47 protein-coding genes (1 of these 47 running past the window's edge) are annotated in these 57,671 nt (G+C 62.9%); 26 read left to right on the top strand and 21 right to left on the bottom strand.

Annotated elements, in window-relative coordinates:
- The 5 genes from pcaC to G3O01_RS37045 all read left to right on the top strand — a co-directional run.
- Positions 1 to 302: the 3' portion of a 4-carboxymuconolactone decarboxylase gene (pcaC, locus tag G3O01_RS37065; protein ID WP_205811977.1), read on the top strand. Its footprint begins 88 nt before the window's first position; the window shows 302 of its 390 coding nt (coding positions 89–390); its start codon lies beyond the left edge, outside the window; it ends in the stop codon at positions 300 to 302.
- 849 nt (positions 303 to 1,151) lie between these two features.
- Positions 1,152 to 3,056 carry an ABC transporter permease gene (locus tag G3O01_RS37060; protein WP_205811976.1) on the top strand — a complete coding sequence of 635 codons (1,905 nt, stop codon included), beginning with the start codon at positions 1,152 to 1,154 and terminating at the stop codon, positions 3,054 to 3,056.
- Positions 3,053 to 3,859, top strand: a complete 807-nt coding sequence (locus G3O01_RS37055; protein WP_205811975.1) for an ABC transporter ATP-binding protein — start codon at positions 3,053 to 3,055, stop codon at positions 3,857 to 3,859. Before G3O01_RS37060 ends, G3O01_RS37055 begins: the two co-directional genes overlap by 4 nt.
- Positions 3,856 to 4,569, top strand: a complete 714-nt coding sequence (locus tag G3O01_RS37050) for an ABC transporter ATP-binding protein (RefSeq protein ID WP_205811974.1) — start codon at positions 3,856 to 3,858, stop codon at positions 4,567 to 4,569. Before G3O01_RS37055 ends, G3O01_RS37050 begins: the two co-directional genes overlap by 4 nt.
- A gap of 939 nt (positions 4,570 to 5,508) precedes the next feature.
- Positions 5,509 to 6,729 (top strand): ABC transporter substrate-binding protein, encoded by a 1,221-nt coding sequence (locus G3O01_RS37045; RefSeq protein ID WP_205811973.1) that lies wholly within the window; start codon positions 5,509 to 5,511, stop codon positions 6,727 to 6,729.
- A gap of 72 nt (positions 6,730 to 6,801) precedes the next feature.
- On the opposite strand, the gene G3O01_RS37040 is transcribed toward G3O01_RS37045, so the two are convergent.
- Both G3O01_RS37040 and G3O01_RS37035 read right to left on the bottom strand, forming a co-directional pair.
- Positions 6,802 to 7,053 carry a hypothetical protein gene (locus G3O01_RS37040; RefSeq protein WP_007748721.1) on the bottom strand — a complete coding sequence of 84 codons (252 nt, stop codon included), beginning with the start codon at positions 7,051 to 7,053 and terminating at the stop codon, positions 6,802 to 6,804.
- A gap of 290 nt (positions 7,054 to 7,343) precedes the next feature.
- Positions 7,344 to 8,672, bottom strand: coding sequence for an aspartate aminotransferase family protein (locus G3O01_RS37035; RefSeq protein WP_205811972.1), 1,329 nt, complete (start codon positions 8,670 to 8,672; stop codon positions 7,344 to 7,346).
- A gap of 164 nt (positions 8,673 to 8,836) precedes the next feature.
- Between G3O01_RS37035 and G3O01_RS37030 the strand changes: the two genes are divergently transcribed.
- On the top strand, positions 8,837 to 10,246 hold the full coding sequence (locus G3O01_RS37030) for a PLP-dependent aminotransferase family protein (protein ID WP_205811971.1): 1,410 nt from the start codon (positions 8,837 to 8,839) through the stop codon (positions 10,244 to 10,246).
- Here G3O01_RS37030 and G3O01_RS37025 read toward each other — a convergent pair whose 3' ends face one another.
- The 5 genes from G3O01_RS37025 to G3O01_RS37005 form a co-directional block, all read right to left on the bottom strand.
- Positions 10,247 to 10,438, bottom strand: a complete 192-nt coding sequence (locus tag G3O01_RS37025) for a hypothetical protein (protein WP_205811970.1) — start codon at positions 10,436 to 10,438, stop codon at positions 10,247 to 10,249.
- Positions 10,439 to 10,564: 126 nt separating this feature from the next.
- Positions 10,565 to 12,052, bottom strand: a complete 1,488-nt coding sequence (locus tag G3O01_RS37020; RefSeq protein ID WP_205811969.1) for a diguanylate cyclase — start codon at positions 12,050 to 12,052, stop codon at positions 10,565 to 10,567.
- A gap of 242 nt (positions 12,053 to 12,294) precedes the next feature.
- On the bottom strand, positions 12,295 to 13,383 hold the full coding sequence (locus tag G3O01_RS37015) for a GGDEF domain-containing protein (protein WP_205811968.1): 1,089 nt from the start codon (positions 13,381 to 13,383) through the stop codon (positions 12,295 to 12,297).
- A 9-nt stretch (positions 13,384 to 13,392) separates the two neighbouring features.
- Positions 13,393 to 14,025 (bottom strand): hypothetical protein, encoded by a 633-nt coding sequence (locus tag G3O01_RS37010; RefSeq protein WP_205811967.1) that lies wholly within the window; start codon positions 14,023 to 14,025, stop codon positions 13,393 to 13,395.
- A gap of 310 nt (positions 14,026 to 14,335) precedes the next feature.
- Positions 14,336 to 14,956, bottom strand: a complete 621-nt coding sequence (locus tag G3O01_RS37005; RefSeq protein WP_205811966.1) for a LysE family translocator — start codon at positions 14,954 to 14,956, stop codon at positions 14,336 to 14,338.
- Between the two features lie 171 nt (positions 14,957 to 15,127).
- On the opposite strand from G3O01_RS37005, the gene G3O01_RS37000 reads away from it, so the two are divergent.
- From G3O01_RS37000 to G3O01_RS36980, 5 genes are all read left to right on the top strand, one after another.
- Positions 15,128 to 16,840 (top strand): SulP family inorganic anion transporter, encoded by a 1,713-nt coding sequence (locus G3O01_RS37000; protein WP_205811965.1) that lies wholly within the window; start codon positions 15,128 to 15,130, stop codon positions 16,838 to 16,840.
- Between the two features lie 251 nt (positions 16,841 to 17,091).
- Positions 17,092 to 17,490 (top strand): VOC family protein, encoded by a 399-nt coding sequence (locus tag G3O01_RS36995; protein ID WP_205811964.1) that lies wholly within the window; start codon positions 17,092 to 17,094, stop codon positions 17,488 to 17,490.
- 65 nt (positions 17,491 to 17,555) lie between these two features.
- Positions 17,556 to 18,179, top strand: coding sequence for a tat (twin-arginine translocation) pathway signal sequence (locus tag G3O01_RS36990; protein WP_205811963.1), 624 nt, complete (start codon positions 17,556 to 17,558; stop codon positions 18,177 to 18,179).
- Positions 18,180 to 18,196: 17 nt separating this feature from the next.
- Positions 18,197 to 19,780: a GMC family oxidoreductase gene (locus tag G3O01_RS36985; RefSeq protein ID WP_205811962.1), complete on the top strand. Its 1,584-nt coding sequence runs from the start codon at positions 18,197 to 18,199 to the stop codon at positions 19,778 to 19,780.
- 80 nt (positions 19,781 to 19,860) lie between these two features.
- Positions 19,861 to 20,196 (top strand): ribbon-helix-helix domain-containing protein, encoded by a 336-nt coding sequence (locus G3O01_RS36980; protein ID WP_205811961.1) that lies wholly within the window; start codon positions 19,861 to 19,863, stop codon positions 20,194 to 20,196.
- A gap of 19 nt (positions 20,197 to 20,215) precedes the next feature.
- Here G3O01_RS36980 and G3O01_RS36975 read toward each other — a convergent pair whose 3' ends face one another.
- On the bottom strand, positions 20,216 to 21,268 hold the full coding sequence (locus G3O01_RS36975; RefSeq protein WP_205811960.1) for a sensor domain-containing diguanylate cyclase: 1,053 nt from the start codon (positions 21,266 to 21,268) through the stop codon (positions 20,216 to 20,218).
- A 157-nt stretch (positions 21,269 to 21,425) separates the two neighbouring features.
- Entirely contained in the window at positions 21,426 to 22,334 is a 909-nt protein-coding gene (locus G3O01_RS36970) for a LysR family transcriptional regulator (protein ID WP_205811959.1), read from the bottom strand.
- A gap of 110 nt (positions 22,335 to 22,444) precedes the next feature.
- Between G3O01_RS36970 and G3O01_RS36965 the strand changes: the two genes are divergently transcribed.
- Positions 22,445 to 23,086, top strand: a complete 642-nt coding sequence (locus tag G3O01_RS36965; RefSeq protein ID WP_205811958.1) for a glutathione S-transferase — start codon at positions 22,445 to 22,447, stop codon at positions 23,084 to 23,086.
- Between the two features lie 55 nt (positions 23,087 to 23,141).
- Positions 23,142 to 25,190: a pyridoxamine 5'-phosphate oxidase family protein gene (locus G3O01_RS36960; RefSeq protein ID WP_205811957.1), complete on the top strand. Its 2,049-nt coding sequence runs from the start codon at positions 23,142 to 23,144 to the stop codon at positions 25,188 to 25,190.
- Here the strand turns inward: G3O01_RS36960 and G3O01_RS36955 are convergent, their stop codons facing one another.
- The 4 genes from G3O01_RS36955 to G3O01_RS36940 form a co-directional block, all read right to left on the bottom strand.
- Positions 25,191 to 25,553 carry a hypothetical protein gene (locus G3O01_RS36955; protein ID WP_205811956.1) on the bottom strand — a complete coding sequence of 121 codons (363 nt, stop codon included), beginning with the start codon at positions 25,551 to 25,553 and terminating at the stop codon, positions 25,191 to 25,193.
- 124 nt (positions 25,554 to 25,677) lie between these two features.
- Positions 25,678 to 27,483, bottom strand: a complete 1,806-nt coding sequence (locus G3O01_RS36950; RefSeq protein ID WP_205811955.1) for a chloride channel protein — start codon at positions 27,481 to 27,483, stop codon at positions 25,678 to 25,680.
- A 40-nt stretch (positions 27,484 to 27,523) separates the two neighbouring features.
- On the bottom strand, positions 27,524 to 27,937 hold the full coding sequence (locus G3O01_RS36945) for a helix-turn-helix domain-containing protein (protein WP_036000194.1): 414 nt from the start codon (positions 27,935 to 27,937) through the stop codon (positions 27,524 to 27,526).
- Between the two features lie 109 nt (positions 27,938 to 28,046).
- The gene (locus tag G3O01_RS36940; RefSeq protein ID WP_205812004.1) at positions 28,047 to 29,168 is read right to left on the bottom strand and encodes an HPP family protein; all 1,122 of its coding nucleotides are present in this window, start codon (positions 29,166 to 29,168) and stop codon (positions 28,047 to 28,049) included.
- Positions 29,169 to 29,568: 400 nt separating this feature from the next.
- Between G3O01_RS36940 and G3O01_RS36935 the strand changes: the two genes are divergently transcribed.
- Positions 29,569 to 29,988, top strand: a complete 420-nt coding sequence (locus tag G3O01_RS36935; RefSeq protein WP_036000201.1) for a phasin family protein — start codon at positions 29,569 to 29,571, stop codon at positions 29,986 to 29,988.
- Positions 29,989 to 30,018: 30 nt separating this feature from the next.
- Here G3O01_RS36935 and G3O01_RS36930 read toward each other — a convergent pair whose 3' ends face one another.
- Positions 30,019 to 31,086 carry a putative zinc-binding metallopeptidase gene (locus G3O01_RS36930; protein WP_205811954.1) on the bottom strand — a complete coding sequence of 356 codons (1,068 nt, stop codon included), beginning with the start codon at positions 31,084 to 31,086 and terminating at the stop codon, positions 30,019 to 30,021.
- A gap of 365 nt (positions 31,087 to 31,451) precedes the next feature.
- Between G3O01_RS36930 and G3O01_RS36925 the strand changes: the two genes are divergently transcribed.
- The 11 genes from G3O01_RS36925 (at position 31,452) to G3O01_RS36875 (ending at position 46,417) form a co-directional block, all read left to right on the top strand.
- A complete protein-coding gene (locus tag G3O01_RS36925) occupies positions 31,452 to 34,886 on the top strand; it encodes a transglutaminase family protein (protein ID WP_205811953.1) in 3,435 nt (1,144 codons plus the stop codon).
- Positions 34,887 to 34,931: 45 nt separating this feature from the next.
- Positions 34,932 to 37,541: a circularly permuted type 2 ATP-grasp protein gene (locus G3O01_RS36920; protein ID WP_205811952.1), complete on the top strand. Its 2,610-nt coding sequence runs from the start codon at positions 34,932 to 34,934 to the stop codon at positions 37,539 to 37,541.
- Positions 37,541 to 38,431, top strand: coding sequence for a transglutaminase family protein (locus G3O01_RS36915; RefSeq protein ID WP_205811951.1), 891 nt, complete (start codon positions 37,541 to 37,543; stop codon positions 38,429 to 38,431). Before G3O01_RS36920 ends, G3O01_RS36915 begins: the two co-directional genes overlap by 1 nt.
- A 73-nt stretch (positions 38,432 to 38,504) precedes the next feature.
- On the top strand, positions 38,505 to 38,930 hold the full coding sequence (locus tag G3O01_RS36910; RefSeq protein WP_205811950.1) for a MarR family transcriptional regulator: 426 nt from the start codon (positions 38,505 to 38,507) through the stop codon (positions 38,928 to 38,930).
- Between the two features lie 63 nt (positions 38,931 to 38,993).
- Complete coding sequence (locus tag G3O01_RS36905; protein ID WP_205812003.1) at positions 38,994 to 39,437, top strand: MarR family transcriptional regulator; 444 nt, start codon at positions 38,994 to 38,996, stop codon at positions 39,435 to 39,437.
- Positions 39,438 to 39,517: 80 nt separating this feature from the next.
- Positions 39,518 to 40,615: an HlyD family secretion protein gene (locus G3O01_RS36900; protein ID WP_205811949.1), complete on the top strand. Its 1,098-nt coding sequence runs from the start codon at positions 39,518 to 39,520 to the stop codon at positions 40,613 to 40,615.
- A 21-nt stretch (positions 40,616 to 40,636) separates the two neighbouring features.
- Entirely contained in the window at positions 40,637 to 42,217 is a 1,581-nt protein-coding gene (locus G3O01_RS36895; protein ID WP_205811948.1) for a DHA2 family efflux MFS transporter permease subunit, read from the top strand.
- 45 nt (positions 42,218 to 42,262) lie between these two features.
- The gene (locus G3O01_RS36890) at positions 42,263 to 43,720 is read left to right on the top strand and encodes an efflux transporter outer membrane subunit (protein ID WP_205811947.1); all 1,458 of its coding nucleotides are present in this window, start codon (positions 42,263 to 42,265) and stop codon (positions 43,718 to 43,720) included.
- Between the two features lie 63 nt (positions 43,721 to 43,783).
- Entirely contained in the window at positions 43,784 to 44,968 is a 1,185-nt protein-coding gene (locus tag G3O01_RS36885; protein ID WP_205811946.1) for a thiolase family protein, read from the top strand.
- Between the two features lie 128 nt (positions 44,969 to 45,096).
- Complete coding sequence (gene panE, locus G3O01_RS36880) at positions 45,097 to 46,035, top strand: 2-dehydropantoate 2-reductase (RefSeq protein WP_205811945.1); 939 nt, start codon at positions 45,097 to 45,099, stop codon at positions 46,033 to 46,035.
- Positions 46,036 to 46,117: 82 nt separating this feature from the next.
- Entirely contained in the window at positions 46,118 to 46,417 is a 300-nt protein-coding gene (locus G3O01_RS36875) for a hypothetical protein (protein WP_205811944.1), read from the top strand.
- 763 nt (positions 46,418 to 47,180) lie between these two features.
- Here the strand turns inward: G3O01_RS36875 and G3O01_RS36870 are convergent.
- From G3O01_RS36870 to G3O01_RS36840, 7 genes are all read right to left on the bottom strand, one after another.
- Positions 47,181 to 48,698 carry an OprD family outer membrane porin gene (locus G3O01_RS36870; protein WP_205811943.1) on the bottom strand — a complete coding sequence of 506 codons (1,518 nt, stop codon included), beginning with the start codon at positions 48,696 to 48,698 and terminating at the stop codon, positions 47,181 to 47,183.
- 152 nt (positions 48,699 to 48,850) lie between these two features.
- Positions 48,851 to 49,846 (bottom strand): oligopeptide/dipeptide ABC transporter ATP-binding protein, encoded by a 996-nt coding sequence (locus G3O01_RS36865; RefSeq protein WP_205811942.1) that lies wholly within the window; start codon positions 49,844 to 49,846, stop codon positions 48,851 to 48,853.
- The gene (locus tag G3O01_RS36860) at positions 49,843 to 50,844 is read right to left on the bottom strand and encodes an ABC transporter ATP-binding protein (RefSeq protein WP_205811941.1); all 1,002 of its coding nucleotides are present in this window, start codon (positions 50,842 to 50,844) and stop codon (positions 49,843 to 49,845) included. Before G3O01_RS36860 ends, G3O01_RS36865 begins: the two co-directional genes overlap by 4 nt.
- A 1-nt stretch (position 50,845) precedes the next feature.
- A complete protein-coding gene (locus G3O01_RS36855; RefSeq protein ID WP_205811940.1) occupies positions 50,846 to 51,736 on the bottom strand; it encodes an ABC transporter permease subunit in 891 nt (296 codons plus the stop codon).
- Positions 51,737 to 51,741: 5 nt separating this feature from the next.
- A complete protein-coding gene (locus tag G3O01_RS36850) occupies positions 51,742 to 52,680 on the bottom strand; it encodes an ABC transporter permease subunit (protein WP_205811939.1) in 939 nt (312 codons plus the stop codon).
- Positions 52,681 to 52,718: 38 nt separating this feature from the next.
- On the bottom strand, positions 52,719 to 54,335 hold the full coding sequence (locus tag G3O01_RS36845; RefSeq protein ID WP_205811938.1) for a peptide ABC transporter substrate-binding protein: 1,617 nt from the start codon (positions 54,333 to 54,335) through the stop codon (positions 52,719 to 52,721).
- 209 nt (positions 54,336 to 54,544) lie between these two features.
- Positions 54,545 to 55,114, bottom strand: coding sequence for a cupin domain-containing protein (locus G3O01_RS36840; protein WP_007743723.1), 570 nt, complete (start codon positions 55,112 to 55,114; stop codon positions 54,545 to 54,547).
- A 758-nt stretch (positions 55,115 to 55,872) separates the two neighbouring features.
- Between G3O01_RS36840 and G3O01_RS36835 the strand changes: the two genes are divergently transcribed.
- Positions 55,873 to 57,387: an oligopeptide:H+ symporter gene (locus G3O01_RS36835; protein WP_205811937.1), complete on the top strand. Its 1,515-nt coding sequence runs from the start codon at positions 55,873 to 55,875 to the stop codon at positions 57,385 to 57,387.
- The last annotated feature ends 284 nt before the right edge of the window (positions 57,388 to 57,671 follow it).

Genomic DNA, 57,671 nt, shown 5'->3' with positions numbered 1-57,671 from the left:
GTACGGAAGTGACGGAAGAGTTTCAGAACTTCATCACGCGATATGCGTGGGGTGAGATCTGGACTCGAGAAGGGTTGCCGCGGCATACGCGCAGCCTTTTGACCATCGCGATGATGGTGGCGCTTAATCGCAGCGAGGAGCTGGCGTTGCATTTGCGCGCCGCGCGGAATAATGGGGTTACGCGCGAGCAGGTTAAAGAGGTGCTTTTGCAAACTGCTATTTACTGTGGTGTGCCTGCGGCTAACTCGGCTTTTCATCTGGCTGATAAGGTTTTTAAGGAGCAGGACGAGGAGGCGAAGTAAGGGTTGTCTTGCGACGCTGGTTTGGTTTGCTTGTGTTGTCGCTGGCATCCGCGTTTTGTTTTGCCTGCTTCACGCGTTGCCCCTGTGCGGGGCGGCACCTACTTTTCTTTGCCGCGGCAAAGAAAAGTAGGCAAAAGAAAGCCGCTGAACACCGCCCGTTCTTGTTCCTGCCTGAGGGCCCCCAACGGGTCCTCCGCTTCAAACGGCAACCTGCCTTTCACTGCCCGTTGCCAACGCTCTTATCGAGCGCCTCACCCGCTTCACACTCCCGCGTCGCCACACGCGCGATCGCATCGCCCACGTTCTATGGCGGCAAACTGTGTGTAGGCTGTCGCGGCGTACGCGCTCCACTCCGGACTGAAAAGCACGATCGGTGTCGTAAGAGCGCTGACGTCTGAACCACTACGCCCTACACACAGTTTGCCACCTGGGCGGCCGCAGCCATTCGCTGCCGCTAGCTGCGCTACGGGTGAGTGAAGTGGGTGAGGCGCCTATTTAAAGCGTTGGCAACGGGCACTGAATGGCAGAACGCCGTGTGAAGCGGAGGACCCGTTGGGGGCCCTCAGGCGGAGGTCAAGAGCGGGCGGTGTTAGCCCGCTTTCTTTGCTTACTTTCTTTGCGGCGGCAAAGAAAGTAAGTGCCGCCCCGCACAGGGGCAACGCCTGAAGCACCAATAACAAAACGCGGATGCCAGCGAAAGCAAAAGCAAACCACCCCAGCGTCGCAAGACAAGCCAAACCAAATGCCGCCCCCGCGGACGCGCAAAAAACCCCTGCAAAAACAAAACAATTCGGGTATACCTGTCGCCCATCACAAACCAAATCCAACCCCGCCGGCAGGCAAAGACCTATGCTTTCCAACCTGCTAGTCCAGCTGATCAACGGCCTCGCCGACGCCTCGGCGCTCTTCCTGGTAGCAGCGGGACTGTCGCTGATCTTCGGCGTGACACGCATCGTCAATTTCGCGCACGGCTCGTTCTACATGCTGGGCATCTACGTCGCCTACAGCATCGCGAGCCGCTTCGGCACAAGCAGCGTGATGGGTTTCTGGCTGTCGATGCTGGCCTCAGCCCTCGTAATCGGCATACTCGGCGCACTGGTCGAGTTCATCGTGCTGAGGCGCATCTACAAAGCCCCCGAACTCTTCCATCTGCTCGCGACATTCGCGCTCGTCCTGATCTTCCGCGACGCCGCGCTCGCAATCTGGGGACCGCAGGACCTTTTCGGTCCGCGCGCACCGCATCTGTCCGGTGCAGTCGGGCTGCTCGGCCATCAGTTGCCCACATGGGACATCGCGCTGATCGCAATCGGACCGCTCGTGCTGCTCGCGCTTTGGTACGCGCTTACACACACACGCTGGGGCACGCTCGTGCGCGCAGCCACGCAGGACCGCGAGATGCTCGGCGCGCTCGGCATCAATCAGGCATGGCTGTTCACGGGCGTGTTCTTCGTCGGCGCGTTTCTCGCAGGGCTGGGCGGCGCGCTTCAAGGGCCGCGCATGTCGGCGAATCTCTCGCTCGATCTGGAAACGATCGGCAATGCATTCGTCGTCGTCGTGGTCGGCGGGATGGGTTCGATTCCGGGCGCCTTCGTCGCCGCGCTGCTGATCGCGGAGATCAAGGCGCTGTGCATCGGTATCGGACACGTGTCGCTGTTCGGCATCGACCTTTCGTTGAGCCGCTTCACGCTCGTCGCAGAGTTTGTCGTGATGGCCATCGTGCTCGTGGTGCGGCCATGGGGATTGCTGGGGCGGCCGACATCGACTGTTCGCGCATCCGCGCCCGCCGACATGCCATTACAGCTCGCGGGAAAGCGCCTCAAATGGCTCGCTGCGTGCGTGCTAGCCGGGCTTGTCCTCGCGCCGCTCGCAGCGGGCGCGTTTCCGTACGTGCCCGTGCTGCTCGTCGAAATCCTGATCGCCGTGCTGTTCGCTGCGAGCCTGCACTTCATCATGGGACCGGGCGGCATGCATTCGTTCGGTCATGCCGCGTACTTCGGCCTCGGCGCGTATGGCGCGGCACTCTTCCTGAAAGTGCTCGATCTGCCGATGGAAGCCGCGCTCGTGCTCGGCCCGCTGCTCGCGGTGCTTGGCGCGCTGGTATTCGGCTGGTTTTGCGTGCGCCTTTCCGGCGTGTATCTCGCGATGCTCACGCTTGCGTTCGCGCAGATCGTCTGGTCGGTCGTGTATCAATGGGACGATGTGACAGGCGGCAGTAACGGCATTCTCGGGTTGTGGCCGTCGAACTGGTTGTCGTCGTCCGTTGCCTACTACTATCTGACGCTCGCGTTCGCAGTGCTTGGCGTGTGGCTGCTGCGTCGCATACTGTTTTCGCCACTTGGATACGCGATGCGCGCGTCGCGCGATTCGGCGTTGCGCGCGGAAGCCATCGGCATCGACACGAAACGCGTGCAGTGGGCTGCGTTCGTGATCGCGTCGCTGTTCTGCGGTCTTGCCGGCTCGCTATATGCCTTTTCCAAAGGCACGATTTCGCCGGAAGTGATCAGCGTGAGCCGTTCCGTCGATGGTCTCGTGATGGTGCTGCTCGGCGGCATCCAGACGTTGACGGGCCCTGTTGCGGGCGCGGCGCTGTTCACGTGGTTGCAGGACACAGTCGCGCGACAGACCGACTACTGGCAGGCGCTGCTCGGCATCGCGATCCTGCTGCTCGTGATTGCGTTTCCGCAGGGGATCGTTGGCTTCGTGCGCGAGCGTTTCGAGCGTAACGATAGAGACGCCACGGAGGCCGGTCGATGAGCCTTCTGCGTGTATCGAATCTGTCGATGTCGTTTGGCGGCGTGAAAGCCGTCGACGATGTTTCTTTCGACGTAAAACCCGGCGAACTGCTTGCATTGATCGGCCCGAACGGCGCGGGCAAATCGACATGCTTCAACATCCTCAATGGACAACTGCGTCCGACGCATGGCTCGGTGATGCTCGACGGACACGAACTGGTCGGCATGCGTCCGCGCGATATCTGGCGGCGCGGCGTCGGCCGCACGTTTCAGGTCGCGGCGACCTTTAACTCGATGACGGTGCTCGAAAACGTGCAGATGGCGCTCGTGTCGCGCGAAAAGCGTCTATACGGTTTGTGGAAGCGGGCAGCATCCCACTTCGCAGACGAAGCGCTTGCGCTACTCGAACAGGTCGGCATGGCCACGCATGCGCAGCGCGCGTGCAGTGTGCTTGCGTATGGCGATGTGAAGCGCGTCGAAATGGCGATTGCGCTTGCCAACCGCCCGAAGCTGTTGCTGATGGATGAGCCGACGGCGGGCATGGCGCCGAAGGAGCGTACCGAGTTGATGGCGTTGACGAGGCGTCTTTCGCTTGAACGCAACATCGGCGTGTTGTTTACGGAGCACAGCATGGACGTCGTGTTTTCCAGTGCGGATCGCATCATCGTGCTTGCGCGCGGCAAGCTGATCGCGCAGGGCGACGCCGACGCGATACGCGCCGACGCCAACGTACAGGCTGTCTACTTCGGCACGGGCAAGACGTTCCAGCCGCGCGCGGCACTTTCGCGCGACGACGGCGCGACACAAACGGAGCCGCGCGCATGAACGCACCGTTGCTGAAGATTGACGGCTTGAATGCGTTCTATGGCCGCGCGCAAATTCTCTTCGACGTGAGCCTTGAAGTCGGGCGTGGCGAAGTCGTTGCGTTGATGGGTCGCAGCGGCGCGGGCAAATCGACGACGATGAAGTCGATCATGGGATTGATGCCGCGCCGTGAGGGTGTGCTTCATTTCAACGGCGTCGATATTTCCGCGTTGCAGCCGCATCGGATTGCGCGGATGGGGCTGGGTTACGTGCCCGAGGATCGTCGTGTGTTCACTGGGCTTACGGTGCTGGAGAATCTCGATACCGGGCGTCAGCCGGTACGTGAAGGCGCGCCTTCCTGGACGCCCGAAAAACTCTTCAAGCTGTTTCCGAATCTCGGCGAGATGCCGAAGCGAATGGGCGGGCAGATGAGCGGCGGCGAGCAGCAGATGCTGACGGTGTCGCGGACGTTGATGGGGAATCCATATCTTGTCTTGCTCGACGAGCCTTCTGAGGGTGTTGCGCCGGTGATCGTCGAGCAGATGGCAAATATGATTCTTGAGCTCAAGCGGGAAGGGTTGGCGATTTTGCTCTCCGAGCAGAATGTGCATTTCGCTGAGCTTGTTTGTGATCGGGCTTATGTGCTTGAGAAAGGGCAGATAAGGTTTGATGGCGCGATGGCTGAGCTTGTTGGGGATGAGGCGCTGCGGCGTACGTATTTGGGGGTTTGATGGGGTAGGGGTTGAGTTTGGGGTTGGTTTTTGCTGGCATCCGCGTGATGTTATTGGTTTGCTAGTGTTGTCCCTGTGTGGCACGTGCGTTGGCTTGTCTTGCGACGCTGTTGTGGTTTGCTTTTGTTTTCGCTGGCATCCGCGTTTTGTCTTGCCTGCTTCACGCGTCGCCCCTGTGCGGGGCGGCACCTACTTTTCTTTGCCGCGGCAAAGAAAAGTAGGCAAAAGAAAGCCGCTGAACACCGCCAGCACTTGTTCATGCCTGAGGGCCCCCAACGGGTCCTCCGCTTCAAACGGCGCTCTGCCTTTCACTGCCCGTTGCCTACGCTCTTATTGAGCGCCTCACCCACTTCACACTCCCGCGTCGCCACACACGCGATCAAATCTCACACGTTCTATAGCGGCAAACTGTGTGTCGGCTTTCGCGCCATACACGTTTCACTCCGGACAGAAAAGCACGATCGGTGTCGTAAGAGCGCCGACGTGTGAAGCACTACGACCGACACACAGTTTGCCACCTGGGCGGCATTAACCATTCGCTGCCGCTGGTTGCGCTACGGGTGATTGACGCGGGTGAGGCGCCTATTCGGAGCGTTGGCAACGGGCATTGAATGGCAGAACGCCGTGTGAAGCGGAGGAACTGCTGGGGGCCCTCAGGCAAGAACTAGAACGGGCGGTGTTAGCCCGCTTTCTTTGCTTACTTTCTTTGCGGCGGCAAAGAAAGTAAGTGCCGCCCCGCACAGGGGCGACGCGTGAAGCGGGCAAGCCAAACCGCGGATGCCAGCGCAAACCCAGGAAAAACACACCTGCGCAAACCCAGGAAAAACACACCAGCGAAAACCAAACCAAACCAAGACACAAAAAAACCCAGAACCGTTACGATGCACACTTCACGCGGCGCGGTCAGCGCCAGCAAACCGAGAACAAAGGGAGCAACGCATGACCTCGCGCGCAGCATGGACTTTCCGCATAGCGGCTTCACTGGCTGTCACAGCGACACTATCGCTAACAGCAAACAGCGCATCCGCGCAACAAACCATAAAAATCGGCGAAATCAACAGCTACAAAGCGCAACCGGCATTCCTCATGCCGTACAAAAACGGCTGGAACCTCGCACTCGATCAGGTCAACGCAGCCGGCGGCGTGCTAGGCAAAAAACTCGAAGTCGTCTCGCGTGACGACAACGCTAACCCCGGCGACACAATCCGCGTCGCGCAAGAACTGATCGCGCGCGAGCAGGTGCAACTGCTATTCGGCGGCTATCTGTCTAACACAGGTCTCGCGCTGACCGACTTCGCGAAGCAGAAGCGCATGTTCTTCCTCGCCGCCGAACCGCTCACCGACAAGATCGTCTGGGCCGATGGCAACAAGTACACGTACCGTCTGCGTCCGTCCACCTACATGCAGGTCGCGATGCTCGTCCCCGAAGCCGCGAAGCTGCACAAGAAACGCTGGGCGCTCGTCTATCCGAACTATGAATACGGCCAGTCGGCAGCCGCGACCTTCAAGAAGCTGCTGAAGGCCGCGCAGCCCGACGTCGAGTTCGTCACCGAACAGGCCACGCCGCTCGGCAACCTCGACGCCGGCTCGACCGTGCAGGCACTCGCCGACGCGAAACCCGACGCCATCTTCAACGTGCTGTTCAGCGCGGACCTCGGCAAGTTCGTGCGTGAGGGCAATACGCGCGGCCTCTTCAAGGACCGCAGCGTCGTCTCGCTGCTGACCGGCGAGCCCGATTATCTCGACACGCTCGGCGCAGAAGCGCCTGTCGGCTGGATCGTGACGGGCTATCCGTGGTATTCCGTCGATACCCCCGCCAACAAGAAGTTCGTCGCCGACTACGAAGCGAAGTATCACGACTATCCGCGCCTCGGCTCGGTGGTCGGCTATGCGGCGCTGATGTCGATCGCGAATGGCATCAAAAAGGCAGGTTCGACCGATCCCGACAAGCTCGCGGCCGCGTTCAAGGGCTTGAATGTCGATACGCCGTTCGGGCCGATCACCTATCGCCCGCAGGACAACCAGTCCACGATGGGCGCGTTCGTCGGCGTGACGGCGCTCAAGGACGGCAAGGGCGTGATGACGTCGTATCGTTATATCGATGGCGCGAGCGTGCAGCCGTCCGACGCCGAAGTGAAGAAACTGCGTCCCGCAGACTGATTTCGCTGTAACGGACGCATGCCAAAGGCCAGCCGTACGGCTGGCCTTTTACTTTTCAGGCCGCGCGGGTCATCACTCTTCTGCGTCGTGCTCGGCCACGAAATGACGCAGATACGCGAGCACGGCCGCTTCCGCCGCGCGATGGTCCGCGCAGCTTTTCGAACCGGCGTTCTCTTCGTCGCCGAAAAGCGTAGACGGCGCATTGTGCACGTCCACTTCCTGGCCTTCGCGGAAAATGCGGATCTCGTGCATCGTTTCCGCGTACTCCGCGACCCAGTGAATGCCTTCTATATGTGCGCCCGCTCTGACTGTCTGCGTATTCATAAGGCGTCTCCTGACGGTTCGATCACCGGTCTTTGACGTAAACCATAGACGCTATCGGTGTATCGCGCACCTTTCGTTGCACTTCGGATCCGCGTGCAGCGTTACTGCAACGCAGTGCGAATCGATGGAGAAGCGCTCGCGCGTGGCCGAAGCCGTGTCGAAGCGGGATAGCGGATGGGGCGGGCGGTGAACTGCCGTGAAGAAGGCTGCGCACACGCGGACCGCGCGTGCGCATCATTGAAGACTGGCGGGGAGCACCGCTGCGGGCGCAGCGGTGCATCAAACAGAACTTACTGAATCGAAGCCAGTGCGTTGCGCACCGTCTGGAAGACCTGATCGATCTGCGCTTCGTCGATGATCAGCGGCGGCGAGAACGCGAGGATATCGCCCGTGAAGCGGATCAGCACGCCCGCTTCGAAGCACTTGACGAACGCCTCGTACGCACGCGCGCCCGGCGCGCCGTCGCGAGATTCGAGTTCGATACCCGCCACCATGCCGAGGTTGCGGACGTCCTTCACATGCTTCGCATCGCGCAGCGCGTGAGCGGCGGCTTCGAACTTCGGCGCCATCGCAGCCGCGCGCTCGAACAGGCCTTCGCTGCGGTACAGATCAAGCGTCGCGACGCACGCGGCGGCCGCGAGCGGGTGCGCCGAGTACGTATAGCCATGGAACAGCTCGATTGCGCCTTGCGCGCCGGCGTTGACGATCGTGTCGTGCACCGTGCGGCTCGCCGCGACGGCACCCATCGGCACCGATGCGTTGTTGATCGCCTTGGCCATCGTCAGCAGATCGGGCTTCACGCCGAAATACTCGCTGGCGGTCGCCGCGCCGAGGCGGCCGAAGCCCGTGATCACTTCGTCGAAAATCAGCAGGATGCCGTGCTTCGTGCAGATATCGCGCAGCTTCTGCAGGTAGCCTTGCGGCGGGATCAGTACGCCCGTCGAACCGGCAACCGGCTCGACGATCACGGCGGCGATCGTCGACGCATCGTGCAGCGCGACGATGCGCTCCAGTTCCTCGGCGAGATGCGCGCCCCAGGCCGGCTGGCCCTTCGAGAACGCGTTGTGTTCGAGGTTGTGCGTGTGCGGCAGGTGATCGATGGACGGCAGCAGCGCGCCCGAGAACGTCTTGCGGTTCGGCGCAATGCCGCCAACCGAAATGCCGCCGAAGCCCACGCCGTGATAGCCGCGCTCACGGCCGATCAGGCGCGTGCGCTGGCCTTCGCCGCGCGCGCGGTGGTAGGCGAGCGCGATCTTCAACGCGGTGTCGACGGATTCGGAGCCGGAATTCGTGAAGAACACGCGGTCGAGCCCTTCGGGCATCAGTTCCGCGACTTTCGACGCCGCTTCGAACGCGAGCGGGTGGCCCATCTGGAAGGTCGGCGCGAAATCGAGCGTCGCGGCCTGCTTCTGGACGGCGGCGACGATCTCGTCACGGCCGTGACCCGCGTTCACGCACCACAGGCCCGCGCATGCGTCGAGCACGTCGCGACCGTCGGTCGAGCGGTAGTACATGCCTTTGGCCGATTCCAGCAGGCGCGGCGCAGCCTTGAACTGACGGTTGGCGGTGAACGGCATCCAGAAGTTCGACAGGTCGTCGATCACGGGGCGCGAAGTCATGGGTCTCTCCTCGAATAGGTAGCGAAACTGTAGCGTCCGAGGTTAAATGGCGGACATAAACAGTTCACTCACTGCGCTGCTAACTGTGTTGGTCGAATCGCTTGAACTGTGCTGGTTTGTGCTGATTGCTACGCTGCCTTTGCCGCCCCGCTGGATGAATCAGGATGATAGAACTCGAACTGGATCGTGACCGCCGCGCCGCGCCGACGCTCGTCGAGCAGGTGGTGCAAGGCTTCGCGCATGCGATCGACAGCCATGCGCTGCGCGCGGGCGCGCTGCTGCCGTCGGTGCGCCAGCTTGCACAGTCACATTCGCTGAGCACCTTTACGGTGACGGAGGCGTACAGCCGGCTCGTGTCGATGGGACTCGTGACGGCACGGCGCGGTTCCGGCTATCGCGTCGCGTCGCGCGCGGGGGCCACGCATGCGCACACCGTCGACTGGCAGCCGCCCAGCCTCACCGCGAACTGGCTGTTGTCCGACGTATTCGCCGATCACTCCGTACCGATCAAGGCGGGCTGCGGCTGGCTGCCGAACGAATGGATCAACGAAACGGGCTTGCAGCACGCGTTTCGCGCGATGAGCCGCGTGCCCGCCGTGCGTCTGGGCGACTATGGGCATCCGTACGGTTTTGCGCCGCTGCGCGCGAAAATCGCCGAGCAGATGGACCGGCGCGGGCTGCCCGTCGAGGTGTCGAACGTGCTGCTGACGCAAGGCGCGACCCAGGCGCTCGATCTGATCGTGCGCACGCTGCTGCGCGCGGGCGATACCGTCGTCGTCGAAGATCCGGGCTACTGCAATCTGCTGCAGATTCTCAAGCTTGCCGGGCTGAACGTGATCGGCGTGCCGCGTACGCCGGCGGGCATCGACACGGATGCGTTCGAGCAGATCGTCGACACGCATCATCCGAAGGCGATCTTCGTCAACACGACGCTGCAGAACCCGACGGGCGCGACGTACGGCATGGCGTGCGCGTACCGGCTGCTGCAGATCGCCGAGCGCAGCCGCATGTGGGTGATCGAGGACGACGTGAGCCGCGAACTCGGCTCGCCCGGCGCGCCGATGTTCGCGGCGATGGAAGGCCTGCGCCGCGTGCTGTACATCAGCGGTTTTTCGAAGACGGTGACGCCCGCGCTGCGCTGCGGCTATGTAGTCGCCGAGCGCGACGTGCTGCGCGAACTGGCGCGCACGAAGATGGCGGTGGGGCTGACGTCGTCGGAGGCGATCGAGCGGATCGTCGACAAGGTGCTGCATGAGGGGCGCTACGCGCGCCACGTCGAGATCGTGAACGACAGGCTGCGCGCCGCGCATGCCGTCGTCGAGGAGCGGCTGGATGCGCTCGGGCTCGAAGCGTTTTACCGGCCGCGCGCCGGGCTGTTCCTGCTGGCCCGCTTGCCCGTCGAGCCGGAACGTGCGGGCGAGATTGCGACGGCGGCGCTTTCCGACGGTATCTGGCTCGCGCCCGGCTCTTATTTCCTGCCCGACGATGCGCCGAGCGCATGGTTTCGCTTCAACGTCCCGCATTCGACCGACGATGCGTTGTGGCGCTTCATCGAACGGATCGGGCGGGGATGATCAGGGCTTCGCGAGCGCGTCGATCAGTTCGGAGATGTTTTCCGCGCCGACATTGTCTTCCAGCAGCCCGATGAAAATGCGGCTGTACATCTGATCCCGTTGCAATTCGGGCAGATCCGTGCGTGCATTGGCGATCGCTTCGGCCGCGCGATGCGCGGAACTGACGATGCGTTGTGCGAGTTTCTTTTCCATACACTTCGCTAACGACAGCAAGCTGAAAAGCTTGAGCCGCTCTCCCTGTTTTTAGCGCACTCGTTGCGCCACGATCAAACTGTGGGCCGAATGCGTTGTCGTTTTTATTCCGCGTGTGTGTTCGTCTCACGCGACCAGCGCTTTTTTGCCAGCCGGCGCGCGATGTGCACGCCCGCGTTCCTTCGCGTCATACATCACCAGGTCGGCCGCTTTCACCAGATCCGCCGCGCGTTCGCCCGGCTGCAGCACCGCGATGCCGAGGCTCGCGCACACGCGGTACGCATTGCCGTGCACGCTGACGGGCACTTCCAGCGCCGCCGTGATCGCGCCCGCGACGACGGCCGCCGACGCCGCGTCGTCCCCGATCACGACCAGAAACTCGTCGCCGCCGAGCCGCCCGACCTGCGCGCGGTCCGGCGCCACTTCTTTCAGGCGCCGCCCGACTTCAGCAAGGATCGTGTCGCCCAGATGGTGGCCGAACGTATCGTTGAGTTCCTTGAAACGGTCCAGGTCGACGAAGATCACGGCCACGCGCCCCGCGGCATCCGGCGCGGCGACGGCTTCCTCGAGCAGATCCATGATGTAGCCGCGATTGGACAGACCCGTCAGACGGTCGGTGTGCGCGAGCCGGTGCAACTGCTCGCGGCCCTTCAGCAGCTTCTGGATCAGCGCGGCAATCCACGTCGACAGGCCGACGAGGATTGCTGAAATCACGCTCGCCATCGTCACGTAGACGCGGCGCATCCGGTAGTAATCGTCGAGCGTTTCAGCAAGCGACAGACCCGCCATCACCGTCAGGCCGTAGCGGTTCACCTCGCGGCTCGCGACGATGCGCTCCACATGGTCGATCGGATCGGCGAACGTCTCGTCGCTGTGGCGCGGATCGATGTAGCCGGTCGGCAAGGTATCGCCCGTGCGGCTGGGCGCGTCGCCTGCGCGGCGCGACAGCATGAAGCCGCGCCCCGACAGCACCGCGATCATGCCGTGCTCGCCGAGCGCGGCGCTCGTGTAGAAGCCGTCGGTGAGCCACGCCGGATTCTCCGACACGATCACCACGCCGCCGAAACTACCGTCTGGACGGTTGATGCGGCGCGTCGCCTGAATCGACCATTGCCGCGAGATGCGGCCGATCAGCGGCTCGCTGAGAAAGAGCCCGACATCGGCGCGCTCGCGATGCACGCGGAAGTGCTTGCGGTCGCTGAGATCGATCGAACCGGAAAACGGAATCGTCGATGCGATAACGTGGCCGTCCGGGCCCGCTATCGTCACTTGCAGTGCTGTATCCGCGGTGATGAGGCCGTACGCCTGGTACTTCTTGAGGTCGAACGTATCGGGCGAGTTTTCGATGCCGTATTTGACGACGAGCGCGATCGTATCGACGTCGTGAATCGTTTTCAGCGTGTGGGTGTCGAGCGCGCTTGCGACCGTGCGCGCGGCCACGCGCGCGTCATGCAGCACGGCCTCTTTTTCGACTCGCAGCCGCATCAGGATGGTGATCCACAAGACGGCGAGGATCAGCACGGTCAGCGCGGGCAGCAGAATGAACGCGCGATGCGGCGCACTGCCGGGGCCGCGCGGCTGCAAATGCACGATGAATCTGCGAAGTCGGCTCATCTGCGACCTCGTTGCGGACGCGGTGTTTTTCACTGGCTGATGGCTGACGCTTGAGGCACTTCAACTCGACCGTTCATGAAAGACGGCCGCTTGCTGCCGTCACCTTGCTGAACCCATATAACGGCAGCGCCGGGCGGAAGTTGATTGAGATTCGCAGATTCGTTTGAAACAGAAGAGACGTGCTGCTTTCGCTGCCGCGGTGCGTCAGATTCGACTCGATGGAAGCGGTTTTCAGCGGCGATTTATGCAGGCGGCATTGGAGGGATGGCGAACGCGTAGCCGTTCTTGCCGTGGCGCTTGACTTCGTACATCGCGCCGTCGGCGGCGGCGACGAGCAGCCGGTGATCGGCGACGCGATCGGGATACGTCGCGATCCCGACGCTCGCGCGCACGAAGCCGAGACCCATGTGCGTGTCGGTGTCGCCGACGCAGTTCATCAGCCGTGTGGCGATGCTCATCAGTTCCATGTCGTTGCCGAAGCCCGAGACGAGCGCGGCGAATTCGTCGCCACCCATGCGCGCGAGCAGATCGCCGGGACGTAACGACTGACGAAAGCGCTGCGCGAGCGCGATCAGGAATTCGTCGCCGACGGCGTGACCCATCGTGTCGTTGACCTGCTTGAAGCCGTCGAGATCGATATACAGCACGGCGCAGTTGCCGGGCACGCGCTCGGCTGCGATGCGGTCGAGTCGCGCGAGCAGTTGCTGGCGGTTCGGCAGGCCCGTCATCGCGTCATGCTGCGCGGCATGGCGGAACTGATGCGTGAGACCCGCGAGACGCCGGTGACGCCGCGCGAACACGATGAGCGCGGCGAATAGCGCGCCCGTCACCACGACGGTCAGCACGGCCAGCACGCTCGCGACGCGCAGCGTTCGCCGCCGCACGTCGGTGCTGATGGCGTCGCGCCGCGCGCGCCAATAGTCCGCCGTGGCCGCGAGCGACTGCTTCAGTTCGTCGAGGCTTTTTGCCGTCGCGTTGGCTTGCGGCAGGCGCGGCGCGGGAACGGGGCTCGAGCCGATCAGCGCGTCGAGTTCGGTGACGCGCGCGTCCAGTTCGTCGAGCGCCTGCTGATAGCGCGCGTCCGTGCCACTCGAAGGCGCGATGCGCTTCAGCAGGCTCGCGACGCCGAGCGCATTCTCGGCCCGCCCGACGGCCTCCAGCACGAGCGATGCGTACTGCTGCTGAAAGTGATCGGAGAACAGCGCCTTGACCTGCACGGCGACATAGAGCAGCCCGACGACGAGACAGGCGAGCGCCAGCGCGCCGACCGCGACCGGCTGCGGGCGCCATCGCGGGCTGAATGGACGGATTGGCGTGACGGTTCGCTTCACGCCAGCGGGCTAGGGATGGGAATACGGGTCGGGATTGTTGCCGGGATCTCGGGTGCGACGGTGATAGCCGACCTTGCGGAACATCGCGGTCAGCCGCGACACGAATGTTTCTTTCGGTTTGGCCCGCTGCGCGTGGCGCGCATTGCTTCCCGTCTGCTTGCCGCGATCGGTGCGGGCGGCGGCGGAGTTCGGCCCGGGCGCGGCGCGCGCGGCTTGTTGCGGGTCAAGCGTATCGGAATCCGCGTCTGCGTCTGTGTCGTCGGCCGATGCCGCTGCAAGCGTATCGGTGCCGGCTGGAGCGGTTTTTTGCGTTGGCGGCGCCGGTATCACGCGGCCCGATACCGAGCTGGTCGGTACGGCGGCGTGGCTGGGAATGATCAGGTCGGCGCTGGTCGCTGCGCCAGGCAGCGGGCGGCGAGCCGATTCGACGGCCTCGGCGTACGCGACCTGATCGCGGCTGAACCAGATCACATAAGCGGCCGTGCCCATCACGCCGACGGCAAGGCCCATCGCGGAGATCAGGCAAATCTGCACCCAGTTGTAATGTCGTGCCTGCTGATCGTCGCTATCGGTCAGAAACGCGCTGTCGTATTGCTGCTGCCTGGGGCCGCGCTGGCGGTCCGGCGAATCCTGTGCGTCCATGTTTGCAACGCCTCCGACCCTTGCGGTCTGCGTCTGTCAATGGCGGGACTGGCGCGCGGTGGACGCGCACAGTGAAATGTGCTCGGGGATAACCGTGGTTTCGCAGCAATTAGTGAGCCCGGAAAGTGCTCAACGCCAGCGATCGTGCCAGCGGAGACAGCGCGGAGCCCGCTTGCGAGGACAGGGTTATGTGTTGGCTATTCTACTGTCAAAACGCAAGACGGGCCGTGGCGGAAAACGCACGTTTGAAGCGTGCGGCGGCGCGTTGAAAAACGCGCCGCGCGAGAAAAATTTCCAGACTGTGTGCGTGTCAGGCAAACAGGCGCAGCACGATCGGGTACAGCGTCGCGACGAGCATCAGCGCCATTGCGATGTTGAAGGTGCGCAGCCATACGGGGTTCGACAGCGCGCGGCGCATCGCGGTGCCGAACGCGGCCCACAGGCAGATGCACGGCAAGCCGATGACGTAGAACACGAGCGCCATCAGCAGCGCGTTGATGCCGAAGTCGGCGCTCAGATGAATGGTCGTCGCGGCCGTGAGCACCATCATCCAGGCCTTCGGATTGACCCACTGGAACGCAATGGCTTCATGAAAGCGCATCGGACGGCGCTCGCCTTTTTTCACCTGCATTTCGCCCGACGTGCCGATTTTCCACGCGAGATACAGCAGATACACGACGCTCAACACTTCGAGCACCGTGTAAAGCACCTCGAAGCGGCGGAACGCTTCGCCCAGCCCGAAACCCACCGACAGCATCAGCAGCGCAACGCCCGCGCTGATACCGAGAATATGCGGCAGCGTGCGGCGAAAGCCGAAGTTGACGCCCGATGCGAGCAGCATCGTGTTGTTGGGACCGGGCGTGATGGTGGTGACGAGCGCGAACAGGATGCCGGCGGGCAGGGCGCTGGCGCTCAGGGTTTCGAGGGTCATGGACGGCTCCGCTGAAAGATTCGAGGGTTACGCCAGTGTAATGTCGGATCCCGGTACAGTACCGGTACAGATCGGCATATGATTTCCAGTACGGAGCGAAGTGCGTTGCGCCTTGCCATGGCGCAAAGATTCAGGGCAGGATGCGTAGATGGCACTTCAACGCACCTGAGCATGCAAAACACAAAGGACAAACCCGCGCGACTGAGCCTTCTGAAAGGCATCCTGCCGATCAATCGCGCAACGGCGTTGCGCGATGTCTTTTCCGGCGTTTCGCTGGCATCGATGGATATCCCGCAGGTGCTCGGCTATGCGCGCATCGCGGGCATGCCTGCCGTGACGGGGCTTTACACGGTCTTTCTGCCGCTGATCGCGTTTGCGTTCTTCGGCGCGTCGCGACATCTCGTCGTCGCCGCCGACTCGGCCACCGCGACGATCTTCGCGAGCCGCGCTTCGACGATCGCGCCGATGGGCAGCGCAGAGTACGTCGCGCTGGCGGGCATGGTCGCGCTGCTGACGGCGGCGTTGCTGCTGCTTGCCCGCATCTTCAAGCTCGGCTTTCTCGCCGATTTCCTCTCGCGCACGGTGCTGGTCGGTTTTCTGACGGGAGTGGGCGTGCAGGTGTCGATTGCGATGCTCGGCGATATGTTCGGCATGACCGTGCCGTATCCGTCGTCGCGCAGTCTCGCGCAACTGGGCTACGTGATCGTTCATGCCGTGCATGCGCATCTGCCGACGCTCGCACTCACGGCGCTGGTGGTCGGCGCGATTTTCATCGGCAAGCGCTTCTTGCCGCGCGTGCCGATTCCGCTTGTCGCCGTGATAGGCAGCATCGCGGCAAGCAAGTCATTCGATTTCGCCGCGCACGGCATCACGATACTTGGCCCGATCAGCGGCGGTCTTCCGCCGATGTCGTTTCCCGCCGTCACGTGGCAACAGTTCCTCGATCTCGTCCCGGTGGCGGCGTCGTGCTTTGTAATGATCATTGCGCAAAGCGCGGCCGCAGCCCGCGTGTTCGCGCAGCAGTATCACGAAGAGGTGGACACCAACGCCGACATTCTCGGTCTGGCGGCGGCCAATGCGGCGGCTGCGTTCAGCGGCACGTTCGTCGTCAACGGCAGCCCGACGCAGACGGCGATGGCCGAACGCGCGGGCACGCGCAGTCAGATCGGGCAAGTTGCGTTCGCGGTTGTGGTCGTGGTGGTGCTGCTGTTTCTGAGTTCGTATCTGCAATACCTGCCGCACTGCGTGCTCGCCGGTATCGTTTTCACGATTGCGGTTGGTCTGGTCAACGTGCCGAGCCTCGCGGCGATCCGCGCCGAAAGTCCCGGCGAGTTCACGCTGGCGCTCATCACGGCGGCCGCCGTCGTGATGGTCGGTGTTGAACACGGCATTCTGCTGGCCGTCGCGTTGTCGCTGCTGCGGCATGTGCGGCACAGCTATCGGCCGCATACGATGGTCATGGAGCCGTCGCCCGCCAACGGGCGATGGCAGCCGGTGCCGGCGAAGCCCGGCATCATGACGGCGCCGGGGCTTATCGTGTATCGCTTCGGCTCCGATCTGTTCTTTGCCAATGATCACGTCTTCACATCGGAAGTGATCGAACTCGTCGATGCGGCGCCTGGCGATCTGCATACGCTCGTCATCGATGCAGGTGCGATCACCGCGCTCGACTACTCCGCCGCGCTCACGCTGAGCGATCTGATCAAGGATCTGCAGGCGCGCAAGCTGGCTGTCATCTTCGGCCGGGTGAATCCCTATCTGCGCGCCGATATGGACCGGCATCGCATCACGCAGGTGGTGGGTGCGTCGAATGTATTCGACACGCTGCACGAGGCGCTCGCGGCTGCGGGTATCAGCCCGCCGCGCGAAGTGAACGCGTTGTAGCGCCTGGCGCGCGGGCTTATCGCTTACCCTGGATCGCACGCCGGACGGCGGCGCGACGCCCACGTGCATGCTGCGCCGCACTCTATGGTGCAGCGGTGCATCGCATCTCGATCTCACTCGACGACATCATCCGATGTCATTGCATACGCACGCATCCGCAGCATAGGGCAAGTCCCTAAGCGCATTTAGCCCTGCATTACCACCGCGCACATCGCCCTCCTACACTCAGCATCAAACGGAGGAGGGACGACATGGCCAAGCTGATTCACACGATGATCCGCGTGCAGGATCTCGACCGCTCGCTGAAGTTCTATCAGAACGCGTTCGGATTCGAGCCTTCACATCGGCTCGATTTCCCCGACTTCTCACTCGTCTATCTGCGCAACGCGGAATCGGACAACGAGATCGAACTTACCTGGAACAAGGGCCGCGAAGACGCGTACTCGCATGGCGACGGCTACGGTCACGTCGCGTTCGTCGTCGACGACGTCAAGGGCGAGCGCGAACGTCTCATCCAGCTCGGCATGACGCCCAACGACGTGCGCGAATTCAAGAACGACGACGGCGCGTTGCTCGCGCGTTACTTCTTCATTCAGGACCCGGACGGCTACAAGGTCGAAGTGCTCGAACGGCACGGACACTACCAATAGAAAAGAAAACGAGTAGAAAGCCGCGCACGACGCGGCGCCCCACAACACAACCCAAGGAGACAGGCATGAGTCACAAAGTGATTCCCATCGAAGCGGAGCCTGCCGCACCCTCTGCCCATGCTCATGCACCCCACGCGCCGCGTTCGCTCAGCCGGCGCGAGTGGCTCAAGGGCACGGGCGTGCTGGTCGGCACGCTCGCGTTCCCGTCGATACTCGCGACGCTCGCGCCCAGCCGCGTCTGGGCGCTCGAAATGCAGGCACTCGATACGCATCAGGGCGCCGTGCTGCTCGCGTTCGTCAAACAGCAGTACCCGCACAAGACGCTCGACGATGCCGTCTATGCGCTCGTCGTCAAGGACCTCGATGTGAAAGCGCAGAAAGATCCGGCCGCGCGACAGACACTCGTCGACGGTGTGAAGCAGCTCGACGCCCTCAACGGCTCCGACTGGACCAAACGCTCGCCCGCCGATCAGGCGCGCGACGTCGCCGCGATGGAAAAAACGCCGTTCTTCACGAGCGTGCGCACGACGGCCATCGTCTCGCTCTACAGCAACGACATGGCGTACGCGCACTTCGGCTATGGCGCGGCGCAAGGCGACGGCGGCTATCTGAACAAGGGCTTCAACGATCTCGCGTGGCTGCCGAATCCGCCTGCCAACGCGAGCGGCCCGATTCCCACCGATAGCTGAGCAACCGGAGACCCGACATGGACGACAACAACAAGGTGCATTTCTCGCACAACGATGCGCGCGCCGTGGTCATCATCGGCTCCGGCGCGGGCGGCGGCACGCTGGCAAACGAGCTGGCGCAAAAGGGCATCGACGTGATCGTGCTCGAAGCAGGCAAGCTGCATACGCAAGGCGATTTCACGACCGACGAATGGGGCTCGTTCTCGATGCTGTCGTGGCTCGACAAGCGCACGACGTCGGGCACGTGGCGCGTCGCGACCGACTTTCCGGGTCTGCCGGCATGGATCTGCAAAACCGTCGGCGGCACGACGACGCACTGGGCGGGCGCGAGCCTGCGCTTCCAGGCGCACGAGTTCAAGGCCAAGACGAACTACGGCACGATCAAGGATGCAAACCTGCTCGACTGGCCCGTGACGAGCGAAGAAATGGCGCCGTGGTACGACCGCGCCGAAAAGAAAATGGGCGTGACCCGCACCAACGGTTTGCCCGGCCTGCCCGGCAACAACAACTTCAAGGTGATGTACAACGGCGCGACCAAAGTCGGCTACAAGGAATGCAACACGGGCCACATGGCGACCAACAGCATCGTGCGCGACGACCGCGCGCATTGCTTCCAGCGCGGCTTCTGCTTCCAGGGCTGCCGCACCGGCGCGAAATGGTCGACGCTCTACACGGAGATTCCGCGCGCGCAGGCCACGGGCCACATGGAATTGCGCACGCAGGCGCAGGTCGTGAAGATCGAAACCGATGCGAAGGGCAAGGCGAGCGCCGTCGTGTACTACGACGCCGACGGCAAGCTGCAACGGCAGAAGGCGCGCATCGTCGCGGTGGCAGGCAATGCGATCGAAACGCCGCGTCTGCTGCTGAATTCGCATTCGAGCCGCTTCCCGGATGGCCTTGCCAATTCGTCGGGACAGGTCGGACGCAACTACATGCGCCACACCACAGGCTCCGTCTACGCCGTGTTCAACGAGAAAGTGGACATGTACAAGGGCACGACGATGGCAGGCATCATCGAAGACGAAGCACGCTTCGATACGTCGCGCGGTTTCGCGGGCGGTTATCACATGGAAACGGTGTCGCTCGGGTTGCCGTTTTATGCAGCCTTCCTCAATCCCGGCGCGTGGGGTCCGGATTTCACGGCTGCCATGGACGCGTATCCGTACACGGCGGGCATGTGGATCGTCGGTGAAGACATGCCGCGCGAAACCAACCGCATCACGCTGAATAACGACGTGAAGGATCAGTACGGCCTGCCCGTGCCCAACGTGCATTTCGACGATCACCCGAACGACGAAGCGATGCGCAATCACGGCTTCAAGCAGGGCGCCGCTGTCTATCAGGCCGCGGGCGCGAAGACGGTGTACAACGTGCCGCCGTATCCGTCGACGCACAACCTCGGCACCGCGCGCATGAGCGCGCGCCCGCAGGACGGCGTGTGCAACCGTTTCGGCCAGACGCACGACGTGCCGAACCTGTTCATCTCGGACGGCAGCCAGTTCACGACGGGCGCGGCAGAAAACCCGACCTTGACCATCGTGACGCTCGCGATCCGTCAAGCCGACTACATCGCCAACCAGATGAACAGGCGCACAATCTGATCGATGCGTGTGAATGAACCGGGTGCGGCAGGCGCGCGCGATGCCCGCCGCCGCACTCATACGAACAATGGAGACACACCATGTGCAACGTCTACGTCAACGCGGACCCGATCCTGTACGAATCGCGCACGCGTTCGCTGCGCATCCATGGCGTGATTACGACCGTGCGCCTGGAGAATCTCTTCTGGGACGTGCTGCATGAAATCGCGTCGCGCGAGAACATGACGACCACGCAATTCGCCGTCAAGCTCTACGACGAACTCATCGCGCTGCGCGGCGAAGTGCCGAGCAATTTTGCGTCGTTTTTGCGCGTGTGCTGCCTGAGGTATCTGTCGATCGTGGCGGGCAAAAGCGACTTAACCAGCTTTCCTGTGCCTGTGCCCGAGCCGAAGCCGCGTGTACTGAAAACGGTTTGACGCTCAGACTTCTGCGCGCTTACCGCGACTGCGTGCGAAACGCTTCGCCGCCCATTCCCGCGCGATCGACGGCAACGATGCGATTGCGGCCGTTGTCCTTCGCCTGATACAACTGCGCGTCGATCAGATTGATAAACGCAGTCGTGTCCATGCCGCCGTTCGGAACGATCGTCCCGACGCCGAAGCTCGCCGTCACGCGTTGCTGATGCGGCGAGCGCAAATGCGGGATCGCTTCTGCATCGATCAGATCGCGGCAGCGCTCTGCCATCTTCACTGCCGTGTCCGCATCCGTGTTCGGCAACACGAGCACGAATTCCTCGCCGCCGAAGCGGCCCAGAAAATCGCTTTCGCGCGCGGCTTTCGCGAGCACGCCAGCGAAGCGCTTCAGGCACTCGTCGCCCTGAATGTGGCCGTAGTAATCGTTGTAGGCCTTGAAGAAGTCGATGTCGATCATGATCAACGACAGCGGTTTGCCGCTTTCCTGACTCGCCGCCCACTCGCGCTGCATCACGTTGTCGAACATGCGGCGATTGCCCGCGCCCGTCAGGCCGTCCTTGAACGACAGGTCTTCGAGTTCCTTCTGCAGACGCGCGAGCTTTTCTTCCGTGCGCTTGCGTTCGCTGATATCGAACATGAAGCCGATCAGCGAATCGACGCCGCCTTCCGGCGTGCGCACGACGTGCACGACGTCGCGCAGCCACACATAGCCGCCGTCCTTCGTCAGCGCACGATAGTCCGCCTCGTGATCGGTGCCCGCCTGCGATTGCGCGACGCAAAACTCGACCACTTTCTGCCGGTCTTCGGGATGCATGCGCTCGGCCCAGTCGTTGACCGTCTTCCACGACGACGGCGCCCAGCCGAGCAGCGCCTCGATCTGCGGGCCGATGTAGGTGAACGCCATCGTCGCCCAGTCGATCTTCCACGGAATTGCTTTGGTCGATTCGAGCAGCGTGCGATAGACGGCCGTGTCGTGTTCGAGCCGTTCGCCTTCGGCCTGCATGCTGGCGTTCGAATCGTCGTGGCGCAGGAAGGCGGCGCCGAGCATGTCTTGCGTGTCGTCGATGTTCTTCATGTTCGCTTCGTATTTTTCGTATGGATCGGTGGCGCCCCGGTCGTGCTCAATGGGGCTTTCGCCATGTCAACGGCACGGCGGGGCGGCTTCTCGATTGGCTGAAACCCGAACGGACAATTCTACCGGCGCAGCGGATGCGCTTTGCGCGCGTCAATATTCACGCGTCGCGCGCGAGATAGGCCCTGAACGTATCGATCAGCGCACGGACTTTGGGCGGCGTGTGTTGCGTCGGCGGAAACACGGCCTGGATGCCGGCGGGTTCCGTCGACCAGTCGGGCAGCAGACGCACCAGGCGGCCCGCCGCGACGTCGCCAGTGACGGAGAAGTCCGTTAGCAGACCCAGACCGCCGCCCGCCAGCGTGGCCGCGCGTGCGGCTTCCGCCGTGTTCACGAGGAACGCGTTCTCGCAGCGCACGCTTTCCGTCGTCCCGTCGATGTGGCGCAAGTCGAGCGTTTGCGGCCGCGCCAGCACCGTCAGCGCGACGAAAGGCATGGCGGAGAGATCGGCAGGCGTTTTCGGCTCGCCCCAGGTCTCGATGAACGCCGGGCTCGCGACAACCCATTTCTCGAAACGCCCCAGCGTCACCGCGCGATAGTTCGAATCGGGCAGACGGCCGAGCCGGATCGCGACGTCGATGCCGTCCGCGATCAGATCGACGAGATGATCGCTGCACAGCAGTTCGATATCGAGCCGCGGATGCGCGCGGCGCAGTTCGACCAGCACGGGTGCGACGGCGAGCGTGCCGTAGTCGATCGGGCAACTCACGCGCAGCGTGCCGCGCACCGGCGCTTCCTCGCCGCCGATGTCGGCCAGCGCCTCCTCCGCTGCGCGCAGGATCTTCACGCAGGCATCATAAAACGCGCGTCCCGCCTCGGTGACGCCCAGCCGCCGCGTGGTGCGCACCAGCAGGCTCGCGCCCACTTCCGCTTCGAGCCGCTGCATGTGCGTGCTGACCATCGTCTTCGCGAGCCCGAGCCGCGCCGCGGCTGCCGTCAGCGACCCCGCTTCGACCACGGCGACGAAAACGGCCAGCCGGTTCAGGTTCACGTCACGCACGTCGGCCATGTCGATTGTCCACTTTCAGATGATTGTGTTTTCAAGGTTATCAGGCTTCTGCGGCCGGACGGCGCGCTTTACTCTCCTATTGTCCAATATCACCGAACCTGGAGTCCCGAATGCCCGCAGCCAAGCCCGCCCAGCCGATCCGCCTGTACACGACCCTGCTGTCGGGTCATGGCCATCGCGTGAAGCTGTTCCTGACTTTGCTCGACCTGCCGTTCGAAGTGATCGAACTGAACATGCGCGAGGGCGACAACCGCAAGCCGGAATATCTCGCGCTGAACCCGTTCGGCCAGGTGCCGACGATTCAGGACGGCGACATCACGCTGTTCGATTCGAACGCGATTCTGGTGTATCTGGCCACGCGCTACGGCGACGCGTCGTGGCTGCCGGAAGATCCGCTCGGCGCGGCGGCTGTGCAGCGCTGGCTGTCGCTGGCGGCGGGGCAGATCGCCTTCGGTCCGTGCTCGGCGCGGCTCGTCACCGTGTTCGGCGCACCGCTGAATCATGAGACGGCGAAGGGCATCGCGGTAAAGCTGTTCGACGTGATCGAGCGCGAACTCGGCACGAAGCCGTTCGCCGCCGGCGAGCACGTGACGATCGCCGATATTGCCGCGCACACGTATATCGCGCACGCGCCGGAAGGCGGCGTGTCGCTGGAGCCGTATCCGAACATTCGCGCGTGGCTGCGCCGCGTTGAAGCGTTGCCGCGCTTCATTGCGATGCCGTCCACGAAGGCCGGGCTGCTCGCGGAGTAACCCGGGCAGCACGTTTTCACGCATCACGCTGACGTTTTGCCTGCAGGAGCCCGAGATGTCCGATTTCATTCCTCTGAACGGCTGGGGTCTCGAAACCTCGCCGTTTCACGCCGACGAACTCGCCGCGCAGCGGCTGGCAGGCGTGGACAGTCAGGCGGACTCTTCCGGGCGCCGCGGCATTCGCCGCTATATGCCGGAGCAGCACCGCGAGTTCTATGCGCAGCAGCCGTTCATGGTGTTCGGCGGTGTCGATGGGAGCGGTCAGCCGTGGGCGACGATCCGCACGGGATTGCCGGGCTTCGTGTCGTCGCCGGATGCGAATACGCTGCGTATCGAAAGCCGCGCACTGCCCGGCGATCCGCTCGGCCCGAACTGGCAGATGGGCGCGATGATCGGCGGGCTCGGCATCCAGCCGCATACGCGGCGGCGCAACCGGATCAACGGTGTCGTCAAAGCGGTGGATGGCGATGCCGTCACGCTCGAAGTGACGCAGAGCTTCGGCAACTGCGCGAAGTACATTCAGGGGCGCGTGCCGACTTTCGTCGACCGCACGGACGGCGGCGCGCCCTCGCCGCAAGAAATCTCGACTTACCTCAGCGACGCGGACCGCGCGTTGCTCGCGCGCGCCGACACATTCTTCATCGCAAGCGCGAACATGGCGGATGAAGCGGGCTTTGCACGCGGCGTCGACGTGTCGCATCGCGGCGGCGTGCCGGGCTTCGTGCGTATCGACGACGCCGCGACGCTCACCACGCCCGATTTCACCGGCAACAAGTTCTTCAACACGATCGGCAATCTGCTGCACGATCCGCGCGCGGGTTTGTTGTTCGTCGATTTTGCCAGCGGCGATCTGCTGTACCTCGCCGTGCGCGCCGAGATCATCTGGCAAGGCCCCGAGATTGCAACGTTCGAAGGCGCGGAGCGCCTGATGCGCTTTCATGTGCAGGAAGTGCGGCGCAGCAGGGGCGTGCTGCCGTTTCGCTGGTCCGATGTCGAATACGCACCGCAATTTGCGGCTGCGATGCGCAAGGCGGCGGCTGCGTCGCCGTGGCACAAGCTGAAAGTGGCGGAAGTCGTTCAGGAGACGCCTTCTGTGCGCTCGTTCTATTTCGAGTCGACAGATGGTTCGCCGTTGCCCGCGTATCAGCCGGGGCAATATCTGCCGATTCGTGTGCGCGTGGAAGGACGCGATGCGCCGTTGACGCGCACTTATACGCTCTCCGATGTGCATGATCCGCGTCATTACCGGATCAGCGTGAAGCGCGAAGGCGTCGCGTCGAACTGGCTGCACGAGCATCTCGAGGCAGGCATGGAAATCGAAGCGATGGCGCCGCGCGGCGCATTCGTCTACGACACGCAGAGCACGCGGCCCGCCGTGCTGATTTCGGCAGGTATCGGCATGACGCCGATGATCGCGATGCTGCATCATGAGCTGAATGCGCGCGCGAAAAACGATGCTCATGCGAAGCGTGTGTTTTTCTTTCACGGCGCGCGCAACGATCGCGAGCGCCCGTTTAGCGCGCATCTGAAAGAGGTGGCGGCGCGTTATCCGTCGGTGTCGATGCATCTGTTCGATAGCGCTTTGAGCGAGCCTGTTGATGGCATCGAAAAAGGGCGCGTCGATATCGCGGCATTGAAGCGCTCGTTGCCGTTCGACGACTACGACTTCTACCTGTGCGGCCCCGAGCAGTTCATGCGCGACCTGTACGAAGGACTGCGCGCGCTGAACGTCGCCGACGAACGCATCCGTTTCGAAGCGTTCGGGCCCGCCAGCGTGAAGCGCACGCCCACGCAGGCTGTCGTCGAAGAAAAAGCCGAAGTCGAAACGGGCGGCGCGCAAGTAACGTTTGCGCGCTCGCAACGCACGATCCACTGGATGCCGAAGCACGGCAACCTGCTGGACTTCGCCGAAAAGAACGGCATCGAAGCGCAGTCGAGCTGCCGTTCGGGCATGTGCGGCACGTGCTCGACAAAAGTACTGTCTGGGAAGACCGCTTACGACGGAGAAATCGAGGCGGAAGTCGCCGACGGATGCACGCTGATCTGCATGGCGCATCCCGTCGTCGAAGACGGGCAGATTGGGAGCCTGACGCTCGATCTGTGATTATTTGCCCGCGCCTTTGGAAGGGACGCAAGTGAGTACAAGCGTGCCGCCATTGCCTGCTTCGGCGCTCAACATCGCTTGATGAAACTCGCGGTGATCGCATGACCATGCTGCTGTGAAATCGCGTGGACACGAAGCACGCTGCGTTGCATCGAGCCGCGCTTTCACGATATAGCGACAGGTCGCGCGGTCGTTGCAGTGCTCTGCAAGGTCACGCGTGGAATTGCCTGCTGCTGCGCCGCAATTCGCGCCGTAAGTAGCGGACTGAATGCGGATGCGCTGTGCCTGTTCAGCCATGCTGGAGACGGAAGCAACTGAGCCGGCAATCGCGATGCCTATGAGCAAGCCGAGTTTGCGATTCATGAAGAACCTCCCGCATTTTTCGTGCAGTTGCGCTGACGGATGCACGTAATAACAGTGTCGCTCTAAAACGGCTGCGATGCAAAAAGGCCTGCGAAATGCGGGCCCTTTTGCATTCGTGCAGGCTTTACCCGTGTGTTTTCCTTACCGGCGGAAAATGCCTTTTACCCGGCGCAAAGCTCAAACGCCGAAAGCGCTCGCGTTTATGCTCTTCCTCGAAATGCGCCACGGAAGGCTTCACGAGATCGCTGCGCGACACGACGCCAACGAGTTGCATCGAATCGCGATCGACAACCACAGGCAGCCGTTCAAGATCATGCACGGCGAGACGCGTTGCTACGAGACGGCAGGTTTCGTCGGGCAGTGCGACCACCAGCGACCGATCTTTCATCACATCTGCGAGCGATGAATCGAGCGTGTGTTGCGTTGCGCCGTCGCGTACTGCATCGAGCATTGCGCGATCGACGATACCGAGCAGCGCGCCGTTCGCACGCAGCACAGGATAGGCGCGCCGCTTCTGAGTCGCGCCGAAATATGAAGCGAGCGCATCGCGCACGCCAATCGCGCCATCGATCGAATCGACCTTTTGCGTCATCACTTCGTCCACGTAATGCCGCTCGAGCGGATCGACGCCGTACTCGCGATAGATGTGATAACCGCGCCGCGCGATCTTTTCGGTCATGATCGAACGCTTCATCACGACGGTTGCGAAACCGTGCGCAACCAGCGTCGCGGCGAGTAGCGGCAGCAACGCGTTGCCATCGTGCGTGAGGCCGAAGGCGAACACGATGGCCGTCAACGGCGCACCGAGCGTGGCGCCGAGCGTCGCCGCCATGCAGACGAGCGGCCACAGCGCCGGCTCGTTGCCGGGCAGCACGTGGCCGAGCACGGTGCCAAGACCCGCGCCGAGCATCAGCAGCGGCGCGAGCACGCCGCCCGACGTGCCGGAGCCGAGCGCGATCACCCACATCACCGCTTTGACGACGAGAATCGCCACGGCCACCTGCAGCGCGATATGTTGATGCAGCAGATCGCCGATCACGTCGTAGCCGACGCCAAGCGCGCGCGGCTCGATATATCCGCCGATGCCAACAGCGAGCCCACCGATAGCCGGCCACCACATCCAGTGCAGCGGCAGCTTGTGAAAGAGGTCTTCCGTCTTGTAGAGCGCAGCCGATAAACCCGATGCCAACGCGCCCGAAAGCAGCCCTGCTATCACGCATGAAAACAACGAAATAGCAGTCGGCGGCGCGGTTTGCAGCGCGAACAGCGGCTCGGTGCCGAAGAAGATCGCCCGCGCGAATCCGGCGACGGCGCAAGCCAGCGCGACAGGCAAAAAGCTGCGCGGCCGCCATTCGAACAGCAGCAGTTCGACAGCGAGCAGCACGGCGGCAACGGGCGTGCCGAACACGGCGGTCATGCCCGCGGCCGCGCCCGCGACCAGCAGCGTCTTGCGCTCCGCCGACGTGACCTTCACGCACTGCGCAAGCAACGAGCCGAGCGCACCGCCCGTCATGATGATCGGGCCTTCCGCGCCGAACGGCCCGCCGCTGCCGATCACGATGCCCGACGACAAGGGCTTGAGCACGGCGACTTTCGGCGACATGCGGCTCTTGCCGAACAGAATGGCTTCGATCGCCTCGGGAATGCCGTGTCCGCGAATCTTCTCCGAACCGAAGCGCGCCATCATGCCGACGATCAAGCCGCCGATCACGGGGATCACGATCACCCACGCGCCGAGCGTATTCGTAGCAGGCGAGCGGTCGGCGAATGAAAACGCGCCGAAGAAAAACAGGTTCGTGAACAGATGAATCAGGCTCAACAGCACGAACGCGGCCAGCGTGCTGAGCAGGCCGATGACAGCCGCGAGCGCCGCGATGCCCGGCAAGCGCGCATTGCTCGAAAAGTCCCGCTTGTGAGAGTTGTCGCTCATGAGTGCAGTGCCGTTGCGCAAAGCCTTTTCAGGGCCCGGATCAAAGATCGATCTGTGGAATCGTGAATGCGCCCTTGAGCGAGCGCAGTTCCGCGCGATGCAGCTCCGCGAGCCGGGCAAGTACTTTCTCGCCCGCTTTCAGCAGATGCACTTCGACCTGGCGGCGGTCGGTCTCACTGATCTTGCGCTTGACGAGTTCGAGTGCTTCGCAGCGCGATACCAGCGCAACCACGCCGTGATGTTGCGCCTGCAGCCGCTCGGCCAGTTCGCCGATAGTCGCCCACTCGCGATCCGGATAGCCCTTGATATGCAGCAGCAACAGATACTGCAGCGGCGTAATGCCTTCGCCTTGCGCAGCCTGCTCGGAGAAGCGCTCGAAGCGCCGCATCTGATAGCGAAACTCCGAAAGCTGTTCGTAGTCCGCCTTGTTCAACGTGCGTGTGAGAACTTTCATATCGATGACCACGCGAGAGAAAGCAAAAAATGTATCACGAAATGATATAAATGGCGATGCCCGGGGCATCGCCATGCTGAATTTTTAATGCGGTGGATTCGGCGCGCGTTCAGGCAGCAGGACGCTGCTGCGCCTGAGCCTGCATCTGCGTCTGACGGTAGAGACCGGCAATCAGATCGGACTGCGTGATGATGCCGACCAGCCTGTCATGCGAGTCGATCACGGGAATGTGATGGTGACCGTCGTCGGCGAAAAGCGGCACCAGTTCGACGATAGGCGTGCTGGTCGCGACAGTGCGCACGTGCGTCGTCATGACCGTGCTGGCAAGTCGCCCGCGTGCCGCATCGCGTTTGAAAAGGCGCGCCGACAAGGCTTCCATCAGCCGCAGGTCCGCGCTTTTCGGCTTGTTCGCGAGATCGGCGCGCGTGACGATGCCGACCACATGCTGGCGCCGGTCGACCACAGGCAGCGCCTTGATCGCGTGACGCTGCAGCAGTTCTGCTGCGGCGCGCAGCGTGGTATCGGGCGCAATGCTCACGACGGGCGACGACATCACGTCGCGGCACGACAGTTCGCTGAACGTGCGCGCATAAGCTTGCAACTGCGTTTCGCGGAACAGCGCTTCGAGGTCTTCGGGATCGATGTCGAGCAGTTCGCCGCGACGATTCAGTACGGCTTCGAGATCGGCGCGCGTGACGCCGTTGCCGGATGGCGTTGCTTGCGGTGCCGCGGCGGGCGCGGCGCGTGATGCGTGCGGATAGCGGTGGCCGGTCACCGCGTGATACACGAGCGCCGCGCCGAGCAGCGCCGCCGACTGGATCAGGATCGGTTCGAGCACGAAGCGGTAGCCAAGCGCATGAATGGCCGGGCCGCCGATCGCAGCGGTCAGCGCGACGGCACCTGAGGGCGGGTGCACGCAGCGCAGCGCGAACATCGCGGCGATCGATACGCCCACGGCAAGCGCCGCCGCTGCAACGGGATCGCTGATTAACATCGCGCAGGTCACGCCGACCGTCGCCGCCACCAGATTCCCGCCGATGATCGACCACGGCTGCGCGAGCGGACTGGCTGGCACGGCAAACAGCAGCACGGCCGACGCACCCATCGGCGCGACCAGCAGCGGAATGTTGGCGGCCGGTCCGAGCAGCAGATGCATGCTGCCGCCCGTAAAGGCAATGCCGATCAGCGCGCCAAGCGCCGAACGCATGCGCTCCGGCCATTTGACGTTCATCGCGGCCGGATAAAAGCGCGCCAGCCACTGGAAAAAGAGGGAGCGGGTCAAGATATTGTTCTAAAGAGGGGAAACAGTCAGGCGTACGGTAAGGGAAAAGCTATCCGAAAGCCAACAACTTGTCGTCATGGATATATGCCAACGTGATATAAATCCGGCGCATCGCCCGGCTGGCGGGCGTCCGCCGGGGCCTGCAAATACAGGGAAAACCCGCATTTCCGGCGTATGTGCACTGCATCATGACGTGATATGAATTGGGGCTGAAGCGCCGCTTGCGTCCGTCGATGCCCGCGTTGCTTGCTGGCGCAATGCCGCATTAACGGGCATGATCGTGCCATGTGCCTCACTCCACGCCACCCGGCACATACCTAACCAACGACGCGCCTTGAGGAGATCGAGCATGGAACCCTTTGACGCCGCCAATCCGTTTGCCGAGTTCAACAAGCTGTTCGAACAGTTCAAGCTGCCCGGATTCGATGTGCCCGCCGTGATGGAAGCGCGCCGCAAGGATGTCGAGGCCCTGATCGCCGCCAATCAGACGGCCGTGCAGGGCATCCAGGCGCTCGCGCAGAAGCAGGCTGAAATGTTGCGCTCGACACTCTCTGAACTTCAGGACGTCGCGCAGAAGCAGGCAGCCGCGGGCGGTGTGCCGTCGGCGCAGACAGCGGAACTGGTCCAGCAGACGCTGCACAAGGCGCTTGCGGATATGCAGCAGCTGACGCAGGCCGCGTATCGCACGCAGGCGGATTCGTACGCGGTGATCGCCAAGCGCGTCGAAGAAAACGTCGAAGAGCTGAAGACGCTGCTACAGAAGAAGTAACGCGCCTTCACGGCGGGCGCGCAATGCGCGCTAGCTGCGCGTCGACGCCTGCGCAATCACGCGATGCACGAAGCGCAGCTTGTCGACGACGGGCGGCGCCAGCGTGAACGGATAGCCGTCCGGCATGCCGAGGCTGCGGTTCAGGCTGTTCAGCGCGTCCGTCAGCGGATACCAGCGCTTCATCAGGTTATCGAAGCTGGCTTCCTCGACGGGCGTCTGGTCGGTCAGGCGCGGCTCGTTCGGCGCGGGCGGCAGGAGCGCGAGCCCATAAGCTGTCGACGTATCCAGCACATCGACAATCAGCAGATAGTGCGCCCACGTCTCCGCCCAGTCTTCCCACGGATGCATCGTCGCGTATGCGCTGATGTAGCTGTTTTCCCAGTCGGCGGGCGCGCCGTCGCGATAGTACTTGTCGAGCGCCTCGCCATAGTCGGCCTGTTCGTCGCCGAAAAGCGCGCGGTATGGCTCGAGCCAGCGCGTGCCCGCAATCAGCTTCTCGAAGTAGTAATGCCCCGACTCGTGCCGGAAATGCCCAAGCAGCGTCCGGTACGGCTCGCGCATATCGGTGCGGACTTTTTCGCGGTGCGCATCGTCGGCCTCGGCGATGTTCAGCGTGATCCGGCCGTTGTCGTGGCCCGTCATCACCGGTTCGCCGTCTTCCGTGTTTTCGAGGAATTCGAATTCGAGGCCGTTTTCGGGGTCCGCGTGACGCGATTCGATGGCGAGACCGAGTGCGTCGAGCGTGTAGAGCAGGCGGCGTTTGGCCGTCTCCAGCCGGTACCAGTAAAGCCGGTTGTTGTTCGCTTCCGTGAGGTTCGGAATGGTATGCGTGAGGCGGCACGAGCGGCACAGCGTTTCGGGATCGTCGGCGGGCAGCATCCAGTTGCAGACGTTCTCGACCGCGTAGTTATGGCATTGACGGTACAGCTTGCCTTGCGCGTCGGGATGCAGGCTGCGCCACTGGCCCTCGCCCGCAGCTTCGAAAGCGCTGATCTCGCGTAGTTCGGGCACGTAGCCGAGCAACGCCTCGCAGCGCTCGCACAGCACGTTTTCGAAAAACACACGCTGGTCGCATCGGTTGCAATGGAAGGCTTTCATCGCTTCAATCCGTTTGTGTCGTTTTGCCGTTGAGGAATGACCGGTTCGCGGCCGTGCGCGCGCCGCACGAAGCAAGCAGATACGCATAAGGACGCGCGCGAGCGTACGCGCAATCTTCATGCCGCACGGGTATAACGTCGCTGGTCTTGCGCACATTGCGTGCGCGCACGCCTCGCGCGATGCTCCGCTTTGGTGCGTGCGGGTTGTCGAGTGTCCAGCGTGCTTCGCGATTCGAAGCATGAAGGCAAGACGTGACAATGCGATAGATTCGATTGCAGCACCGGCAACGCTTTTCATCTCAACGGCATAAAGCTTGCTTTTCGCGTCTGCCCCTTTATCGGCTTTTTCCGACCAGGAGTCCCGGAGTGTCCATACGTGTCGCGCTGAACCATGTCACGCATTACCGTTATGACCGTCTCGTCGGATTGTCGCCGCAGGTCGTGCGTCTGCGCCCGGCGCCGCATTGCCGCACGCCGATCCTGTCGTACTCGATGCGCGTCGAACCGGAAGAGCACTTCATCAACTGGCAGCAGGACGCCTTCGCGAACTATCAGGCGCGGCTCGTGTTTCCCGAGCGCACGCCCGAGTTCAAGATCACGGTCGATCTGGTCGCGGAAATGGCCGTCTACAACCCGTTCGATTTCTTCCTCGAACCGGCCGCCGAGCAGTTTCCGTTCGATTACGCGCCCGAACTGGCCGCCGAGCTTGCGCCGTACATGGTGAAGCGCGAGATGACACCGCGTTTTGCGGAGTTCGTCGCGAGCATCGACCTGACGCCGATGGCCACCACCGATTTCCTCGTCGCGCTGAACCAGCGCCTGCAGAGCGACATCCGCTATCTGATCCGGATGGAGCCGGGCGTGCAGACGCCCGAGGAAACGCTCGTCAACGCGTCGGGTTCGTGCCGCGATTCCGGCTGGCTGCTGGTCGAAACGCTGCGCCAGCTTGGCCTCGCGGCACGTTTCGTGTCGGGCTATCTGCTGCAGCTCGCGCCCGATACCAAGTCGCTCGATGGCCCGAGCGGCACCGAATACGATTTCACCGACCTGCACGCATGGTGCGAAGTGTTCCTGCCCGGCGCGGGCTGGATCGGCTTCGACCCGACTTCCGGGCTGCTGGCGGGCGAAGGACACATTCCCGTCGCATGCACGCCGGAGCCGGGCAGCGCCGCGCCGATTTCGGGCGCCGTCGACCAATCCGAAGTCGAGTTCGATCACGCGATGTCGATCACCCGCGTGCTCGAAACGCCGCGCGTGACCAAGCCGTACACGGAAGCCGCGTGGGACCGCGTGCTGACGATGGGCGCGCAGGTGGACAGCAAGCTCGACGCAATGGACGTGCGCCTGACGATGGGCGGCGAGCCGACTTTCGTGGCGGTGCGCGACCGCGACGCCGCCGAATGGAACACCGACGCGCTCGGCCCGACCAAGCGCGGCTACGCCGTCGGACTGATGGACAAGCTGCGCGCCGAATACGGCGCGAACGGTTTCCTGCACATCGGCCAGGGCAAGTGGTATCCGGGCGAGCAGTTGCCGCGCTGGGCGTTGTCGCTGTACTGGCGCGCGGACGGCGAGCCGTGCTGGCACGACCCGTCGCTATTCGCCGACGAGCGCAGCCCCGGCAGCTATACCTCCGACGATGCGCAGCGCTTCATCACGCGGCTCGCCGACAAGCTTTCCGTCGACGGCGGGAATGCGCAGGCGGGCTATGAGGACACGTGGTACTACCTGTGGCGCGAGCGCCGCCTGCCCGTCAACGTCGATCCGTTCGATTCGCGTCTCGACGACGAAATGGAGCGCGTGCGGCTGCGCCGCGTGTTCGACGCCGGGCTGTCGGGCGTGACGGGCTACGTGTTGCCGTTGGCGCGGTCTACGGGCGGGCCGGGCTGGGCGAGCGGCGCGTGGTCCTTCCGCGACGAGCGCATGTACCTGATTCCCGGCGATTCGCCGATGGGCTTGCGTCTGCCGCTCGATTCGCTGCCGTGGGTTTCGAAGGGAGACTATCCGTATCAGCATGCGCACGATCCGTTTGCGGAGCCCGTGCCGCTGCGCACGTCGGCGCAATTGCGGATGCAGTACGAAGGCGTGTCGTACGACCCGCGGGGCGGTGCCGATGTTGGCGGCGGACCCGCTGGTCACGGCGCTGCGGGCACCGGCCCCGGCGCGAGCGCAAGACCCGGTGACCGCTTCCCTGAACGCGGCGAATCGGCGTCATCGGTGATCCGCACGGCGGTGTGCGTCGAGGCGCGCAATCCGGCGCGCGCTGCCGGGCCGAAGGTGGAAGCCGACGCACTGGGCGACGGCCGCGCGCTGCTGCATGTTTTCATGCCGCCGCTCACCGAAATTGACGACTACCTGGATCTGCTCGCCGCCGTCGAAGCCACGGCCGCGGAGCTGAAAATGCAGGTGGTGATCGAAGGCTATCCGCCGCCGCGCGATCCGCGCCTGCACGTGCTGCAGGTGACGCCCGACCCCGGCGTGATCGAAGTCAACATCCATCCGGCGAAGAACTGGGATCAGCTCGTCGACCACACTGAGTTCCTGTACAACGCGGCGCACGAGACGTATCTGAGCACCGAGAAGTTCATGCTCGACGGGCGCCACGCAGGCACGGGCGGCGGCAACCACTTCGTGCTCGGCGGCGCGACGCCGGCCGACAGCCCGTTCCTGCGACGCCCCGATCTGCTCGCAAGCCTCGTTGCGTACTGGCTCAACCATCCGTCGCTGTCGTATCTGTTCTCGGGTCTTTTCATCGGGCCGACGAGCCAGGCGCCGCGCGTCGACGAGGCGCGCAACGACCAGGTCCACGAACTCGAACTGGCGTTCGCCGAACTGCAAAAACAGGTCGATCTGCTCGGCGGTCGTGACAGTGCGGCTGTGCCGCCGTGGCTGATCGACCGCGCGCTGCGCAACATCCTGATCGACGTGACGGGCAACACGCACCGCGCCGAATTCTGTATCGACAAGCTTTATTCGCCCGATGGTCCGACCGGGCGCCTCGGCCTGCTCGAACTGCGCGGCTTCGAAATGCCGCCGCACGCGCGTATGAGTCTGGTGCAGCAATTGCTGCTGCGCGCGCTGGTCGCGAAGTTCTGGGAAACGCCGTATACGCAACGCCTCACGCGCTGGGGCACGGAGTTGCACGACCGTTTCCTGCTCGGCACCTTCGTGCAGATGGATTTCGACGATGTGCTCGCCGATCTGCGCGAAGCAGGTTACGCGTTCGAGAACGAATGGTTTGCGCCGCATTTCGCGTTCCGCTTCCCGGCGATCGGCGAGATGCACGCGAATGGTTTGTCGCTGATGATCAACGGCGCGCTGGAACCATGGCACGTGATGGGCGAAGAGGGCGCGGCGGGCGGCACGGTGCGATATGTCGATTCGTCGGTGGAACGGCTCGAAGTGAAGGTGCTCGGTCTGAACGACAATCGGCACCGCGTGAGCGTCAATGGCGTGACCTTGCCGCTGCAGCCGACGGGCCGTATCAGCGAATTCGTGGCGGGCGTGCGTTTCCGCGCATGGGAGCAATCGTCGTCGCTGCATCCTACGATAGGCGTGCACGCGCCGCTGACCTTCGATGTCGTCGATACGTGGACGGGCCGCTCGATTGGCGGATGCCAGTATCATGTCGCTCATCCGGGCGGGCGCAACTATCAGACCTTCCCGGTGAACGCGTACGAAGCAGAAAGCCGGCGGCGCGCGCGCTTCTTCACGACGGGCCACACGCCAGGCCAGCTCGTAGCCGAGGCGCCGCCGCGCAGCCTGGAGTTTCCGTTCACGCTGGATCTGCGGCACTGGTAAGCCGCTACAACCGTAAGCTCACAACAACAGACTCGCGACGACATCTTGGCCTTTCAATCGACCTTTCCGTTCGAAGCGGCAGCCGGCCATCCCGACGCGCTGGCGCTGCTGCGCACGATGCCGTTGCTGGACGTGCGCGAAGGCCACTGGGACGAACTGCGCGACGCTTCGGGGCTGCTGCACGCCCCGTGGCGGCGCTTTTTCGAACTGCTCGGCGAGGATGGTGTCGCGGGTCTGGAGCCGGGACGGGCGTCGATCGCGCAGCAGGTGCGCGACAACGACATCACGTACAACGTGTATGCCGACAAGGGCGAGCCGCGTCCGTGGGCGCTCGATCTGCTGCCGTTCATCATCGGCGAGGAGGAGTGGGCGCATATCGAGCGCGGCGTGCAGCAGCGCGCGCAGCTACTCAACGCAATCGTCGCCGATGTGTATGGTCCGCAGAAGCTGTTGTCGCACAGCAAGTTGCCGCCTGCGCTGGTTTATGGGCATCCGGGTTATCTGCGCGCTGTGAAGGGTTTTGTTCCGCCGGGCGGGCAGTTCCTGCAGGTGGTCGGCGTCGATCTGGCGCGCGCGCCGAACGGCGAGTGGACGGTCGTCTCGCATCGCACGGAAGTGCCATCGGGACTTGGTTATGCGCTCGAAAACCGCATGATCGTGTCGAGCGTATTCGCCGATGCATTCCGCGAAATGCGCGTGAGCCGGCTCGCGCCGACCTTCTCGACGCTGATCGCGACGCTCGCCGAAGCCGCGCGCGCGACGATGCGCGACAGCCGCTCGGACAGCGCGCCGCATATCGCGCTGCTCACGCCGGGGCCGTTTGCCGAGACCTATTTCGAACACGCGTTTCTGGCGCGTTATCTGGGCGTGACGCTCGTCGAAGGCAAAGACCTGACGGTGCGCAACGACATGCTGTATCTGAAGACGCTCACAGGTCTGGAGCGCGTGCATGTCGTGGTGCGGCGGCTCGACGACGCGTTCTGCGACCCCGTCGAGCTGCGCGCGGATTCGACGATCGGCGTGCCGGGTCTGTTGCAGGTGATGCGCGCGGGCAATGTGATCGTGTCGAATGTGCCGGGTTCGGGCTTTGTCGAATCGCCGGCGATGCACGGTTTTTTGCCCGGTATCGCGCAAACGTTGCTGGACGAACCGCTGCTGCTCAATGGCGTGTCGACCTGGTGGTGCGGCGAAGAGGCCGCGCGCGAGCATGCGTTCACGAACATGGAAGAGGCCTTCCTGCAACCGACGTGGCCTGCGCGCACGCCGGATGGGCCGCCAGGCATCTCGCAGGGTGTACAGCGGCTGGATGCGTGGAAAGCGCGCATCGAGCGTTCGCCCGATGCCTTCACGATCCAGCAACCGCTGCCGTATTCATGCACGCCGCGCTACGAAGACGGCACGCTCGGCAGCCGGCCGTGCGTGATCCGCGCGATCGCCGTCGCCGATACGAACGGCAGCTGGCACGTGCTGCCGGGCGGTTTCACGCGCCTCGCGGCGGAACGGCAGACGTCGGTGTCGATGCAGTTCGGCGGCAGCAGCGTCGATACCTGGGTGCTGTCGAGCCATCCGAATTCGTCGTTTACGCTGCTGCCTTCGCCTTTGAAACCCGCCGACCTCGCACGCAAGCATCGCACGGTGTCGAGCCGCGCTGCGGAAAATCTCTTCTGGAGCGGGCGCTACGGCGAACGCGCGGAAAACAACGTGCGGCTGTTGCGGCTGATTCTCGGCTCGCTGGAAAGCAACGGCGCGGACACGATGTTCGCGACGCTTGCCGAACTCGCGCTGCAGTTCGGTCTCGTGCAAACGGGTGACATCGTGGCAGGGCAATCGCTGCAGGCATTCGAGCGCACGCTGGTCGCGAATCTTCACGAAAACACGGGCGCGTACGGTATCGGCCAGAATCTCGCGAGCCAGGCGCGCGCGAGCGGCGAGATTCGCGGCCGCCTTTCGAACGATCACTGGCGCATCATTCTCGCTGCGCGTAACGACTTCCGCGACGCGCTGCATGAACTGACGCCTGCGGCTGCGGTTGCGTCGAAGGCCTCGTCGCGCGGCAAGGCGCGGTATAACCGCGTGTCGCTGATGAACGCGCTCGAGCATCTTTCCACGCAGCTCGCGGCGATCAGCGGCGCGCAGGGCGACCGTATGACACGCGACGAAGCGTGGCGGCTGATGTTCGCGGGCCGGCACATCGAACGCGTGTGGACGATGACGTCGATCCTGCGCGTCGTCGCGACGCAGCGCCAGCTCGCAACGCCCGCCGCGTTCGATCTGCTGCTGCAACTGTTCGACAGCACGCTGACGTATCGCTCGCTGTATCCGGGGCGCCTCGAAGTGCCCGCGCTGCTCGATCTGCTGGTGATCGAGCCGACCAATCCGCGCGGGCTGTACGGCGTCTATTCGCGGCTGTGCACGAAGCTCGACGATATTTCGATGGCGGCGGGCAGCACGCGGCATCGGCGTTTCAACGACCTGCTGCCGCACGCGAGCACGCTACCGTCGCTCGAGCAGTTGTGCACGACGGACGGCGAGGGCCTGTACACGGAGCTGATCGAACTGTGCGACCGCCTCGCGATGAGCGTGACGGCCGCCGCGAATGAAATCAGCGCGCGCTATTTCAGCCACGCGAATACGCTGGCCGCGCAGGTGTCGTGATGAAAGACGCGCATACGCTGCTGTCGGTGTCGCATCGCACGACCTATCACTACTCTACGTTCGTCGAGACCGCGCAGCATCTCGCGACCATTCGCCCGCTCGCGTGCGCGTGGCAGCGCGTGGTCGCGCATACCGAGCGCATCGAGCCTTCGCCTTCGTATCTGCATAGCCGTGTCGACGCGTTTGGCAACGATGTGCTGTATTTCGCGCTCGATGCGCCGCACGAGCGTCTGCAGATGGTCAGCGAAACGACGGTGCAACTCACACCGCGCTGGAACGATCTCGATCCCGACGCGACGCCCGAATGGGGAGAGGTCGCGGATTCGCTGCGTTTTCGCGCGGGTGGCGAGTGTCATCCGCAGGTCGAGTTCTGTTTCGCGTCGCCGAATATTGCGCTCAAGCCTTCGCTGCGCGACTACGCGCTGCGCAGTTTCCGACCTGGCACGCCGATCGTCGCAGGCGCGATCGATCTGATGCACCGCATTCACGCGGATTTCGACTACAAGCCGTCCGCGACGATGTTCGATACGCCCGCAGAACGCGCGTTCGATATGAAAAGCGGCGTCTGTCAGGACTTCGCGCAGGTGATGATCGGTTGTCTGCGCGCGCTCGGGCTTCCCGCGCGCTATGTGAGCGGCTATCTGCGCAACGATCCGCCGCCGGGACAGCCGCGACTGATCGGCGCGGATGCATCGCATGCGTGGGTGTCGGTGCATTGCCCGCAAAGCGGCTGGATCGATCTGGACCCGACCAACGACGTGCTCGCCGACATGGACCACGTGACGCTCGCGATCGGTCGCGACTATAGCGATGTGTCGCTGCTGCGCGGCATGATTCTTGGCGGCGGCGCGCATCGCGTCGAAGTCGCCGTCAGCGTATTGGCGCTATGAGCAACAGTGAATTTCAGCAGGTGCACCATTCTGCGATTTGACAGCGTGCATACGCACATATAGACTCCTTCTCATGAGCAAGCCCATTTCCCACGACGATTGCAACTGCTTCGCACTGCGCCAGGCGGCGCGGTACGTCACGCAGATCTACGAGCGCCATCTCGGCCAGGTCGGCCTGACGGCGGCTCAGTTCACGATCGTCGCAAAGCTTGCCCGCAAACCCGGCCTGACCATGATGGAACTGGCCGACACGATGGTGATGGAACGCACGACGCTCGTGCGCGCGCTGAAACCCTTGCAGCGCGATGGCCTCGTGATCAGCGAATCGTCGGAGCACGACGGCCGCACGTATCAGTTCAGCCTGTCTGAAGCAGGTAAGGAAACATTCGAACAGGCCGCCGTCGCCTGGCGCGCCGCGCAGGACGAATTCGAAAGCAAGTTTGGGCGCGGCCGCGCCAAGGCGCTGCGCGCCGAACTGTTCAATCTGACAGCCGAATAATCCCGTTCGTATCCGATACGCGTCGCAAGATGCGTTCGACGAAATCGATTTTATGGTGTGCATATGCACGTAGAGTTCGATACTGAAGCAGTCCAGGTTTCACCCGAAGACGATTGCTTTGCGATCCGGCAAGCGGCTCGCTACGTGACCCAGCTTTACGACCGTCATCTCGGGCAGGTGGGTCTGAAGATCTCGCAGTTTTCGATCATGTGCCGGCTGCGCCGCCGCAGATGGATGACGATGAAGGAACTCGCTGATTCGATGGTGATGGAACGCACCACGCTGGTCCGGGCGATCCAGCCGTTGCAGCGGGACGGGCTGGTGTTCACGGAAGCGTCGCGCAGTAATCGCCGTGTGTTGACGGTGACGCTGACGACAGCAGGCGAAGAACGGCTGATCGCAGCGCGCGAGCACTGGTACGCCGCGCAAAACGAATTCGAGCAGCGCTTCGGGCCGCAGCGCGCAGCGGATCTGCGGGAAGAACTGTTCGACATGACGAGGCGGTAGCGCTCGACAAATCACGTAATCAGGCAGGCGCTTCGTCGCGCTTTTTTTCAACGATTCCCAGTGCATACGCACATAGAGACATGTCTACCACTCCTTCTATTGCACCACCGAACGTCGCTGGCGCCGCGAAACAGACGCGCAGCATTCCGTGGATGCTGCTGGCCGTGCTTTCCGTGGTCGTCGTGATCGCGGCGGCGGGATCGTACTGGTTCTTCGTGGGCCGCTTTGTCGAAACCACCGACGACGCCTACGTCGGCGGCGACGTCACCGTGCTCGCGCCGAAGGTGAGCGGCTTCGTCGATCAGGTGCTGGTGCAGGATAACCAGTACGTGAAAGCGGGGCAGGTGCTGATACGCCTCGATGCACGCGATTACGATGCGCGCCTGGCGCAGGCCGATGCCGAGGTCGCGAGCGCGGAAGCTTCGGTGACGGAACTCGAAGCAAAGAAGTCGCTGCAGCTTGCGACGATCAACGAGCAATCGGCTGAAGTGCGCGCGTCGAATGCGGAGCTGACGCGCAGTGCGTCGGATGCGGTGCGTTATCGGCAACTCGTAAAGGACGAAGCGGTGTCGAACCAGGTCGTCGAGCGCGCCGATGCGGATCTCGCGAAAGCGCATGCTTCCGTGGATCGCAGCGGTGCTGCTTTGACAGCGGCGCAGCGTCAACTGACTGTGCTCGACGCACAGATCAACGACGCGCACGCTCGCGTCGCCACGGCAGTCGCGGCGCAACGTGTCGCCGCGCTGAACGTCGAATACACGACGATCCGCGCACCGATCGACGGTTATGTCGGCAATCGTACGGCGCGCGTCGGCGTGCTGGCGAATGTCGGCGTGTCGCTGCTGACGGTCGTGCCCGCGAATGGCTTGTGGATCGACGCGAACTTCAAGGAAGACCAGCTGAAGAAGATGAAAGTGGGCGACACCGTCGACATCGATCTCGATGCGTCGAGTCGCGAGATCGAAGGCGTGGTCGAAAGTCTTGCACCGGCAACGGGCGCGACCTTCAGCGTGCTGCCCGCCGAAAACGCGACCGGCAACTTCACGAAGATCGTGCAGCGCGTGCCCGTGCGTGTGCGCCTGACAGTGCCGAAGGACATGCAAGGCGTGTTGCGCCCCGGTCTCTCGGCGACCGTGAAAGTGCATCTGCGCGCCGACGCAGCCCGTTCGGCTTCGTAACTCACGGACGCCGCGCACATCATGAGCAAGACGACATCCGCTCCCATGAACCCGGCCGATCTGCCGACCGGAACCAAAGTCTTCGCGTTCTCGCTGCTGTGTCTCGGCTTCTTCATGGCGACGCTCGATATCCAGATCGTCGCGTCGTCGCTGAAGGATATCGGCGGCGGTTTGTCGGCGAGTCAGGATGAACTCTCCTGGGTGCAGACCGCATATCTGATCGCCGAAATCATGGTGATTCCGATGTCCGGCTGGCTCACGCGCGTGTTCTCGACGCGCTGGGTGTTCGCGGCCTCCGCGCTTGGCTTCACCATCACGAGCATGCTGTGCGGCCTCGCGTGGGACATCAACTCGATGATCCTGTTTCGCGGCCTGCAAGGCGCGGCCGGCGCCGCGATGATTCCCACCGTGTTCACGACAGCCTTCATGCTGTTTCCCGGCAAGCAGCGGATCATCGCTGCGACGACGATTGGCGCGCTTGCCTCGCTCGCACCGACGATCGGCCCGGTGATCGGCGGGTGGATTACCGATCAATGGTCGTGGCACTGGCTGTTCTATCTGAACCTCGTGCCGGGTGTCGTCGTCACGGTGCTGGTGCCGCGCTACGTGAACGTCGATCACGCCGATATCTCGCTGCTCAAGAGCGGCGACTATCTGGGCATCCTGCTGATGTCGGGCTTTCTCGGCTGCCTCGAATACGTGCTCGAAGAAGGTCCGCGCAAGAACTGGCTCGGCGATAACGTCATTCTGTTCTGCACGTGGATCTGCGTGATCTGCGGCTTCCTGTTTCTCGTGCATGCATTCACCGCGAAGGAGCCGATCGTCGATCTGCGGGCGCTCGCGATCCGCAACTTCGGTATCGGCAGTCTACTGTCGTTCATCACGGGAATTGGCCTGTTCTGCACGGTCTTTCTGACGCCGGTGTTTCTGTCGCGTGTACGGGGGTTCGATTCGCTGCAGATTGGTCTTGCGCTGCTGTCGGTCGGTTGCGCGCAACTCGTCGCGTTGACGGCGTACTCGTTCCTCGCACGCAGAGTCGATATGCGTCTGCTGATGGTGTTCGGGCTGATCTGTTTCGGCGTCGGCTGCTACCTGTATGTGCCGTTGACGAACCAGTGGGGCTGGCAGGAACTGCTGATTCCGCAGGTGCTGCGCGGCGTCGGCCAGCAGTTCTGCGTGCCGCCTATCGTGACGATGGCGCTCGGTTCGCTGCCGCCTTCGCGGCTGAAATCCGCGAGCGGTCTGTTCAACCTGATGCGTAATCTGGGCGGTGCAATCGGTATCGCCGTGTGCAGCACGATGCTCAACGACCGGCTGAACCTGCATTACGAACGACTCGACGAACATGTGACGGCGGGCCGTCCTGTAATCGAAGCGATGCTGCACAACCAGGCTGCGCATTTTGCGGCTGTCGGTGGCGACATGCTCAATGGCGCATCGGCGGGCCTTGCATCGCTGCACGCGCTGCTGATGCGCGAAGCGCTCGTGCTGACCTTCTCGGACACGTTCCTTGCGGTATCGCTGTGCTTTGGCGTGGGTTTGATCAGCGTGCTGTTCTCGAAGCCTTTTGGGTTGACCGCCCCGCCGCCCGACGCACATTGAACCGTACGCATGCCATCAACCTATCCGATGACTGGAATTCCCGACATGAAATCGATCGTAGCCAAAGCGCTTGCCGTGGCCGCCGCCATGACGCTCGCGGCATGCGCGGTGCAGCCCGAGACGCACGCGGACCTGCCGCAGACCGTGAAGACGGTCGCGCCGGACGCATGGAGCGTCGATGCGCCGAAAGACACGGTGAACGCCGACCAGTGGTGGTCGCAATTCGGCGACCCGACCATGCACAAGCTCGTCGACATCGTGCTCAACGACAACCTCGATGTGAAAGCTGCCGTCGAGCGCGTGAAGCAGGCGCAGGAAGTCACGAAGCAGCAGCGCGCGGCGCTCGCGCCGCAACTCGATGCGGGCGCAACGGCTGCGTATGAGCGGCAGAACACGCCGCCGCCGCTCGGCTACGTGAAGCAAGCCGGGTTCGGCCTGACGGCCTCATGGCAGCCCGATGTATTCGGCGGCGAGCGTCTTGCGGTGCTCGCGGCGCAGGCGCAGGCCACCGGCCGTCAATCGGCGCTCAACGAATTGCGGCTCGCGCTGGCGGCCAATACGGCTGCCGCGTATATCGACCTGCGCTGGGCGCAGTCTCAACTGCAGATCGTCAACGACAACGAGGAGATCCGCGGCCGCGCATTGAAGCTCACGCAACAGCGCCTGAAATACGGGCTGTCGACACAGCTCGACGTGGCGCGCGCGCAGAACCAGTTGCAGGACCTGCAAGCGCAGCTGCCGAAGATCCAGTCGAATATCCAGCACGACATGAGCCTGATCGCGGTGTTGTCGGGCCGCACGCCGGAAAGCGTCGACGGCCTGCTGCTCAGCGAAGCGCGTCCGATTCCCGTGCCGTCGCAAAGCGTGCCGCAGACGTTGCCTTCCGAAGCGCTGCTGCGTAGACCCGATGTGCGCACCGCTTACGCGAGCGTCGAACAGCGCGCGGCGGAAGTGGGCGTCGCGCGCGCGGACCGCTATCCGAAGTTCAACCTGAGTCTGAGCGACGGCATTCTCGCATCGTCGTATCTCGGTCTGCCGACGCTCACCGACAACCTCTTCAGCGCCGCATTGAATGCGACGAGCCCGATTTTCAACGCGGGCCGCATCACCGCGCATATCGAGCAGAACGAGAGCCGCATGCGCGAATCGCAACTCGGCCTGCAGCAGACGATGCTGAACGCGCTGAAGGACATCGAAGACACGCGCAGCGATCTCGTCAACGGCGGGACGCAGGTCGAGAAGCTCGGCGGCTCGCTCGATTCGTCGAGCAAGGCGCTGCGTCTGTCGACGGAACTGTACAAGGGCGGCGCGTCGAGCTTCCTCGATGTGCTCGACGCACAAGAGGCCTATCTGCGCGATGCGGAAGCGTTGAACCAGGCGAAGCGCGAGCATGCGCAGGCAGCGGTTGCGCTGTATCGCTCGCTGGGCGGCGGCTGGGATGCACCGCCTGTCAATAGCGATGTCGCGAAGACGAAAGCATCGGCGGATGTCGCGTCGAACTGAACCGAATGAAAGCGCCTCGTTCGCGCGAGGCGCTCACGTAGTTCTTCAACCAGAGGTATAGCGATGAATGCACGCGAAATTGTGATTGCGCATCCCGTCCGCACGCCGATCGGCGCATTTGGCGGGTCGTTGAAAGAAGTGCCTGCCGTGGAGCTGGGCGCGACGGTCGTGCGCGAAACGCTGCGGCGCAGCGGGCTCGATGCGAAGACGGTGTCGTCGGTGGTGCTGGGCAATGTCGTGCAGGCGGGCAACAAGATGAACCCCGCGCGTCAGGCGGCGGTGAGCGGCGGCGTGCCGGTGTCGGTCCCGGCGTTGACGGTGAACCGCGTGTGCGGATCGGGTGCGCAGGCGATCGTGTCGGCGGCGCAGGAGATCGCGCTCGGATTCGGCGACGTGGCGATCGCAGGCGGCATGGAGAACATGGACCGCGCGCCGTATCTGCTCGACAGCGGACGCTGGGGCAGCCGCATGGGCAATGCACAGGTGCATGACAGCATGCTGCGCGACGGTCTCGTCGATGCATTCTCGAACGAGCACTCCGGCTGGCACACGGAAGACCTCGTCAGCAAGGCCGAACTGACGCGCGCCGCGCAGGACGAATGGGCCGCGCGCTCGCAGCAGCGTTTTGCGGCTGCCCAGGAACGTGGTGTGTTCGACGCGGAACTGGTCGCTGTTGAAATCGCCGGCCGCAAGGGCACGATTCAGTTTGCGCGCGACGAGCAGCCTCGCCCCGAAACCACAGTCGAAACGCTCGCCAAGCTGCGTCCCGCGTTTCGTCCCGATGGCACGATCACGGCAGGCAATGCGCCTGGCCTGAACAGCGGCGCGGCGGCGATGATCGTCGCCGGGCGCGATTACGCGGACGCGCATGGCATTGAAGCATCGGCTCGTCTGGTGTCGTTCGGTGTCGCGGCCGTCGAGCCGGGCATGTTCGGCATCGGTCCCGTACCCGCTGTGCAGATCGCGCTCGAGCGTGCGGGCTGGAAACTGGGCGATATCGAGCGCGTCGAGATCAACGAGGCGTTTGCCGCTGTGCCGCTCGCCGTTGCGCAGAAGCTCGGGCTTGCGCACGACATCATCAACGTCGAAGGCGGCGCGATTGCGCATGGCCATCCGATCGGCGCGACGGGCGCGATTCTCACGACGCGTCTGATTCATTCGATGCGCCGCGACGGGTTGAAGCGCGGCATCGTGACGTTGTGCATCGGTGGCGGTCAGGGCATTGCGCTGGCGCTTGAAATCGTCTGACGCGTTCATTATCGCTGTACTGATGCCCGCTGTGGGAGACGCAAGCCCACTGCGGGCATCGTTGTTTTACGACATACTGCATATGCACACGCACGGCGCGCGCCATGCGTACGAACAACGGAGGAGCAATGCGAATTCTCGTAGTAGGAGCAGGGGCAACGGGCGGATATTTTGGCGGGCGTCTCGCGAAGGCGGGCCGCGATGTCACGTTTCTGGTGCGCGAAAAGCGTGCTGAAGAACTGCGACGTTCGGGGCTCGTCATCAAAAGCCCGCGCGGCGATCTCACGCTACGCGACGTGAAGACCACGCTCGCGACGCAGATCACGCAGCCTTATGACCTCGTGTTGCTCAGCTGCAAGGCGTATGGCCTCGACGATGCAATCGAATCGTTTGCGCCGGCTGTCGGCGAGTCGACGATGATCCTGCCCGTGCTGAACGGGCTACGGCATATCGATGTGCTCAAGCAGCGATTCGGCGCATCGAACGTATTGGGCGGCCAGTGCGCGATTGCCGCGACGCTCAATCGCGAGGGCGAAATCGTGCATCTGAACGACATGCATTCGATCGGTTTCGGTGAACTGGGCGGCGGCACCAGCGAGCGCGTACGCAACGTGGCGGCCGCATTCGACGGCGCGGGCTTCGATTCGGCTGCGTCGGACAACGTGCTTCGGCAGATGTGGGAGAAGTGGGTATTTCTTGCGACGCTCGCGACCAGCACCTGCCTGCATCGCGCGGCGATTGGCGACATTGTGAAGACGGCGGATGGGCGGCGTGTGATTGAAGGCATTCTGGGCGAATGCAAGGCGGTTGCGGCGGCAAATGGTTATGCAATCAGTGATGCGTCCAATGCGCGTGCGCAGACCATTCTGTTTGCGGAGGGTTCGCCGCTGACGGCGTCGATGCTGCGTGATATCGAAGGTCAGTCGCGGATCGAAGCCGATCACATCGTCGGCGATCTGATTGCGCGCGGCGGCGATGCGCAGAACGCGGACGCGCTGACGTTGCTGCGCATCGCGTACAGCCATCTGAAAGCTTATGAGGCGAGGCTGGCGCGGCAGTCCGCTTGAGTGTGCAATGTGGGGGACCGATCGGACGCGAATGTTGGCGGCTGAAGTAGAATCGACGGCACTGATTCATGCGAGGTGGAAGATGCCCACTCCTCAGGGTTCGGTGCCGGCGCTCTGCACGGCCTCCGCGACGATGTTCTCGATCGGGATTATCTTTCTTGGCTATTGGGGCCTTCAGGAAAGCGGTGAATGGACGTTGGCGGACAAGTTTGTCGGTACCCTCGCGCTGACGGGTTTTGCTTTTCTTGGGCTTGTGCCGTGGGTTGTTACTTCGCCTGTTCAGCCGGAATCGAATGATTCCAGAATCAGGATTGGGCGGGGGATGTTTTTGATTGGGGTTGTGGCGGTTTGGTTGTCGATTGTGGTTTCGGTTTTGTTTTGAAGTTTTTTTTGCGCGCAGCGCGTGGTTGGTTTTTTGGTTTTTTGAGCTTTTGTGCTGGCATCCGCGTTTTGTTATCGGTGCTTCAGGCGTTGCCCCTGTGCGGGGCGGCACTTACTTTCTTTGCCGCCGCAAAGAAAGTAAGCAAAGAAAGCGGGCTAACACCGCCAATTCTTGACCACCGCCTGAGGGCCCCCAGCGGTTCCCCCGCTTCACACGGCAACTTCTCAATCACCGCCCGTTGCCAACACTTCGAACAAATGCCTCACCCACTTCAATCACCCGTAGCGCAGCGAACGGCAGCGAATGGTCTGCGCCGCCCAGGTGGCAAACTGTGTGTCGGTCGTAGTGCTTCACACCTCAGCGCTCCTACGACACCGATCGTGCTTTTCGGTCCGGAGTGATGTGTGCATGGCGCGAAAGCCGACACACAGTTTGCCGCTATAGAACGTGTGAGATTTGGTCGCGTGTGTGGCGACGCGGGAGTGTGAAGCGGGTGAGGCGCTCAATAAGAGCGTTGGCAGCGGGCGTCGAGAAGAGCGACGCCGCATGAAGGAGAGGACCCGTTGGGGGCCCTCAGGCGGGAACAAGAACTTGCGGTGTTCAGCGGCTTTCTTTTGCCTACTTTTCTTTGCCGCGGCAAAGAAAAGTAGGTGCCGCCCCGCACAGGGGCGACGCGTGAAGAACCAAAAACAAACCGCGGATGCCAGCGACAGCATAAAAAAAACCAAATCCAAAGCGCGTCGCACAGACAACCAAAAAAAACTCAGAACACTTTCACTGGCACATTCACAACCAACCGGTACTCCATATTATCCGGGTCGGAGTAATGAGCAGTCGACTTGTGATACATCGCGATAAAAGTGATCTTGGTATCCTTAAAGCGACCGCTCTGCAGCGTATAGCTAGGAATAAAACCGATCTCATGGTGCGTGCCATGCACATATTCACCATTACGCGTATAAGGCCCGATAGCACCAGAAGCCGCGCCGGCGGAAGCATCGGCGCCCCATCCCGTCACACCCCACAGCATCGCCTTGAAACCAGGCAAGCCGGCATACTTGCCGTCAAACGTATACCGCAGCTGGAACGACTTTTCGTGCGGCGCGTTGTAATCGACGTCCATCGAGTTCACGAGATAAATACCGTTCGTCTCGTTCACGTAATCGAAGAACTGGTCGCCAAGAATCTGCTGATAGCCCAGCAACACCTGATGCGGACCATGCTGCGCCGACAGCGACAGGCTATACGCATTGTTGTTGATATGCCCCTGCAGCGCGGAACCCGTCTGATGCGTCGAATAGATATTCGCGAGGCCCGCCCACTTGACCGTGTTCACGTCGCCGATCGAATGCGAGATCGCCGCGTAAAACTGATTCCACACGTCCTCAGCCTGATCGGCGTACAGCGTGACCGTACCGTTAGGTGAATAGTCCCAGTTGCCGCCGAAGTACGACAGGCGCTTGAACGCGACACCGCCGTACGACGTCGACAGGTCAACGAGATTCGTGTGGCCGCGCGGGTCGACCTTCGTGAAGCTGCCCGCCTGCAGCGTGACATTGTGGACGTCGTTGCTCACGGCCGACACGCCGAGGAACGTCGGCGGCAACGCGCGGTTATCGTGCGGTTCCATGAACGGGTTGTTGTCGACGATCTGCAAGCCATACTTCACGACTGTCTCGGAGATGCGCGCCTTGATGTCGTACATGCCAGGATACGCCCACGCGAGCTGATCCGAGCCGCCACCGCCTTTCGCGACGTGCACCATGTTGCCCGCGCCATTGCCGCCGTCGAGCTTGAGCGCGGCGAACAGCGACGCATCGAAGCCGAGGCCAACCAGCCCTTTTGTGTAGCCCGATTCGAAATTCGCCTGCATGCCCTGAACCCACGCGTGACGGTGCGGGCCGCCTTCGTTGTCGAACTGGTCGGCGTAGTTGCGGAACAGCAGGTTCAGATGGCTGTCGGCAATCAGGCCCTGGCTCTTCGCCTGGCTCGACAACGGCGCGGGCGGCGTCGCGACCTGATCGGCCTCGGCGTTCACCAGCGCGTTGTTGGTTTCGGGCTGCACTTCCGCGACATTCGGCGTGTGCTTCAGCTTCGGCTTGGCCGTCGTCGCGGGCGTTGCGGGTGCTGCCTGCGCGACGGCCGCACTGGCGGCGGCGGGTGCAGCGGCGGGTGCCGCTGCGTCGTCCGCGAACGCTGCCGTGGCGATCGTCAGCGCGGGCAGGCCGACGGCCAGCAACGCGAGTTTCGATGCTCCTGATGTGGATCGTTGGGTTGTCATTGCAATTCCATTTTTTTAGTTGATGAAACAGTGGCGCGGCGGTCGGCCACGCCGTTTTCTCGCCCGTTCCCGCCGTCGCGCGAACGAACGCCTCCCTCGGCGCAGCGGCTAGCTGCGTCGTGGAAAAAGGGTTGTGTGAAGCTAAAGGGGTGTCAGGTCATGACAGCGCGTATGCAGGCGACCTGCGTGTGACCGGCGCCCGTCGCATTCACAACGGGCCGCTCGTGCGCGCACGCTTCGATCGCATCGGGGCAGCGCGTGCGGAACGCGCAGCCCGAAGGCGGCTTCAGCGGCGACGGAATCTCGCCGCGCAACAGCACGTGTTCGCGTGCGCGCTCCGCTGCCGGATCGGGCAGCGGCACGGCCGACAGCAACGCCCGCGTATACGGATGCTGTGGCTCGCGATACACGTCGCGCTTGTCGCCGAACTCCATCACGCGGCCCAGATACATCACGAGCACGCGCTGGCTGATCGCCTTCACGACCGCGAGATCGTGCGCGACGAACAGCAGCGATAGCGACAGTTCGCGTTGCAGATCGCGCAGCAGATTGACGATCTGCGCCTGGATCGATACATCGAGCGCGGACACCGGTTCGTCGCAGATCACGAGTTGCGGCTCGTTGATCAACGCACGCGCGATGCCCACGCGCTGGCACTGCCCGCCGGAAAACTCATGCGGATAGCGCCGCAGATGATGATGGCTCAGGCCGACGCGCTCCAGCATCGTCCGCACGCGTACGCGTGTCTCCTCTTTGCCCAGTTGCGGCTGATGCGTCTTCAACGGCTCCGCGACGATCTGTTCGATGGTCATGCGCGGATCCAGCGAGGCGAGCGGATCCTGGAAAATCATCTGCACGTCGCGGCGAATCTGCGAGGTATCGCGTGATGCGCCTTTGACGGACTCGCGTCCTTTCCATTGCACGCTGCCCGAGGTCACGGGTGCAAGGCCGATGATCGCGCGCGCGAGCGTCGATTTTCCGCAGCCCGATTCTCCGACGAGGCTCACCGTCTCGCCACGACGAACATCAAACGAGACGCCATCGACGGCGCGCAGTGTCGCCTTCTTCGACCACGGATAGCCGCCCTGCGCGATGCTGAAATGCACGCTCAGGTTGTCGACCTTGAGTAGAGTTTCCTGGGCGCTCATAGCACCTCCGCGATAGCCTGGACGGGGCGATGGCACGCGCGCAGCGCATGCGCTTCACCTTCGATAGGTTCGAGCGACGGCCGTGTAGCACGGCATGTGTCTTCGGCAAACGTGCAACGCGGCGCGAACGCGCAGCCTTGCGTCGAGAGTCCCGGCAGGGGCGGGTTGCCTGGAATGGTTTGCAGCGGCTGATCGTCTTCGTCGGTGAGACGCGGCAGCGCGTTCAGCAGGCCGATCGTGTACGGATGCGTCGGCGCGGCGAACAGTTGCTGCGCGGGCGCCTGTTCGACCGTTTGCCCCGCGTACATCACCATCACGTCGTCGCACAGGCCGGCAACCACGCCCATGTCGTGCGTAATCAGGATGATCGCGGTGCCGCGCTCGCGGTTCAGCTCGCGCAGCAGTTCGATGATCTGCGCCTGCACGGTGACGTCGAGCGCCGTGGTCGGCTCGTCGGCGATCAGGATTTCGGGCTCGGAGAGCAGCGTCATCGCGATCATCACGCGCTGGCGCATGCCGCCCGAAAACTCGTGCGGATACATGCCGATGCGGCGAGCCGCGTCGGGAATGCGCACGCGCTCGAGCGTTTCGATCGCGCGCTGCTTCGCTTCGCGGCGCGACAGCTTGCGATGCAGTTGCAGCGTCTCCGTCATCTGCCGCTCGATCGTCAGGAACGGATTGAGCGACGTCATCGGGTCCTGGAAGATCATGCCGATGCGGTCGCCGCGGATGCCGTTGAGCGCGGCATCGTTCATCGTCAGCAGATTCTTGCCGTTGTAAAGCGCTTCGCCGCTGACCTTGCCGTTCTTCGCGAGCAGGCCGAGCAGCGCCATCACGGTCTGGCTCTTGCCCGAACCCGATTCGCCGACGATGCCAAGCGTCTTGCCTTTTTCGAGCGAGAACGACACGCGCTGCACGGCGTCCACGGGCGCGCCGTCGCGGCGTGAGAAGCGCACGCTCAAGTCTTTGACTTCTAGTAGTGCCGGGTTATGTGCCATCTCAGCGGTCCTTCGGATCGAGTGCATCACGCAGGCCGTCGCCCACGAAGCTCACGGCATACAGCGTCGCGCACAGCATCAGGGCAGGGCACAGCAGCAGCCACGGCGTCGATTCGAGCTTCTGCGCACCGTCCTGGATCAGCACGCCCCAGCTCGTCATCGGTTCCTGCACGCCGAGGCCGAGAAACGACAGCACCGACTCCGTCAGCACGATGCCCGGCACCGTGACCGTCGCATACACGACCACCACGCCGATCAGGTTCGGCACGATGTGACGCGTGATGATCGAGCGAGAATCCACGCCGATCGCTTTCGCCGCATCGATGAATTCGCGCGAACGCAACGACAACGTTTGGCCGCGCACGACGCGCGCCATGTCGAGCCACGAAAACGCGCTGATGGTCAGCACGACCAGATAGAACGCGCGGCCAAACAGCGTCATCATCAGGATCGCGATCAGCATGTAGGGAATCGCGTACATCATGTCGACGATACGCATCATCACGGCATCGACGCGCCCGCCGAGATAACCCGCCGTCGCGCCCCACGCGACGCCGATCAGACCCGACACGAGCGTGCCGAGCAAACCGACTTCGAGCGACACACGCCCACCGACCAGCGTGCGAACGAGCAGATCGCGGCCGAGTTCGTCGGTGCCGAACCAGTGCATGTTTGCCCACGTCGGTGCGAGGCTGATCGCGGACCAGTCGCTGTCGATCGCATTGTTGGGAGAGAACAGCGGGCCGACGAAGCACGCGAGCACGATCGCGACCAGCAACAGCAGCGCGCCGAGCGCAGCGCGATTGCGCACGAAGCGGCGCGCGGCTGTCGCAAGCGGGCTGCGCGACGGCGGCGCATCGGCGAGCGTCAATGAAACAGGTGGCATTTTCATCGGTATCAGTAGCGGATACGCGGATCGAGCCAGGCGTACGCGAGGTCGACGAGCAGGTTGAACAGGACGGCGACGGCTGTCGTCAGAACGACGAGGCCGAGCACCAGCGTGTAATCGCGGTTGATCGCGCCGTTGACGACGAGCTGGCCGATGCCGGGCAGCGCGAACACGGATTCCGTGACGATCGCCGCCGTGATCGACGAGATGCACACCGAGCCGAGCAGCGACACGACGGGCATCAGCGCGGGTTTCATCGCGTGGCGCAGGACGATCGTGCGCGCGGGCAGACCCTTCGCCCGCGCGGTGCGGATGAAGTTGCCCGACAGCACTTCGATCATGCTGCCGCGCATCACGCGTGCGATCAGCGCGACGTTGATGATCGTCAACAGCACGATGGGCAGCACGCGATAGCGCCACTCGCCCTCGCCCCAGCCGCCCGCGGGCAGCCAGCCGTGGCCGTCGCCCGTCTTCAGCAGGATTGCGAACACCCACACGAGCAACGGCCCGAGCACGAACGGCGGCACGACGTTGCCGATATTGCCGAGCACCATCACCGCGTGATCGATCACGCTATCGCGGCGCACGGCCGCAATCGTGCCGAGCGCGACGCCGATCACGAACGAGATCGGCACCGACACGCCGCCGACGCCGAGACTCACGGGCAGCGCCTTCAGCACGAGATCGGTGACGGACCAGTCGGTATAGCGGAACGACAGGCCGAGATCGCCGTGCAGCAGTCCCCACAGATAATGCAGGTACTGCTTCCACAGCGGCTCATCGAGGTGATAGCGCGCGTTCAGGTTCGCGAGGGTAGCCGCCGACAACTGCTTCTCGGTGTCGAACGGACCGCCCGGCGTGAGATGCAGCAGCAGATAGCATGCGGTGATCACGGCGAGTATCGTCGGGATCGCCCACAGCGTGCGGCGCAACGTGTATGCAAGCATGGGTGCTTTTCCTGTGCCTTTACTGCTGTTAGTGCTATTTAGTGCTTGAGCACGTACATGTCTTGCGACGCGCGCATGTCGAGATAGTTGGTCGCCGTGTAGCCGCCAACATACGGCTTCACCAGACGCGCTGCCGAGTACTGGAACAGCGGGATCATCGGATAGTCGCTCATCGCGAGGTCATGTGCCTGCGTTAGCAGGGCCGTGCGCTGTTTGTCGTCGGTCTGCTGGTTGCCCTCATTGATCAGTGCGTCGACCTTCGGGTTGCAGTATTTCTGGTCGTTCTGCGGACTGTTGCAGCGGACCAGATCGAAGTACGAGTTGGCGTCGTTGTAGTCGACGAACCAGCCGTCGCGCGCGACCTGCGTCTTGCCGTCGTGGCGCATCTTGAGCAGCACCTTGTATTCGACGTTTTCGAGCTTGGCGTTCACGCCCAGCTTGGTACGCCATTCGGATGTGACGAACAGCGCGACTTTCTTGTGCAGGTCGTTCGTGTTGTACGTGAACGAGAGCGCAAGCGGCTTCGCGTCGGAATAACCCGCTTCCTTCAACAGGTTGCGCGCGTACTCGACACGTTTGGCCATCGGCCACGATGCCCATTCCGGCTTGTAGATCGCGGCGCCTTCCGTGCCCTTCGAGATCAAACCGTACATCGGCAGTTCGCCGCTCGACGTGAGCTTCGACGTCAGCAGATCGCGATCGATCACCATCGACAGCGCCTGACGCACGCGCTTGTCCTTCAGCACGGGGTCTTCGTTGTTGAGGCTGTAGTAGTAAGTCGCGATCTGCAAGCCCTTTTGCAGCTGCGTGCCGAACTGCTTGTCGACCTGGGTGAAGATGCCCGACGGAATCGTGTACGTGTAGTCGAACTGGCCGGCCTGATACATGCGCATCGCCGTTTCATCGCTTTCGATCGGCAGATACGTGACCTTCGAAATCGCCACCTTCGGCGCGTTCCAGTAGTTGCTGCTCTTCGTCACGACGAGGCGGTTGTTCGGCTGCCAGTCGACCAGCGAGAAAGCACCGTTGCCGACGAAGTTCGCCGGACGCGTCCAGTCGTTGCCGAACTTCGCGACGACCGCTTTATCGACAGGTGCCATCGGCGCCATTGCGGCCAGTTGCGGGAAGAATGCGGCGGGCACTTCCGTTTTGACTTCGAGCGTGTAGGCGTCGACGGCGCGCACGCCGAGGCTCGTCAGCGGCGCCTTGCCGGCGATGATCTCCTTCGCGTTCTTCACGAATTCGACGAGGTTCGTGTACTTCGACCCCGTCTTCGGATCGACCACGCGTTGCCACGAATACACGAAGTCCGCTGCCGTGACGGGCTGGCCGTTGCTCCACTTCGCATCGTGACGCAGCTTGAAGACCCACGTGTCTGGCGCGGTGCGCGTCCACGACTGCGCAACGCCGGGGACGATCGCGCCCGATGCGTCGATGCGCGTCAAGCCTTCGAACAGGTCGAGGCCGATCGTGTTGCCCGTCCACGATTCGATGTGCGCGGGATCGAGCGATTCGGTTTCGGCGGGGACCTGACGCGTCAGTTCCTGGCTCGGCGCGAGCGTCGTGCCGGCAGGCACCGTAACGGCCGATGCGTTTTGCTGAAATGTGAGGACGAGCGCGGCCAGCGCCGTCGTATAGACGAACGGTGTTTTCATGGGTGGTTTCGCAGAAAAAGTCGGGAGAGGAACGCAAGCGGCGCGGACGCCGCTAACGGTTATCCGCGTGATGCGGGCCGAGGTGGCCCTTGTTCGGTGTACGGCATGCAGGATTCCTTACAATTATTATTACAGGCATCCTACAGCGGGGTTTCATACGCTTCCGCGATGTGCGGAAGCGCTTCCAACCAGGATCGAATGCCTGCCTTCTAAAACAGTCTTGGCGTACCTACCCAGACGACGACCGATTCCTTGCGGGCCGTATTGGCCCAGCTATGCGGCACCGTCGATTCGTAATGTGCGCTGTCTCCCGCGCGCAGCACGAAGGTCTTGCCTTCCAGCGTCAACGACACTTGCCCTTCGATGACATAGATAAACTCTTCACCGGCATGCGTCGTGACTTCGGAACGCTTTTGCCCGGGTGGCATCCTCACGAGGATGGCTTCCAATTGCCGGCCCCCCGACAGATTGGTCATCCGGGCAAACAGATTCGCCGAGTCTGCAAAACCAAAAAACTTCAGCTCGTTTGCTCGACACACCGAGCGCTCTTCACTTGGTGTGTCGACGAAATACTGCACCTTCACTCCCAACGCATTCGCAATACCTGCCAGCGACGTGATGGACGGCGACGCGAGACCGCGCTCTACCTGCGACAGAAACGGCTTCGAAATACCTGCCGCCGTTGCTGTTTCATCGAGCGTACGCTTCAGCCTTTGCCTCAGCGCGCGGATCTTGCTCCCCAGTGCAAGTGCCGTGTCTTTCTCAAGTGTCGTGACCATAACAAAACCAAATTAGTCCGTCAAAATTAGTTTGATATAAGCAAATGTTGTTTGATGACGTATGCCGCTTGCCCCGCCCGGCCTTGCGTGAGTTGACAACTCTTCGACGCCGATCAGGGTGTTTCAATCTTTTCGAGAAAACACTCTATGTTGCCAGATCGCAAAGAGCCAACATCAGATTTGCAGTATCTGACTCGTAGCGCGTTGAGACGGTGATCGATTGCGCATGGTGTGGTGCAGGACTAATCAGTGAATTCCCGAAGGGACAAGCGGCGCTTCGATGCGCACAATCGCAACCTCGCGCGGGTGGCCCAGCCTGGTTATCCGCGATGCACTCCCGATCGCAGCGATCCTGCGGCGGTGTTTTGATCGGTACGTCCTGACCGGACTGCCACCGACGAATGAAGGTGAATACGCATGTCGAATTCTTTCGCAGTCTTTCCGTACCCATCCCGCATATCGAGCACGCGTATCCCAGTGCAGCCGTCAAGGCGGTCTGCTCGCGCGATGCTTTATCATTGAGCCTTCGTCGCGCGTTGTTCGCGTTGACGGCCTCCCGCTGAAGTCCTGGTTGTTCCGTTTTCGACGCGGACCGCGCTGTCCGTCGCTCGTACCGTACTGAACCGTTGCCAGATGCCATATGCGCATCGGCCGCGGCAAGTCATCGACGATCTCCAGTTTTTGCAGCTTTACCATGCAACGTGGCGTCTCTTCGACGCCTGCGCGCGTGGTCGCGATCTCGTAAATAAGAGGAAAGCATGAAATCACCCGTATCCCAGACCCGGTCGTTTTCGACGGTCTTTCTCATTGAGATGTGGGAGCGTTTTGGTTACTACGGCATGGCGGCGCTGCTGGTGCTGTTCATGATCGACCGGCTCGGCTTCGACGACAGCCATGCGACGCTGACATGGGGCGCGTTTGCGGCGCTTGTTTATGCGTCGCCGTCGATTGGCGGCTGGATCGGCGACAAGGTTCTGGGCGCGCGCCGCACGATGGTGTTCGGTGCGCTGGTGCTGGCGGCTGGTTACCTGATGCTGTCGCTGCCGAACGACAGTCTCGAGTTCATGTATGCGTCGCTGGGCGTGATCGTGGTGGGCAATGGGTTGTTCAAGTCGAACGCCGCGAACCTCGTGCGCCGCATTTATGAGGGCGACGACGCGCGCATCGACAGCGCGTTCACGATCTATTACATGGCGGTGAACATCGGCTCGACGGTATCGATGCTTGCGACGCCGTGGATCAAGGATCACTGGGGCTGGCACACGGCGTTTGCCGTCTGCTGCGGCGGCATGCTGGTCGCCGTGGTGAATTACTTCCTGATGTTCCGCACGCTGTCGCACGTCGGCTCCGCGCCGGATGCCGAGCCGATCCGCTGGAAGCGGGTGTTGGCCGTGGCGATCGGCGGAATTGCGCTCGGCACGGCGACGACGTTCGTGCTGCAGCACAAGGCGATTGCCGTTGCTTGTGTGTATACGGCGGGCGTCGCGATCCTGGCGATTTTCGCGTACATGCTGCTCAAGTGTGAGCGCTCGGAGCGTTCGGGCCTGCTGGCCGCGCTGATTCTGACGCTGCAGGTGATCCTGTTCTTCGTGTTCTATCAGCAGATGTCGACGTCGCTGACGCTGTTCGCGCTGCGCAACGTCGATCCGACGTTCTCGCTGTTCGGCACGCATCTGTTTACGTGGAGCGCGGCGCAGTTCCAGGCGTTGAATCCGATCTGGATCATGATGCTGAGCCCGCTGCTCGCGATGCTGTACACGAAGCTCGCGAAGCAGGGTAAGGATGTGCCGGTTGCTGCGAAGTATGCGTTTGGGTTTGCCGTTGTCGCGGGGGGGTTCTTCGTTTATGCGTGGAGCGGCAGTTTTGCGGTCAACGGGCGTGTGTCGTCGTGGTGGATGGTGGGCGGGTATGGTTTGTATTCGCTCGGCGAGCTGCTCGTGAGCGGTTTGGGCCTCGCGATGATCGCACGCTATGTGCCGGCGCGGATGAGCGGTTTTATGATGGGCGCTTATTTTGTTGCCACTGGCGTGTCGCAGTATCTGGGTAGTGTTGTGGCTAATCTGGCGAAGATGCCGGCTGGGGATCTTGATCCGCTGGCTTCCTTGCCGCTGTATACGAAGCTGTTTGCCGAGCTTGGATGGCTTGCGGCGGTTGGGGCTGTGATTGCGATTTTGCTGCTGCCGCTGATGGGGAAATTGTCGCGAGCACATCAGGAGAGCTCCGAGGCGTCGCTCGATGCTGAACGGGCGGTGGCTTCTGCTTCTGTGCAGTAAGGTTTTTTTTGCCCCTCTGGGGCAGGGTTTTTTGAAGGCGTGCCGTGGAGGTGCGCCTTTTTTGTTTTGGGTTTTGGGTTTGGGTTTGGGTTGTCTTGCGACGCTGGGCGGTTGTTCTGGCTTTTTTGCTGGCATCCGCGGTTTGTATGTGGTCTGCTAGCGTCGCCCCTGTGCGGGGCGGCACCTACTTTTCTTTGCCGCGGCAAAGAAAAGTAGGCAAAAGAAAGCCGCTGAACACCGCCAGTTCTTGTTCCCGCCTGAGGGCCCCCAACGGGTCCTCTCCT

It is taken from the genome of Burkholderia sp. Ac-20365, from assembly GCF_017104715.1.
In the GTDB taxonomy this organism is placed as follows: Bacteria; Pseudomonadota; Gammaproteobacteria; order Burkholderiales; family Burkholderiaceae; genus Paraburkholderia.
Note: the sequence above shows the minus strand (reverse complement) of the source record. Positions and strands in the feature narration are given on the sequence as shown.

Coding starts and splice junctions, on each gene's coding strand:
- G3O01_RS37030 (WP_205811971.1), top strand. CDS start 8,837: ATGATAGAACTCGAACTGGATCGTGACCGCCGCGCCGCGCCGACGCTC.
- G3O01_RS37055 (WP_205811975.1), top strand. CDS start 3,053: ATGAGCCTTCTGCGTGTATCGAATCTGTCGATGTCGTTTGGCGGCGTG.
- G3O01_RS36890 (WP_205811947.1), top strand. CDS start 42,263: ATGAAATCGATCGTAGCCAAAGCGCTTGCCGTGGCCGCCGCCATGACG.
- G3O01_RS37045 (WP_205811973.1), top strand. CDS start 5,509: ATGACCTCGCGCGCAGCATGGACTTTCCGCATAGCGGCTTCACTGGCT.
- G3O01_RS36935 (WP_036000201.1), top strand. CDS start 29,569: ATGGAACCCTTTGACGCCGCCAATCCGTTTGCCGAGTTCAACAAGCTG.
- G3O01_RS37035 (WP_205811972.1), bottom strand. CDS start 8,672: ATGACTTCGCGCCCCGTGATCGACGACCTGTCGAACTTCTGGATGCCG.
- G3O01_RS36915 (WP_205811951.1), top strand. CDS start 37,541: ATGAAAGACGCGCATACGCTGCTGTCGGTGTCGCATCGCACGACCTAT.
- G3O01_RS36990 (WP_205811963.1), top strand. CDS start 17,556: ATGAGTCACAAAGTGATTCCCATCGAAGCGGAGCCTGCCGCACCCTCT.
- G3O01_RS36855 (WP_205811940.1), bottom strand. CDS start 51,736: ATGAAAATGCCACCTGTTTCATTGACGCTCGCCGATGCGCCGCCGTCG.
- panE (WP_205811945.1), top strand. CDS start 45,097: ATGCGAATTCTCGTAGTAGGAGCAGGGGCAACGGGCGGATATTTTGGC.
- G3O01_RS36835 (WP_205811937.1), top strand. CDS start 55,873: ATGAAATCACCCGTATCCCAGACCCGGTCGTTTTCGACGGTCTTTCTC.
- G3O01_RS37020 (WP_205811969.1), bottom strand. CDS start 12,052: ATGAGCCGACTTCGCAGATTCATCGTGCATTTGCAGCCGCGCGGCCCC.
- G3O01_RS36870 (WP_205811943.1), bottom strand. CDS start 48,698: ATGACAACCCAACGATCCACATCAGGAGCATCGAAACTCGCGTTGCTG.
- G3O01_RS37060 (WP_205811976.1), top strand. CDS start 1,152: ATGCTTTCCAACCTGCTAGTCCAGCTGATCAACGGCCTCGCCGACGCC.
- G3O01_RS36985 (WP_205811962.1), top strand. CDS start 18,197: ATGGACGACAACAACAAGGTGCATTTCTCGCACAACGATGCGCGCGCC.
- G3O01_RS36970 (WP_205811959.1), bottom strand. CDS start 22,334: ATGGCCGACGTGCGTGACGTGAACCTGAACCGGCTGGCCGTTTTCGTC.
- G3O01_RS37040 (WP_007748721.1), bottom strand. CDS start 7,053: ATGAATACGCAGACAGTCAGAGCGGGCGCACATATAGAAGGCATTCAC.
- G3O01_RS36975 (WP_205811960.1), bottom strand. CDS start 21,268: ATGAAGAACATCGACGACACGCAAGACATGCTCGGCGCCGCCTTCCTG.
- G3O01_RS36850 (WP_205811939.1), bottom strand. CDS start 52,680: ATGCTTGCATACACGTTGCGCCGCACGCTGTGGGCGATCCCGACGATA.
- G3O01_RS36875 (WP_205811944.1), top strand. CDS start 46,118: ATGCCCACTCCTCAGGGTTCGGTGCCGGCGCTCTGCACGGCCTCCGCG.
- G3O01_RS36945 (WP_036000194.1), bottom strand. CDS start 27,937: ATGAAAGTTCTCACACGCACGTTGAACAAGGCGGACTACGAACAGCTT.
- G3O01_RS36905 (WP_205812003.1), top strand. CDS start 38,994: ATGCACGTAGAGTTCGATACTGAAGCAGTCCAGGTTTCACCCGAAGAC.
- G3O01_RS36895 (WP_205811948.1), top strand. CDS start 40,637: ATGAGCAAGACGACATCCGCTCCCATGAACCCGGCCGATCTGCCGACC.
- G3O01_RS36950 (WP_205811955.1), bottom strand. CDS start 27,483: ATGAGCGACAACTCTCACAAGCGGGACTTTTCGAGCAATGCGCGCTTG.
- G3O01_RS36955 (WP_205811956.1), bottom strand. CDS start 25,553: ATGAATCGCAAACTCGGCTTGCTCATAGGCATCGCGATTGCCGGCTCA.
- G3O01_RS36980 (WP_205811961.1), top strand. CDS start 19,861: ATGTGCAACGTCTACGTCAACGCGGACCCGATCCTGTACGAATCGCGC.
- G3O01_RS36930 (WP_205811954.1), bottom strand. CDS start 31,086: ATGAAAGCCTTCCATTGCAACCGATGCGACCAGCGTGTGTTTTTCGAA.
- G3O01_RS37005 (WP_205811966.1), bottom strand. CDS start 14,956: ATGACCCTCGAAACCCTGAGCGCCAGCGCCCTGCCCGCCGGCATCCTG.
- G3O01_RS36840 (WP_007743723.1), bottom strand. CDS start 55,114: ATGGTCACGACACTTGAGAAAGACACGGCACTTGCACTGGGGAGCAAG.
- G3O01_RS36900 (WP_205811949.1), top strand. CDS start 39,518: ATGTCTACCACTCCTTCTATTGCACCACCGAACGTCGCTGGCGCCGCG.
- G3O01_RS36845 (WP_205811938.1), bottom strand. CDS start 54,335: ATGAAAACACCGTTCGTCTATACGACGGCGCTGGCCGCGCTCGTCCTC.
- G3O01_RS36965 (WP_205811958.1), top strand. CDS start 22,445: ATGCCCGCAGCCAAGCCCGCCCAGCCGATCCGCCTGTACACGACCCTG.
- G3O01_RS36910 (WP_205811950.1), top strand. CDS start 38,505: ATGAGCAAGCCCATTTCCCACGACGATTGCAACTGCTTCGCACTGCGC.
- G3O01_RS36960 (WP_205811957.1), top strand. CDS start 23,142: ATGTCCGATTTCATTCCTCTGAACGGCTGGGGTCTCGAAACCTCGCCG.
- G3O01_RS36865 (WP_205811942.1), bottom strand. CDS start 49,846: ATGAGCGCCCAGGAAACTCTACTCAAGGTCGACAACCTGAGCGTGCAT.
- G3O01_RS37025 (WP_205811970.1), bottom strand. CDS start 10,438: ATGGAAAAGAAACTCGCACAACGCATCGTCAGTTCCGCGCATCGCGCG.
- G3O01_RS36940 (WP_205812004.1), bottom strand. CDS start 29,168: ATGAACGTCAAATGGCCGGAGCGCATGCGTTCGGCGCTTGGCGCGCTG.
- G3O01_RS37050 (WP_205811974.1), top strand. CDS start 3,856: ATGAACGCACCGTTGCTGAAGATTGACGGCTTGAATGCGTTCTATGGC.
- G3O01_RS37000 (WP_205811965.1), top strand. CDS start 15,128: ATGCAAAACACAAAGGACAAACCCGCGCGACTGAGCCTTCTGAAAGGC.
- G3O01_RS37010 (WP_205811967.1), bottom strand. CDS start 14,025: ATGGACGCACAGGATTCGCCGGACCGCCAGCGCGGCCCCAGGCAGCAG.
- G3O01_RS36885 (WP_205811946.1), top strand. CDS start 43,784: ATGAATGCACGCGAAATTGTGATTGCGCATCCCGTCCGCACGCCGATC.
- G3O01_RS36860 (WP_205811941.1), bottom strand. CDS start 50,844: ATGGCACATAACCCGGCACTACTAGAAGTCAAAGACTTGAGCGTGCGC.
- G3O01_RS36995 (WP_205811964.1), top strand. CDS start 17,092: ATGGCCAAGCTGATTCACACGATGATCCGCGTGCAGGATCTCGACCGC.